Raw genomic sequence first — 56,170 nt, forward strand, 5'->3', positions numbered from 1 at the left:
AGCGGATTGAGCAGGCTGGGGCGCATCAGGCGAATCTAGGACCGTTTTCGCTCGTCATGCCCGGCTTTATGCCCGGCATCCACGTGTTTTTTCGTGTCCCTGCGGCGGCAGCGGCCATGACAAATCGAGGGCTGACAGGGCCCGCCCGAGTGGCTATATCACCCCGGCCCGGCACGTCCGGGCTTTTGGCGTTTGACTGGAATTGAGACATGACGGGAACGACACGATCGAGCAACGGGCTGGACGACCGCCGCAAGCGGCTTCTGTTCCGCTGCTGGCACCGCGGCACGCGCGAGATGGACCTGATCCTCGGCCGCTTCGCGGATGCCGAGATCGGCAATCTGTCCGACGACGAGCTGACGCAGCTCGAGACCCTGCTCGAAGAGGCCGATCCCGACCTCTATGCCGCCATCACCGGCGACAAGGTGCTTGCCGCCGAAGCCGTCGGCCCGCTGTTTGCGCGCATCAAGGCGTTTCCGATCGCGGACCGCGACGTATGAAGCCGGGGATGAAATCGCCGGCCGAGCTGCTCACGCCCGGCCGCGCGCTGACGCTTGCCAATGTCGCCGAGGGTGCCGAGGGCCTCGTCGTTTCCGATCTCGCGCGCGCCATCGCGGCGCGGCCGAAGAAGCCGGCCGTCAGCCTCGCGGTGATCTGCCGCGACGGCCCACGGATGCAGCAGCTCGAACGGGCCCTGCAATTCTTCGCGCCCGATTTGCCGGTGCTGACATTTCCGGCCTGGGACTGCCAGCCCTATGACCGCGTCTCGCCGCATGGCGGCGTCCTCGCGCAGCGCCTGACGACGCTGGCACGGCTGGCGTCCCTGACCGGCAGCGACAAGCCGCTGATCGTGCTGACCACGGTGAACGCCGCGGTGCAGCGCGTGCCGGCGCGCGAACTCGTGGCGGCTCAGGCGCTGTCGGTGGCGCCCGGCAACGTCGTGCCGATGGACACCATCGTCGCCTGGCTCGAGCACAACGGCTACAACCGCTCGTCGACCGTGCGCGAGCCCGGCGAATACGCGGTGCGCGGCGGCATTCTGGACCTGTTTCCGGCCGGCCTCGACCAGCCCGTCCGCTTTGACTTCTTCGGCGACAGCCTGGAATCGATCCGCACCTTCGATGCCGAAACCCAGCGCACGCTGCTCGACATGCGCGCGCTCGATCTCGTGCCGATCTCCGAATTCCAGCTCGTCACCGACACCATCCGCCGATTTCGCATGGGCTATGTCGCCGAGTTCGGCGCCCCCGAGCGCGACGATGCGCTCTACGAAGCCGTCAGCGAGGGGCGCCGCCATCCTGGCATGGAGCACTGGCTGCCGCTGTTCCAGGACCGGATGGACACGCTGTTCGACTATCTGCAAGGAGCTTGCGTCGCGATCGAGCCGCAGGCCGAGGACGCCATCCGCGAGCGCTTCAAGCAGATCCTCGACTATTACCAGGCCCGCCGCGACGCCATGGAGCATCCGGGCGGCGGCGCCATCTACAAGCCACTACCGCCCGATCGGCTCTATTTGACTGAGGAGGAGTGGGGCAAGAGCGAGAGCGAGATGCCGTTGGTGCGGCTGACCCAGTTTTCGGTGCCGGCTGATGGTACCAGCGTGGTCGATGCCGGCGCGCGCAAGGGCCGAGACTTTGCGCCGGAGCGCAACGATAGCAAGGTCAACGTCTTCGAAGCCGTCGTCGCACATGTGCATGGGCTGCTGACAAGCCGCAAGAAGGTGGTCATCGCGCTCTGGACGGAGGGCTCGCGCGACCGCATGACCTCGATGTTGCGCGATCACAAGCTCACGCCCGTGACCAGCGTCAACAGCTGGCGCACGGTGCAGGCGACCCCGCGCAACGAGACCATGCTCGCCGTGCTCGGCCTGGAAAGCGGTTTCGAGACCGACGAGATCGCGCTCATCAGCGAGCAGGACATCCTTGGCGATCGCCTGGTGCGGCCGCGCAAGGCGAGCCGCAAGCTCGACAATTTCATCTCGGAGGTGACGAGCCTCGCCGCCGGCGACATCGTGGTCCACGTCGATCACGGCATCGGCCGCTTCATCGGCCTGCAGACGCTCGACGTCGCCGGCGCGCCGCATGACTGCCTCGAGCTGCATTATGCCGCCGAGACCAAGTTGTTCCTGCCGGTCGAGAACATCGAGCTGCTGTCGCGCTACGGCTCCGACCAGACCACGGTCGAACTTGATCGTCTCGGCGGTTCGGGCTGGCAGACGCGCAAGGCCAAGCTCAAGAACCGCATCCGTGAGATCGCGGGCGAGCTGATCAAGATCGCCGCCGAGCGCCACCTCCACGAGGCGCCGAAGCTGCCGGTGCAGCCGGGCCTTTACGACGAATTCTGCGCGCGCTTCCCCTATGACGAGACCGAGGATCAGCTTGGCGCGATCGAATCCACGCTCAAGGATCTCGAGCTCGGCCGTCCCATGGACCGGCTGATCTGCGGCGACGTCGGCTTCGGCAAGACCGAGGTGGCGCTGCGCGCCGCCTTCGCCGTGGCGCTGGAAGGCAAGCAGGTCGCGGTCGTGGTGCCGACCACGCTGCTCGCCCGTCAGCATCACAAGACGTTCACCGACCGTTTCAAGGGTTTCCCGGTGCAGGTCGCGCAGGCCTCGCGCCTGGTCCCGGCCAAGCAGCTCAATCTGGTCAAGAAGGGCCTCACCGACGGGTCGGTCGATATCGTCGTCGGCACCCATGCGCTGCTCAGCAAGTCGATCAAGTTCCGGGATCTCGGCCTGCTGATCGTCGACGAGGAGCAGCATTTCGGCGTCACCCACAAGGAGCGGCTGAAGCAGCTCCGCGCCGAGGTGCACGTGCTGACGCTGTCGGCCACGCCGATCCCGCGCACGCTCCAGCTCGCGCTGACCGGCGTGCGCGAACTCTCGATCATCGCATCGCCCCCGGTCGACCGTCTCGCGGTCCGCACCTTCGTCGCTCCGCACGATCCCTTGATGATCCGCGAGGCGCTGCTGCGCGAGCGCTATCGCGGCGGCCAGGCGTTCTACGTGGTGCCGCGCATCGACGACCTCGCCGAGGTCAAGGACTTCCTCGACAAGAACGTTCCGGAGATGAAGGTCGCGGTCGCGCACGGGCAGATGCCGCCCGCCGTGATCGAGGACATCATGACCGCGTTCTACGACGGCAAGTTCGACATCCTGCTGTCGACCACGATCGTGGAATCCGGCCTCGACATTCCCAACGCCAACACGCTGATCGTGCATCGCGCCGACATGTTCGGCCTCGCCCAGCTCTATCAGCTCCGCGGCCGCGTCGGCCGTTCCAAGCTGCGGGCCTATGCGCTGTTCACGCTGCCGGCGCAGCAGAAGATCACGGCGCAGGCCGAGCGCCGGCTCACCGTGCTGCAATCGCTGGAGACGCTGGGCGCAGGCTTCCAGCTCGCCTCGCACGACCTCGACATCCGCGGCGCCGGCAACATTCTGGGCGAGCAGCAGTCCGGCCACATCAAGGAGGTCGGCTTCGAGCTCTACCAGTCGATGCTGGAGGAGGCGATCGTCAACCTCAAGGCCGGCGTGTCCGAGCCCGCCGCCGACCGCTGGTCGCCGACGATCACCATCGGCATGCCCGTGCTCATTCCGGAGGACTATGTCGGCGATCTCTCGGTGCGGCTGTCGCTCTACCGCCGGCTCGCCGACCTCGACAGCGAGGAGGAGATCGAGAACTTCGGCGCCGAGATGCGCGATCGTTTCGGCGTGCTGCCGGACGAGGTGCGCTATTTGTTCAAGGTCGCCGCGATCAAGGCGTTCTGCCGTCAGGCCAATGTCGGGAAGATCGATGCCGGCCCGAAGGGCGCCGTCATCGCCTTCCGTGACAATTCATTCGCCCATCCCGACCGCCTGGTGTCGTTCATCCGCAGCCACGGCCAGGCCGCGAAAGTGCGTCCCGACATGAAAGTGGTGTTCCTGCAGGACTGGGAAACGCCGGAAGAGCGTCTCGCCGGCACCACGGAGATCATGCGCCAGCTGGCGCAGCTCGCGCAGAGCAAGAAGGCGGCGTAGAAGTTTCCGGGTGCGGCGCGAAACGACGCGCCGGACCCGGATCCCGGAACAGCGACATATGATCACTTGCGGAATGATCGAACAGTTGCTACCTTCAATCTATCGAGTTTCGGCCGAACGACTTGGCCTCGCCGCTGAAAAGCGCGCCTGACTGACGACCCTCCCTCCAGATCTCGACGACACCCACCGCGCTTCTGAGCGCGGCTAAACGTTTATCTATCTTAAAGGACGATCCCCATGACGACGGGAACTGTGAAGTGGTTTAACAGCCAAAAGGGCTTCGGATTCATTCAGCCGGACGAAGGCAGCCAGGATGTCTTCGTTCATATCAGCGCCGTTGAACGCGCCGGCATGAATACCCTCAACGAAGGGCAGAAGGTTTCTTTTGAAATCGTTGCAGATCGCCGGACCGGCAAGTCTGCTGCTGAAAATCTGCGCGCCGCATAGGCTGCCGCAATCTCAATGACGTTGCTTTGACCACGGATGTACTGGCAGAGCTTCGGATCTTTGAACCCGCGACCGTGCACCGGCCGCGGGTTTTTTGCGCCGGCTGCCGGCCGTCGCGAATGAGACTGCGAACGGTGTTTCGCGTAAAGATTCCACATAAGAGCAGTCGAGCTCCGACAGCAGCGAGCGCTGGCGGATGACTATGACGCCGCCCGCGACGCATCGGCCGACAGCCGCCCAAGCAGCGACCGTGCCGTATCCGACGGCGACAGCGAATCCACCGAGACGACGGGATCGCTGCGCATCTCGTGCTTGCCGTTCGACGTGTGCCGCATCACCGCAGAGAGGCGGCGGGCGATCATGTGGGCGGTGCGGAAGTCGGTCTCGGCGAACACGACGATGACCGACCCGTCCTTTTGCGCCACGCCAAAATCCATCTGCCGCATCAGGCGGCTGAGAATGCGCGCGGCATCGAGCTGGGCGCGGGAATTGCCGGGATCGAAGGCGAAACGCGCGACCGAGAGGCCGCCGCCGCGGGCCAGCGTCTGCTCGACCGCCTTGGCAAAATCGCGCGCAAAAGCTTCCACCGTGAGCAGGCCGCTGCGCGGGTCGAGCCAGCCGCCGGCATCGATCGAGCGCAGCGTGCGGCTCAGCTGGGCTTCCATCGCGTGCTGGCGGATCAAGGGCAGCGCGTTGGCTGCGACCTTGGCCGGATCGCCCGGGATCAGCTCGAGATTGGGCAGGTCGTAAGTCTGCGTCAGCTGATGCGCAGTGACGATCACGGGCAGGCTGCGGAAGCGGGTGTCCTCGGCGAGCACCGTGAGGAAGGCATCGGTCACGCGGGGAGTAAAACCTTCGGCGAGCACGACGCCGTCGAGGTCGCGGGTGTTGAGATGCTTGGCCGCCGCCTCGATCGAGAGCGCCCCGATGACGCCGACGCGCTCGCCGAGCGCGACCGAAAGCGCGGGGTAAGCCGCGCCGCGACCGATCAGAAGCACCGTGGCATCGCGAACGGGATCAGCCTCCGGCAGCGCGACTTTCACCTCGGGAAGCCGGCGCAGCACCGTGGCATGGAGCGTGCGAATCCGTAGTGCGGCGCGAAGCCGCGCGATCAGGCGCTCGGAATGGCCGGCGCGCGAGGAGGAGAAAGGCAGGGCGTTGTGCGGGAGTGCGCCTGCCGCATCCAGCGCCACGAAGGGAAGGTAGGGCGATTGCTCCGCGATCTTCCTGGCGAGCAGCGCCAGATGCGGCTCGTGCCCGGCATCCATCGCGGCGAGAACCACGGCCGGCTGCACCTCTTCGACCGCGCGCACCGCGCCGGCCCAGCCGGTGTCGATCACGGGGAAGAATCGCGCCTCGTCCAGCGCCGCGATGAAGGCCGGCCGCTCGCCATTGGACACAAACAGGATCGGGCCGGCCTGGGACATCGAGAGACTCTGATCACACGACAGGTGCCGCGCAATCTAGTCCCGCCGCCTTAATGCAGCGTCAATGGAACGGTCGAAACAACGCTTAGACCGGCCCGGAACGGTCGCGAAAAGCTTCGACCATCAGAGGGTTAAGCCCGAGTTCGCTGAGTGCCTCGCGGGCGCGGGCATTGTCCTGGGCGCGGCCCGCGAGCCGGTGACCGGAGAGCCGGTCGGGCAGCGCGGTCAGCAGGGCGCCCTGGCCGAGCCGTCGCGCCCATTCCTGGAGGTCGTTGGAGAGGAAGCGGTAGCCGCCGACGGCCATGATCCCGGAGGGCGGCGCGGTGATGCAGATCGCGCCGCTGGGACGATCGAGCCGCGCGGCATAGCCGGTATCGACATAGTCGCGTGGCGGCTGCGCGATCAGGGTGTCGCCGACCGGCGGCGGCGGGGCGTAGGCTGCGATCGGCACCATGGGGCCGCGCAGCCCGAGCGTGCCCTTCGGCGTCAGCAGAATCTCGCCGGCGATCGACGAACCCGACTGCTCGCGCGGCGCGCCATGCGGTCCCGGCATCACCGGCACCGGCATGCCGTTTTCGCCACGCCGGGCGCCGAACAGTCCGGCCTCGCCGAACAGATAGACGTCCGTGAACGGCGCTTGCGGCGCGATCCATGCCTCGCTCGCCGCCACCTGCTCGGGGGCACGCCACAGGCCGATGACGTTGCGCAAGGTCGGCATCCGCGCCGCAAGATCGGAATCGCCGAGCCGCTGGGCAAATTGCGCCGGTGCGATCAGCACGTCGCATTCGTGCGCGTTGATCTGCTGCTCCAACACGTCGTTCTCGAACGGATGATGCAGCGCCAGCGTGCCGCCGCACAGCAGCCACACCGCGAGCGAGGAGGCGAGCCCTGCGAACGACATCGGCGTGAACGCCGCCATCACGGTCGCGCCTTGCCTGATGTCGGCTTCCAGCGACATCGCGAGCCCACCGGCGATCAGGCTGAAATGCGGCCGTGGCACCGGACGAAAGCCTTCCGCGGTGACGTCGAAGGAGATCATCGCCGCCTTGCGGCCATCCTGAATCACGGCGCGCGCGGTGCCGGGCGGACGGGCCAAGACGTCGTCGAGCGAGGCCATACCTTCGGGCAGGTTGGTGCCGAAGCCGCAGACATGGCGAATCGAGAAGGCTTCCGCGGCCGCGTGCATCGCGAGATCGGAATAGCTGACACCATCGACCGTGCTCATGGTGACGATGGCGCGCGCCGCGGTGCGGTTGAGAGCGGCGGTCAGTTCGGCATGGCGCCAGAGCAGCGGCAGCACGGCGACGACGAGGCCGGCGCGATGGGCGGCGAGCACGGTGAGCACGAACTCAACCGTATTCGGCAGCTGGATGGCGATGACGGAATTGGCCGGCAGGCCTGATTCGACGAAATAGGCCGACAGCGCCTCGATGGCGGTGTCAGCCTCGGCATAGCTCATCCGCCGCGGCTGGTGCCCGGTCACGCGGAACTTGTTCAGGGGGTCGAGCAGAGCCGTCGCGTGCGGCTGCCGCATCAGCGTGCGCTGAAACAGTGTGTCGAGCGTCGGCGATACGGCTGGCTGGTTCACGGCGTCACTTTGCTTGATGAGCTTGCGGCTGCCCCTTCGACCACCAGGTCTCAGGCAAATAGCCGGACAGCGAGGTGGCCTCTGGCCGTTCTATCCGATTCCAGCGCGCGATCCATTGCTCGGATACGTTAAACAGGGGGATTGTGTAGAAACCGGAGATCAAAGCGCGATCGAGCGCCCGTACCGCCGACACGAAATCCGTATGTTCACGGGCTTCCAGCAGTGCGGCGATCATCGCATCGACCGCGGGATCCCGGGCCCCCATGTAGTTGCGGGTGCCCGGATTGTCGGCGGCAGCGCTCCCCCAGTAGAAATATTGCTCGTTGCCGGGTGACAGCGACTGGTCCCAGCGGTTCTGGATCATGTCGAATTCGTAGGCGAGCCGGCGCTGGTCGAATTGCACGGGATCGACCGATCGCACGCTCGGCTCGATACCGGCGCGCCTGAGGTCGCGCTGGAAGGCAAGCGCGACGCGTTCCTGGTCGCGGGTCGTGACCAAAATCTCGAAGGTGAAGGGCGCCTTGGTCGCGCGGTTGCGCAGCACGGTGCCGTCGAGATCGTAGCCGGCCTCCGACAACAGCTTCAGGGCTGCGCGGAGCGTGGTCCGGTCGCGGCCCGAACCGTCGGTCACCGGCAGGCGGTAGCTGCCGTCCAGGATGTCAGGCGGGATCTGCGTGGCGAACGGCTTGAGCAGCTCGCGCTCGCGCGCATCGGCGGGATGGCCATACGCTGACAGATCCGAGCCGGCAAAATAGCCGGCGACGCGCGAATAGAGGTTGAAGAAGTAGTTGCGGTTGACCAGCTCGAAATCGAACAGCAGCGTCAAGGCCTGACGCACGCGGATGTCGGCGAAGATGGGGCGCCTCGTGTTGAACACCAGAAATTCGGAAGGTTGCGGCACGCCCGGCTTGAAGCTGTCGCGGATCACGTCGCCATTCTTTGCCGCGGGAAAGTCGTAGCCGTCGTGCCAGCGCAGCGGCTCGTGCTCGATGCGGAAATCATAAAGGCCGCGCTTGAAAGCTTCGAATTGGCCGTTGGCCTCGCGAAAATAATCGAGCCTGATCTCGTCGAAATTGTAGAGCCCGCGATTGATGGGGAGGTCGCGGCCCCAATAGTCGGGATTGCGGGTCAGCATCACGCTGGCACCGGGCCTCACAGCGGTGACGCGATAGGGGCCGGAGCCGACCGGGCCCGTCAGCGTCGTCTCCTCGAAAGCGGCGACGTCGACCGCGTGTTTCGGCAGGATCGGCATCAGGCCGAGGATCAGCGGCAGTTCGCGGTCATTGGCTCCCGCAAGGTCGAAGCGGACGGTGAGGGGATCCGGCGCCTCGGCCCTTACGACCTTGCCGTAATATTGCCGGTGGTTGGGGCGGCCATGGTCGCGCAGCAACTGCCAGGAGAACAATACGTCCTCGGCGCGGACCGGCTTGCCGTCGGAGAAGCGGGCGCGGGGATCGATGTGGAACGTGACAAAGCTGCGCTCGTCATCGGTCTCGACCGATCTGGCGAGCAGGCCGTAGAGCGTGAACGGCTCGTCATTGCCGCGCGCGAGCAGGCTCTCGACCACGTAGTTCCGGACCGGCTGCACGGCCAGTCCCTTGACGATGAAAGGATTGAGGCTGTCGAAGGTGCCGAGAACGCCCCAGGTCAGCCGGCCGCCTTTCGGGGCTTCAGGGTTGACGTAAGGCATGTGGGTGAAATCGGCAGGCATCGCCGGCTTGCCGTGCATAGCGATGGCGTAGGCTTCCGTGGCCCTTGCGCCGCTTGCCGGGAGCCCCAAGGCGAAAGCCAGGATGCAGAGGCGGACGCAAAGACCCTCAGGGCGGCCCTCGAGAAGGCGCTGGAACATGAACATCTGCACACGTTGATTCGAGGACTGCGGGCCTGAATCCTATCACAGGGATTTTCCCGGGGGCGTACGCCGGCGCGCGGCCAAAGACGCTTGTCGGCATTGATCTTTTCGTCGGCCACGTTAAGAAGGCACGCAATCGCGCACGAGCGCCGAGCCGTCACTTATCCGCCTCATTTGACGGGGAGAGAGCCGCGCCCAACGCGGCCAGGTTCGGTGCGTCGAAGCGGTTCGGGCACTTCCCGTTTAGAAAGGGTTTTCCGCAATGAATTTCCGTTACTTGGCCGCGTCCGTCCGGCCGCGCGGGCGACTTCTCGCCTTGTTGACGGCGGCGGCGTTTGCCGTCCCGTTTGCCGCCGAGGCTCAGGCTCCCGCGCCAGCTCCGGGCGCGCCCGCGCCCAAGGCGGCTCCGAAGGCGGCTCCGAAGGCTGCCCCCAAGGCGCCGGCGCCGGCCGCTCAGGCACCCGCCCAGCCGGCTCCCGCCCAAGGCGCTCCGGCTCAGCAGGGCGCGGCTCAGCCGGCGGATCAGCAGATTCAGCTGATCTATGCCCCCTGGACCAAGTTCTGCCTCAAGGGCCAGGACGCCAATGCCAAGCAGGTCTGCTTCACCGGCAAGGACGGCCGTATCGAGTCGGGCCAGCCGGTCATCGCGGCCGTCATCATCGAGCCGGAAGGCGAGCCGAAGAAGATCCTGCGCGTGACGCTGCCGCTCGGCATGCAGCTGGTGCACGGCACCCGCATCATCGTGGACAACAATGCGCCGTTGCAGAGCCCGTACGTGATCTGCTTCCAGAACGGCTGCATGTCCGACTACGAGGCCACGCCCGAGTTCATCAACAGCATGAAGAAGGGCCAGAACCTCGTTGTTCAGGCGATCAATGCCAACGGTGCGCCGCTGACGCTGCCGCTGCCGCTCGCCGGCGAATTCCAGAAGGCCTATGACGGTCCGCCGACCGACCCGAAGGTGTTCGAGGAAACCCAGAGGAAGCTGCAGGAAGAGCTCCAGAAGAAGGCTGAAGAGCTGCAGAAGAAGCAGCAGCAAGCGCCTGGCGCCCCTCCGGCTGGACAAAAGTAATCGGGACCCGATCCCGGACATGAAAAAGGCGCTCGGTTCGAGCGCCTTTTTTGCTGGCCAGTTGACGGCTGCGAAACTCAGTTCAGCGATGGATTGCGCGGGCGGTAACCGCCGGTCTTGTCCTTGACGAAGATCTCGGCGACTTGGGAATGCCGGACCGGTTCGCCGGAATCGTCCGGCACCAGGTTCTGTTCGGAGACGTAGGCGACGTATTCCGACTCCGCATTCTCCGCGAGCAGGTGATAGAACGGCTGGTCCTTGTGGGGCCGCACCTCCTCGGGGATCGACAGCCACCACTCCTCGGTGTTGTTGAATTCCGGATCGATGTCGAAGATCACGCCCCGGAACGAGAAGATCCGGTGGCGCACGACCTGTCCGATCTGGAATTTGGCGGTCCGCGCTTTAATCATTCCCCGTCGATAGACCAGGATTGTGGCCGATGCTAGTGCCCTGATCTGGAATTAACCCGCGGTTGCGGGGCAGATAGCCCCCAAATCTTCAGAAAACACTTCATCAATGGTCGATATCCTCAATCTGGCTCTACCTTATTTCGGCTTGATCTTCGTTGGATTCGCCTGCGGCAAGGTCAAATCCCTGCCGGAATCGGGCCTCGCCTGGATGAACTTCTTCCTGCTCTACGTGTCGCTCCCGGCGCTGCTGTTTGCGATCATGTCGAAGACGCCGTTCTCCGAATTGAACAACCCGCCATTCCTGGTCGCGACCACGCTGTCGACGGTTGCGGCGTTCACACTCGCGCTGGTCGTCGGCAAGGTTTTGGGCGGGCTGACATTGCGCGAGGCGACGCTCGCCGGGCTCTCCGGCGGCTACGGAAATATCGGCTACATGGGACCGGGGCTGGCGCTCGCCGTGCTCGGGACCAAGGCCTCGGCGCCGACTGCGCTGATCTTCTGCTGCGACAGCATCTTTCTGTTCACGATCGTGCCGCTGCTGATTGAGCTCTCCGACCGCGATCATCCCTCGATCGTGCATGCCTTCGGCGTCGTGCTGAAGCAGATCGTGCTCAACCCGTTGATCATGTCGGCCTGTTTCGGCGCGGCCTTCGCATCGCTGCATATCGAGATGCCGGTCGCGCTTGATCGCACCATCACCTTCCTCCAGAACGCAGCCGCCCCGACTGCACTGTTCGTGCTCGGCGTCACCGTCGCACTCCGCCCGTTCGATCGGGTCCCGTGGGAAGTGCCGGGCGTGATCGCGATCAAGCTCCTGATCCACCCGCTTGCAGCGTTCGGCCTGATGCTGGCGTTCGGCCCGTTCGCGCAGCCCTGGGCGGCGACCGCCGTGCTGATGGCCTCGCTGCCGCCGGCGTTGAACGTGTTCGTCATCGCCCGGCAGAACGACGCCTGGATCGAATCCGCCTCCGTCGCGGTGCTGCTCGGGACGTTTGCGTCCGTGGTCACGCTTACGAGCGTGATGTGGGCGATCCAGACCGGCCGGCTGGCGTTTCCCTGAAGGGGCCTATCGCCGCCAAGTCGGCGTCAGCCCCTCGCGCATCGCAAAGCGCCGGAGCGGGCCAATCGCGCCGAGCAGGTGCATGCCGACCGCGCGGACCGGCTGGAGCGGCAGGAAATCGTTGAGCAGCGAGCGGTTGGCGATGTCGATCGCAAAGGTTCGGCTCAGGATGTCGGGACGCCGGGCCCGGTCGTAACGCTTGAGCACATCTGCTGCGCCAGGATCCTGAGCGGACGCAATGGCCTCGCCCGCAAGCCGCGCAATGTCGGCGGCATCGCGGAGGCCGAGATTGAGCCCTTGGGCGCCGATCGGCGGAACCACATGGGCGGCTTCGCCGACCAGCGCGATGCGATCGCGGCCAAAGGATTTGGGACGTTCGATCGCCAGCGGAAACAGATGGCGGCCCGGCTCGACCGTCATGCGTCCGAGGATCGAATGTGACTGCTTCTCGATCGCGGCGGACAATTCCTCGTCGCTCAATCCGCGAAGCCGTTCGGCCTCCGCAGGCGCCGAGACCCAGACGACGCTGGAGCGATCGCCGGGCAGGGGCACGAACACGCAAGGACCATGCGGCGTGTGGAACTCGGTCGAGACGTTGCGATGCGACCGCGCGTGGCCGACGTTGAAAGTCAGCGCCGTCTGGGTCAGCTCGCGCCGCGTCACCGCGATGCCGGAGGCTTCGCGGCAAAGCGAATGCCGGCCGTCGGCCCCGACCACGAGGCGGGCCGAGAGAAATTGCGCAGCCGCCGTGCGGATCGCGACGTCATCGGCTTCGATGACGACAGTTTCGGCCTCGTCGTCGAAACGGACGAGACCGGGCAGTTCGGCCGCGCGCGCTTCCAGCGCCAGCATCAGCGAGCGGTTGTCGATGTTGTAGCCGAAGGCATCGCGGCCGATTTCGTGGCAGGAGAACCGGACCTCAGGGCTGCGGAAGAGCCGGCCGGTGTCGTCGACGAGCCGCATGATTTCTAGCGCGGCCGCCTTGTCCTTGCAGCGGGGCCAGACGTCGAGGCTCTCCAGCAGATCGACGGAGGCACCGAGTAGCGCCGTGGTGCGATTGTCGGCATAAGGCACGCGACGCGCCACCAGCGCGGTCCGTGCGCCCGCCTGCGCCAGTGCGATGGCCGCGCTAAGTCCCGCCGGTCCGCCGCCGATCACGGCCGCGTCAAAGAGTGTCGATGCATCTGTCATGGAACGACATTGGACACGCCCCGCGGCAAATTCAAGCCCAGTCATATTGCCCTGATTTTATGACGAATTGTGCGACCAGGCGCCGCAATGGCTTATGTGCAAACCGGTGTCATTCTGATAGCAGAAGCCATGGACAGCCAAGAGGATTCCCTGAAGCCCAGGCCCGCGATCCGCGCCGCTGCCTTCTCGGTGCACATCTTCACCGCGTTCGGTGCGGCGATCGCGCTGCTGGCGATGCTTGAGGCCGTGCGCGAGCACTGGGCGGCGATGTTTCAATGGCTGGGCGTCGCCCTCATCATCGACGCGATCGACGGGCCGATCGCGCGCCGGCTCAACGTCAAGGACGTGCAGCCGAACTGGTCGGGCGACGTGCTCGATCTCGTGGTCGATTTCGTCACCTACGTCTTCGTTCCGGCCTATGCGATCGTGGCCAGCGGCTTGTTGCTGCCGGTCGCAGCACCCTTGCTCGGCGTCGCCATCATCGTCACCAGCGCATTATATTTCGCCGATCTGCGCATGAAGGCGGACGACAATCATTTCCGCGGTTTTCCGGCGCTGTGGAATGCGGCGGCGTTTTATCTGTTCCTGCTGCATTGGCCGCCGCTGCTGTCGACGCTGTTGGTCGCAAGCCTGGTGGTGCTGACCTTCGTGCCGTTCCACGTGCTGCATCCGGTGCGCGTGGTGCGGCTGCGCTGGTTGACGATGTCGCTGATCGCGATCTGGGCTCTGCTTTCCTTCTACACGCTGCAGATGGACTTCCGCGTCGGCACCGGCGTGACTGTCGTGCTCTGCGCGATCGCGCTCTGGATCAGCTTCAGCGACGCATTGATACGGCTGACGAGATCCTTCGCATGATGCACCTGTTGACCAGCCCAGAAGCCTGGGCCGCGCTCCTCACTTTGACCGCGCTCGAGATCGTGCTCGGCATCGACAACGTCATCTTCCTGTCGGTGATCGTCTCGCGCATTCCCGAGAAGCAGGCGCACCGCGCCCGCCAGATCGGGCTCGCGCTGGCGCTGATCTTCCGCATCATCCTGCTCAGCCTGCTGGTCTGGCTGATTGGCCTGACCGCGCCGGTGTTTTCGTTTTCGGGCTATGGCTTCTCCTGGCGCGACCTCATCCTGATCGGCGGCGGCCTGTTCCTGATCGCGAAGGCGACGCACGAGATCCATGGTGAGGTCGAAGCCGATGACGACGAGGGCGACGCGAAGTCCCCTCGGAACGCTTTCTTCTGGGTCATCGTGCAGATCGTGATCATCGACATGGTGTTCTCGCTGGACTCGATCATCACGGCGATCGGCATGGCGCAGGACCTCGAGATCATGATCGCGGCCGTCGTGATCGCCTGCCTGATCATGTACATTTCGTCCGGGCCGGTGTCGCGATTCGTCGCGGAGCATCCGACCACGAAAATGCTGGCGCTGGCTTTCCTGGTGCTGATCGGCGTTGCGTTGGTCGCGGACGGATTCCAATTCCACATCCCGCGCGGCTACATCTATTTCGCGATTGCGTTCTCGGCGGCGGTCGAGTTCTTCAACGTGCTGGCCAAGCGCAATCGCAGGAACACCGGCAAGCCGTCGGTCTAGGCGTTCCAGCCGGCGTCGAGTTGACAAGGCGGGCGCGATGTCTTTCGCTGGCCCCGCGAGAAGAGGAGGTCAGGTGATGACCAAAGCCGTCCGTGTGCACAAGGTCGGAGGCCCCGAAGCCCTGGTCTATGAGAGCGTCGACGTTCCGGCGCCCGGCCCCGGCGAGGTGCGCATCCGACAGCATGCCGTCGGCCTGAACTTCATCGACGTCTATTACCGCACCGGCCTCTACAAGGCGCCGGGGCTGCCCTTCATCGCCGGCAACGAGGCCTCGGGCGAGGTTCTCGCAGTCGGGGCCGGCGTGACGAATTTCCATCCGGGCGACCGCGTCGCCTACTACCACAATCTCGGCGCCTATACCGGGGAGCGCAACATTCCCTGGGAGCGGCTGGTCAAGCTGCCCGACCACATCACCCACGAGCAGGGCGCCGTGCTGATGCTGAAGGGGCTGACGGTCTGGTATCTCCTGCACAAGACCTTCAAGGTCGAGCCGCATCATCGCGTGCTGATCCATGCCGCGGCCGGCGGCATCGGCCTGCTCGCCTGCCAATGGGCGAGGGCCATGGGCGCCCACGTCATCGGCACCGTCGGCTCGCGCGAGAAGGCTGCGCTTGCCGAGGCCAATGGCTGCGACCACGTCATCCTCTACAACGAGGAAGACTTCGTCGCGCGCGTCAAACAGATCAGTCGCAACGAGGGTTGCGACGTTGTCTATGACGGCGTCGGCAAGGCGACGTTCCCGGGCTCGCTGTCCTGCCTGAAGCCGCGCGGGATGTTCGTCTCCTTCGGCAATGCCTCGGGCCCGGTGCCGCCGTTCTCGATCGCCGAGCTCAACACTCACGGCTCGCTGTTTGCGACCCGGCCCAAGCTCAACGACTATATCGGCACGCGCAAGGAATTGCTGGAAGGCGCCGACACGCTGTTCGCCGCCGTCATCAACGGCAAGCTGCACGTGCCGATCAACCATGCCTACGCGCTCAAGGACGCCGCCAAGGCGCATATCGATCTCGAGAGTCGCAAGACCACGGGCGCGTCGATCCTGAAGCCGTAACTCACGGTCATTGCGAGCGAAGCGAAGCAATCCAGAATCTTTCCGTCGAGGCAGTCTGGATTGCTTCATCGCTGCGCTTCTCGCAATGACGAGCTTACGCCACGCGCCGTGCCGCGCCGGCCCTGGTCAAGATCCCGTCGAGACAATCGATCATCTCGGCGATCTCGGCCCGCGTGACGTTCAGCGCCGGCATGAAGCGCAGCGTGTCGACCTGCGGCGCGTTGAGGAGCACGCCGGCCTCGAACGCCTGCGCGACGATGCCGGGTGCGATCGGCAGCTTGAGGTTGAGCGCGAGCAGGAGCCCGCGGCCTCGCACTTCGCCAAGCCCATGCCGCGCCGAGACCTTCTGCAGCTCGCTTTCGAGCAGCAGCCCGGTTTCGGTCGCCGTCTTCAGGAAGTCCGGCTTGTTGACTTCGTCGAGCACCGCAAGCCCCACCGCGCACATGATCGGGTTGCCGTTGAACGTGCCGCCCTGGTCGCCGTGCTCGAAGCAGGCCGCGCGTTCGGTCGCAAGCAGCGCTGCGAGCGGCACGCCGCCGCCGATGCCCTTGCCGAGCGTCATGATGTCGGGCGCGATGCCGGTGTGCTCGTAGTGGAAGAGCTTGCCGGTCCGGCCCATCCCGGTCTGGATCTCGTCGAAGATCAGGAGGAGGCCATGGGCATCGGTGAGGGCGCGCAATTCCTGCAAGAACTGATCGGTCGCCGGCCATACGCCTGATTCCCCCTGGATCGGCTCGAGCATCACAGCGACGGTGTTGTCGTTGATCAGCTTTTCGACCGACGCGATGTCGTTGAGCTTCGCCTTCTTGAAGCCGGCGACCTTCGGCTCGAACAGCGGCTCAAAGGCCTTCTTGCCCGAGGCCGACATCGTCGCCAGCGTGCGGCCATGAAAGCCGCCTTCGAAGCTGATGATCTCGAACGCGCCACCTCTGTGGATGCTGCCATATTTGCGCGCGAGCTTGATCGCGCCCTCATTGGCTTCCGCGCCCGAGTTGGCAAAGAACACCTGATCGAACGCGCTGTTTGCGACCAGTGCCTGCGCGAGCTTCAGGCTGGGCTCGTTGTAGAAGGCCGGGCTCGGCGTCAGCAGCCGCTTGGCCTGCGCGGCAAGCGCGTCGGCGATCGCGGGCGGGGAGTGGCCGAGGCAGTTGACGGCCCAGCCCTGCACGAAATCGAGATAGCGCTTGCGGCTGTCGTCCCAGAGGTAGGAGCCGGCGCCGCGGACGAACACGGCCTTGGGCCGGGCGGTGATGTCCATCAGCGCGTCATACGGATGGGTGGCGTTGGTCATGTCGAACTCCTCTTGGGGCAGGAAGATCTGGGAGGCGGGTGGAAAGGGCGCGCGAAAAGCAAAAAGGCCGCACCTTGCGGGTGCGGCCTTTTCGAAAACTTACGCTGAATTTAGTGGTTCAGCGGCGTCGTCGGACATGGCGCACCCTCTCATCGTCGCGGAAGCGACGGCGGAGCATTTCGGTGCGCTGATGGGTCCGAGCGTTGATCATGGGGCGCGGCAATACATGCGAATGGCGGGGCTTGTCAAGCGGGCCTTTTACAGACCACTCGCCGAGCGTGCATGGGCAGGTGAAAGATGCGCGCCTGGAAACCATCACGTCTCTAGCGCGTTTGTGATCACAGGACGCGAATTGGCTCGAACCGAACGCATCACGGTTCGGACCAAGAGGGGCGGGACCAACCAGATAGTTTTAAGCCTTGTCCAACACGCCTTATCCGATCGACCTCGACAGCATTCGCGGCGCGTTTCCGCCGGGCATCGAGGCGCCGTCGCTGTTGCTGGACTTCGCCGGCTGGCTGAAGGGACGGCCCTGGGGCAGCGTCGGTTGCTTCTCACTGCAAGGCCAGTTTTCCGATCAGGCGCCGATTGTCGACGGCAGTCCGTTGCGCGACAGGTTTTCGCTGTTCATGCGGCTGCCGGATGGCTCGGCTGTTGGCGGCTGGTATGGCGCGGGTCTCGACCGCGACAATCCGCCGATCGTGGGGCTTGGGTCCGAGGGTGATTACGAGCTGCTGGCGCCGAGCCTCGATGGCCTGCTCGCAAAACTGACGTCGCAACAATTCGACAAGGCGTGGCACGATCTGCTGCCGCACGACGAAGTCGAATGCCAGACGGTCGAGCTCGCGCAGTGGCTCTCCGGACGGCTGAGCGGGGAGATGGCGGCGGGCGATGACGATCCGTCGGAGCTGCCCGACTTTCGCGGCTTCATGGAAAAATGGAGCCGGGATCGCGAAGACTATTGGGCCAATCATCGCTTGATGGCCGAACTCGGCTGGCGCCTCGCCGCGCATCTGCCGAAGGGCAAGAAGCCCTGGGACAAGACGAGCTTCGAGATCGCGATCGTCGGCAGGCAACACCAGGCGCGCGTCCTGTCGCGCGGACCGCAACCGTTCGCGGAAGCCGCCGCGATCGAATCCCTGTTGCGCGATCTGCGCGAGGAGATGCGGAAGGCGCAGCCCGAGCTCGGGCTGTGGTACGCGATGAAATTCGGCCTCTATGCCGACGGCCGCGTCATGCCCAACTTCGAATATGATGTGCGCCCGAGCATCGACGGCGAGCCGGCGAAGCTGTCGGAGGCGCAAGCCGATCTCGCCCGCGCGCCGCGGCCGGAGCGCTGGGTGCCGAAATGGCTCGCGGGATCCTGAAGCTCGGAGTGCCGCGACGCTGCCGCCCAGCCGGCGCGCCGAAATCTTTGCACCTTCGATCCCCCTTGACTTAGAGCGCGCTCGAAGGGGTATCTGTACGCGCGTCAGTACGGGAACGGGCACACATGAAGATCGGCGACCTCGCAAAACGAACCGGCCTGTCGACGCACACGCTGCGTTACTATGAGCGCATCGGGCTGCTGCCATACGCCGACCGGGATCGCTCCGGCCAGCGTGACTTCGACGCATCGATCCTCAGATGGATCGAATTCCTCGGTCGGCTCAAGACCACGGGAATGCCGATCCGGGACATGTTGCGTTACGCGGCGCTGCGTGACGAAGGCGACGCTACCGGCACAAGCCGGCGGCAGATCCTGGAAGTCCACCGGGAACAGGTGCGCACGCAGATCGCCGAACTCCAGGAATGCCTGCTCGTCCTTGATACCAAGATCGCCGGCTATGCCAGCGACGAACAGAGGACGAAGGAAAATGACGCACGCCCAAACACAAGACGAAAGCCGCTTCGATCGCGGCCAGCGGGCCCTGTCACGCATTGACGGCAGAGCTGGTGAAGCGGTCGTCGCCTCACTCGCCGACATTGCTCCGGATTTCGCACGATACGTGATCGAGTTTCCGTTCGGCGACATTTACTGCCGCCCGGACCTCGGTCTGCGCGATCGCGAGATCGCGACAATCGCCGCGCTGACGGCACTCGGAAATGCCGCGCCTCAGCTCAAGGTGCATCTCGAGGCGGGTCTGAACGTCGGACTATCTCGCGACGAGATCGTGGAGATCATCATGCAGATGGCCGTCTATGCGGGCTTCCCGGCGGCGCTGAACGGGCTGTTCGCAGCCAAGGAAGTGTTCGCCGCACGCGACGAACAGCAGGCGTCGCTGGCGTGACTGAGCGGTTGTTCCAGCGACGTTAGCGGCTGCACTATCGCATTGAACATTTGCAAGAGGTCGTCATGCCCGGGCTTGTCCCGGGCATCCACGTTCCTTATGCCGCGCATCAAGACGTGGATGGCCGGGACAAGCCCGGCCATGACGCTGTGGCCGCATCAGCGTGCAGGAAGGCTCTCAGAATCCCGCCACGCAGCCGTGCAGGTCGTACTGATCGGCGCGCTCGATCTTGGCGGTGACGATCTCGCCAACGCGCAAGGGGCGGCGGCTCGACAGGTAGACGGCGCCGTCGATCTCCGGCGCATCGGCCTTGGAGCGGCCTTTCGAGACGGTCGGGCCGACCTCGTCGATGATGATCTGCTGGCGCGTGCCGACCTTGCGCTTCAGCCTGCGTGCGGAAATCTTCTGCTGGCGCGCCATCAGCGCGTTGTAGCGCTCCTGCTTGATCTCTTCTGGCACGGGGTTCTCGATCGCGTTCGCGGTCGCGCCGGCAACGGGCTCGTATTTGAAGCAGCCGAGCCGATCGATCTCTGCTTCGTCCAGCCAGTCGAGCAGATAGGCGAAGTCGGCATCGGTTTCGCCGGGGAAGCCGACGATGAAGGTCGAGCGCAAAGCGAGATCGGGACATTGCTCGCGCCAGCGCTTGATGCGCGCCAGCGTCTTGTCCTGCGTCGCCGGACGCTTCATCGCCTTCAGCACATCGGGGCTCGCATGCTGGAACGGGATGTCGAGATAGGGCAGCACCTTGCCCTCGTTCATCAGCGCGATGACCTCGTCGACATGCGGGTAGGGGTAGACGTATTGCAGCCGCACCCAGGCGCCGAGTTCGCCGAGCTCGCGCGCGAGGTCGATGAATTTGGCGCGGACCTGGCGATCCTTCCACGGGCTCTCGGCGTATTTGAGATCGACGCCGTAGGCCGAGGTGTCCTGCGAGATCACCAGCAGTTCCTTGACGCCGGCGTCGACCAGGCGCTCGGCCTCGCGCAGCACGTCGTTGGCAGGTCGCGAGACCAGGTCGCCGCGCAGCTTCGGAATGATGCAGAAAGTGCAGCGGTTGTTGCAGCCTTCGGAAATCTTCAAATAGGCGTAGTGCCGGGGCGTCAGCTTGATGCCCTGCGGCGGCACCAGATCGAGATGTGGATTGTGGGCGGGCGGCAGCGCGCGATGCACCGCGTCCAGCACGCTCTCATATTGCTGCGGGCCGGTGATCGAGAGCACGCCGGGATAGGCCTGCTCGATCTGCTCGGGTTCCGCGCCCATGCAGCCGGTCACGATCACCTTGCCGTTCTCGGCCATGGCCTCGCCGATCGCCGAGAGCGATTCCTGCTTGGCGCTGTCGAGGAAGCCGCAGGTGTTGACGATGACGATGTCGGCCCCGTCATGCTTGCGGGCAAGCTCGTAGCCCTCGGCGCGCAGGCGCGTGATGATGCGCTCGGAATCCACCAAAGCCTTGGGGCACCCGAGCGACACGAAGCTGACCTTCGGCGCGGCCGTCTGATCCATATCCAAATCTGCCTGATTGACAGGGTTGAGCTAGTCCCAATTGCCCATAATTACAACCCTTTGCATGGCTCGCGGGCATGCTATGGATGAATCACTGGTGGTGAGTGAGCAATGAGCGCCGAACAGTCGCCCAAAATCGTGATCGTCGACGAAAGCCCGATCCGGGCTGCGATCCTCGAGGAAGGGTTGCGGGAGGCCGGATTCACGCAGATCGTCCATATCAGCGAGATGCAAAGCCTGCTCGCCCGTATTTATGCGGTCGACCCTGATATCATCCTGATCGATCTGGAAAACCCCAGCCGCGACGTGCTGGAAGCGATGTTCCAGGTCAGCCGCGCCGTGAAGCGGCCGATCGCGATGTTCGTCGACCAGAGCGATTCATCCTCGATCCAGGCCTCGGTCGAGGCGGGGGTCTCCGCCTATATCGTCGACGGGCTGAGGAAGGAGCGCATCAAGCCGATCCTCGACCTCTGCGTGTCGCGCTTCAATGCCTTCGCAAAACTCCAGGAGGAACTGGAGCGCACCAAGTCGCAGCTTGAGGATCGCAAGGTCATCGAGAAGGCCAAGGGCATCCTGATGAAGGTGAAGGGCCTGACCGAGGACGAGGCTTATGTGCTGCTGCGCTCCACCGCGATGCGCGAGAAGAAGAAAATCGGTGAGATCGCCCAGTCGATCATCACCGCGTCGGAGATGTTGAAATGACCGCTCACCTCCGCATCGGATTCATTCCGCTGGTCGACGCCGCAGCGCTGATCGTTGCCGTCGACAAGGGATTTGCCGCGGCCGAAGGGCTCGAGGTCGAACTGGTCCGCGAGGTCTCCTGGTCCAACGTCCGCGACAAGCTCAATATTGGCTTGTTCGACGCCGCGCATCTGCTCGCGCCCGTCGCGATCGCGTCCTCGCTCGGTCTCGGTCACGTCAAGGTGCCGATCGCGGCGCCCTTCAATCTCGGCATCAACGGCAACGCGATCACGGTCTCGCCTGCGCTTCATGCCGCGCTGATGGAGGAGATCGACGGCGACCGCTTCGATCCGCTCGCCACGGCAAAAGCGTTGGCGCGTGTGGTTGCCAAGCGGCGCAAGGCGGGGGCCGACCCGTTGACCTTCGGCATGACCTTCCCGTTCTCGACCCACAATTACCAATTGCGGTTCTGGATGGCGGCGGCCGGCGTCGATCCCGACGAGGACGTGCGGCTGGTGGTGCTGCCGCCGCCCTATATGGTCGACAGTCTCGCCAATGGTCATGTCGATGCGTTTTGCGTCGGCGCGCCCTGGAATTCGATCGCGGTCGATCTCGGGATCGGCCACATCCTGCATTTCGTCTCCGACATCCTGGCCCATGCGGCGGAGAAGGTGCTGGCGCTCCGCCAGGTCTGGGCCGACAAGAATCCGGACGTGGTGGCCAGCCTGGTGCGCGCGGCGGTGAAAGCCGCCGAATTCATCGAGCATCCGGAAAACCGCACCGAAGCGGCGCGGATCCTGGCGCAGCCCGAGCGGATCGGCGTCGATGCCGAAGTCATCCAGCGCACCCTCACGGGACGCCTCAAGATTTCGCCGGACGGCACCTTTCGCGAGAGCGGCAGCTACCTTCTGGTGGGACGCGAGGAAGCAGGGCGCCCCGATCCGGTCCAGGCCGCCTGGCTCTATGCGCAGATGGTGCGCTGGGGGCAGACGACGCTGACGCCCGACGGCGTCAAGACGGCCATGGCCGTGTTCAGGCCCGATCTCTACGACGGCGCCCTCGGCCGGCGGCCGCCCGCCCAGGCCCCCGCGGCGTTCGGCGCATTCGCCGGGCCGGCTTTCGATCCCGCCAATATTCGGGGGCATCTTGAAGCCTTCGAGGTGGGCCGCTGGAGAGTCTGATTCGGGCCTGCATCGTTTTTGAGCGCTGGAGATCCGAGTCTAAATTTTAGGCCGACTGCTCGAATTTCATAAGAGTCCCAGAGGCCGGAGTTCCCGCGGGCGCCCTTAACTGACTGATACTCCACACATTTTCATTTCTTCGAAGCTGGCACGCAACTTGAATGTTGCAGTGCGGCCAGCCTGTCACAGACGCCTGCTGCGCCAGTCCCCAGCAACGAAGCTGATCGGACCGTTGGGTGCACAGCCGGCTCTCGAGCCAGCCGAGCTCCTCGCGGGTCGTGCACTTTCCGTCGATACCACCCAGGTGGCCGCAGGAGCTTCGTTACTGACCATGAAAATCGACACCGTCTCAGTCGACTTTACCGACGACCAGAAACGCTATCTCGAAGGCTTCACGACCGGTCTGCAGATCAGTCGCGTCGGTCGCGGTCTTGGCGGCGGCGCCGGCAAGGCGAATGCCGAGCCGACCGGTCCCGATGCCGTGCACATCAAGGCGCAGGACAAGGTCATCGCCGCGGGCAAGAAGCTCGCCGACCAGGAGAAGGTCAAGCGCGACGAGCATCCCTTCGATGCGTATCCGCGTCTCCGTCAGCAGGCGCTCGACAATACGCCGCCGAGCCCGGCGGACAATTTTCGCTGGCGTTATTACGGCATCTTCTACGTCGCGCCGACGCAGGACTCCTACATGTGCCGTCTGCGCATTCCGAACGGCATCATGAAGCACTGGCAGCTGGCCGGCCTTGCCGATCTCGCCGATGAAACGTGCGGGCCTTACAGCCACGTCACGACGCGCGCCAACCTGCAGCTTCGCGAGATCCCGCCGAAGAACGCCGTCAAGCTGATCGAGGGCATTCAGGATCTCGGCCTGTGCTCGCGTGGCTCGGGCGCCGACAACATCCGCAACGTGACGGGAACGCCGACGGCAGGCATCGATCCGCAGGAGCTGATCGACACGCGGCCTTATGCGCGCGAGTGGCACTACCACATCCTGAACGATCGCTCGTTGTATGGCTTGCCGCGCAAGTTCAACGTCGCCTTCGACGGTGCCGGCAGGATCGCCGTGCTCGAAGAGACCAACGACATCGCTTTCACGGCGTATGAGGTGAAGGACGGCTTCGGCGTCGAGCCCGGGGTCTGGTTCCGCCTCGGTCTCGGCGGCATCACCGGTCACAAGGACTTTGCGAAATATTCCGGCATCGTCGTCAAGCCTGAAGACGCTACCGCCGTTGCCGACGCGATCGTGCGCGTGTTCATCGAGCACGGCGATCGCACCAACCGCAACAAGGCGCGGCTGAAATACGTGCTCGACGCCATGGGCCATGACGGCTTCCTCAAGCTGGTCGAGGAACAGCTGAAGACGCCGTTGACGCGCGTGCCGGAAGAAGCGTTTGCGCCACGACCGGCCGCGGACCGCATGGCGCATATCGGCGTGCACAGGCAGAAGCAGAACGGCTTGAACTGGATCGGCGTGTCGCTGACGCTCGGCAAGATCAGCAGCGATCAGATGCGGGGCCTCGCCAAGGTGGCGCGGGACCTCGGTGACGGCGAGATCCGTCTGACCGTCTGGCAGAACCTGCTGATATCAGGGGTGCGCGAGGAGAATGTCGAACTTGCCATCGCGGCGATCAAGCAGATCGGGCTTGCGGTCGAGGCGTCGCATATCCGCGCCGGCCTGATCGCCTGCACCGGCAATGCCGGCTGCCGCTTTGCCGCCTCCAACACCAAGCGCCACGCTGCCGAGATCGGCGATTGGTGCGAGCCGCGCGTCGAGATGGACAAGCCGGTCAACATCCATGTCACCGGCTGCCACCATTCCTGTGCCCAGCACTACATCAGCGACATCGGCCTGATCGGGGCGCGCGTGCCTGTCAACGAGGAGGACACGGTGGAGGGCTATCATCTCTTCACCGGCGGCGGGTTCGGTCCTGACGCCGACGTCGGGCAGGAGGTCTATCACGACCTCAAGGCCGAAGATGCGCCGAAGACGGTCGAAGGGCTGCTCAAGGCCTACATCGCCCATCGCTCGTCGCCCGCCGAAACCTTCCTGTCCTTTGCGCGCCGCCACGACGGCGAGACGCTGCGCAAGCTTGCCGATGCCGAGGTGTCCTCATGAACCAGATCAGCCCTCCACCCAAGCTCGACATCATTCCCACGAGCGCCCCGTTCTCCGACGCGCAACGCTCCTGGCTGAACGGCTTCTTTGCCGGGTTGCTGTCGCCTGAGGCGGCCACGCCGCTGTCGGCGGAGCAGGGCGCCGCCGTCATGCAGGCCGGTGATGGTGACGACGGTGAAGCGCCCTGGCACGACCAGACCATGCCGATTGCCGATCGGATGAAGCTTGCCGAAGGCCGTCCCGTGCGGCGCAAGATGATGGCGGCGATGGCGCAGCAGGATTGCGGGCAGTGCGGCTACAATTGCCACGACTATTCGGAGGCGATCGCGAGCCGCAGTGAAGCGCGGCTCAACCTTTGCGTCCCCGGCGGCAAGGAAACCGCGCGGATGCTGAAGTCGCTGAACGAAGAGCTGGACAAGGCGCCGGCGGCCAAGCCGGCTGACAAGCAAGACACAGTGGCGGCCCCCGCCGTGACGGTGACGATCGCAGAGCCCGGCCGCTCGCGCGACAACCCCGTTGCGGCGACCTTCCTGTCGCGCCGTCTTCTCAACAGGGGAAAGTCGGAGAAGGAAACCTATCACGTCGAGTTCGACCTTTCCGAGAGCAAGCTCGACTATGTCGTCGGTGACAGTTTTGGCGTGTTCGCCCGCAACGAGCTCGGTCTCGTCGACCAGGTCATCGCGTTGCTCGGCGCCTCCCACACCACTGAGGTCAACGGCAAGACGCTGCGCGAGGTGCTGATCGACGATGTCTCGCTATCGCCGGCGCCCGACACGTTGTTCGAGCTGCTCTCCTTCATCACCGGCGGCGCGCAGCGCGAGAGGGCGCGGGCGCTGGCGCAGGGCGAGGATCCCGATGGCGACGCCGCCACGCTCGACGTCATGGCGGCGCTGCAGAAGTTTTCGGGCACGCGGCCGCATCCCGAAGCCTTCGTGGAGGCGCTGGAGCCGCTGCAGCCGCGGCTCTATTCGATCTCGTCCTCGCATAATGCGACGCCTGGAAGGCTGTCGCTGACGGTCGATTCCGTGCGCTACGTGATCGGCAAACGCAAGCGCATCGGCGTCGCCTCGACCTTCCTCGGCGAGCGCATCGCGGAAGGCGAGAAGCTCAAGGTCTATGTGCAGAAGGCGCACAATTTCGGCCTGCCTCAGGATCCGAAGACGCCGATCATCATGATCGGCCCCGGCACCGGCATTGCGCCGTTCCGCGCCTTCCTGTTCGACCGCAAGGCGACCGGTGCGCCCGGCAAGAACTGGCTGTTCTTCGGCCATCAGCGCAGCGATTGCGACTTCTTCTACCAGGAGGAGCTCAACGCGATGAAGACCTCGGGCCTGCTCACGCGCATGTCGCTGGCCTGGTCGCGCGACGGCGAGAAGAAATTCTACGTGCAGGATCGCATGCGCGAGGTCGGCCGCGAGCTGTGGACGTGGCTTGCCGAGGGGGCGCATCTCTACATCTGCGGCGATGCCAAGCGCATGGCCAAGGACGTCGAGCGCGCACTGGTCGATATCGTCGCCCAGTTCGGGGCGCGTTCGACCGACGAAGCCGTTAGTTTTGTCGCCGAGCTCAAGAAGACCGGCCGTTTCCAGGCCGACGTCTACTAGCTGTCATCCTGCCGTTATCCGGGCCGGTTCCAACTGGCTCGGATTTGAACGAATAAGATTCTCGGAACTTGGGGGGTGGGGAGAATTTGCTCCTGCGATGCAGGGTTTTCAGAGAACCCACATCGCTATTTCCGCGGGTCTCTTGCCCGCCACCCCGGTTGATCCCTCATAATCCCGCAAATGGGGCGTTGGAGATCGACCATGCGCGAACTATCGGCGGAAGCCAGGCTGCACTTCTACGCGCGCTCGCTCTCGCGGCGGACCGGTGCGAGCGTGCATCATGCCGCGATGTACAGCGCCTTCGCCGTCATCGCCGCGATCGTGTTCGGCACGCTGTCGGTGCACCCGTTCTGATCACGCCCCGCGCTTGAACGGCGCGACCTCGATGCCTGCATCCTTCAACGCCTGCCGCAAGCCGCGCGCGATGTCGACGGCGCCGGGCGTGTCGCCATGGATGCAGACCGTATCGGTTCGCATCTTGATAACCTTGCCGGTGACCGAGACCACCGCGCCGTCCTGCACCATACGCACCACGCGGTCGGCGATGGCCTTGGCCTCGTGCAGCACCGCACCGGGCTTCTTGCGCGAGACGAGATTGCCGTCGTCCTCGTAGGCACGGTCGGCGAACACCTCATGCACCATCGGCAGATTGGCGGCTTCGCCGGCCTTCACCAACTTCGAATTGGCGAGCACGACGAAAATCAGGCTGGGATCCACCGCCTTGATGCCGGCTGCGATCGCCTTTGCCGTCATGTCGTCCTCGCAGGCGACGTTCGAGAGGGCGCCATGCGCCTTCACATGCGTCACCTTGTGGCCGGCCGCGGTCGCGATCGCCTGCAACGCGCCGATCTGGTAGGCGACGAGGTTCTCGATCTCGGAGGCCTTCAGGCCCGCGATCGGATGCCGTCCGAAGCCGTGCAGGTCGCGATAGCCAGGATGCGCGCCGACCGAGACGCCACGCGCTTTCGCCAGCTCGACCGTCCGGCGCATGATATCTGGGTCGCCGGCGTGGAAGCCGCAGGCGACATTGACCGAGCTCGCCAGTTCGATCATGGCGGCATCATTGCCCATCTCCCACGCGCCAAAACCTTCGCCGAGATCGCAATTGAGATCGATCGTCTTCATGGGGTGCTCTCCGTCTCTGGTCGTCTTGTCGTTTACGGCTCGTCCGCAACCTGCCAGGTCCCGGCGTCGACGGCACTGACAGCATAGCCCGCGACGTTGGCATCGCTGAGCGCTTCGATGTTGAGCGCGACGGTGTCGGCGGAGCGCAGGCGATCGGGCAGGTTGCGGATCAGCTGCGCAAATTTCTTCGCCTCGTCCTGCGCCTCGGTCATGCCGACCGCCTTGAAGCGGAACGCGGTTCCTGCCGAGGTCTGCGCGAGGCGGCCGACATCGGCCGTGATCACGGTCGCGATCTTCGGGTAGCCGCCGGAGGTGCCGCGGTCCATCATCAGCGCGATCGGCGCGCCGTTGCCGGGCACCTGGATGCTGCCGTTGACCGTTCCGTCGGAGACGATGTTGTGGCCGTGCAGATGCTTGATCGCGGGGCCCTCGAGCCGGTAGCCCATGCGATCGGAGGTCGCCGAGATCTTCCACTCGCTGTCGAGGAACAGCGCCTTGCTGACGTCGTCGAATTCGTCGTCCTGCGGGCCCAGCAGAACCCGGATCGGGCCGCTCGACGGCTTCGGCAGTTCGATGCGCAATTCCGGTGCACCGCTTGCGGCATCGACGGTGAATTCGTCGCCGGCCTGCAGCGGGCGCGGGTAGGGGCTGCCGAGACCGGCCCGGGCGTTGACCGCGAGACTGCCGAACACCGGCTCGCCCTTGATCCCGCCTTCGATCGCCAGATAGGTGAACGCACCACCGCGAGCAAAACCCAGCGTCAGCGTCTCGCCGTCCTTCAGCGTCACCGATGTGTCCATGGCCACCGGACTTCCCGCAACGTCCGCATTCCGTGGCGCGCCTGACATCGCGACGCGCACGGCACCGTCGCGCGCGGTGAACGAGGCGCCGAACGGGCCGACCTCGACAACGGCTGCGAATGGTTCGTTGCCGACAAGCGTGTTGGCTGCCGCGAGCGACAGGCGGTCCATCGCTCCGCTGACCGTCAGGCCATAGCGTTGCGCGCCATGGCGTCCGCCGTCCTGGACCGAGCTTGCGGGCCCGATGCTGGCGATCACGAGCCGGCTCATGCGACCACCTGCTCGGCGATGATCTCGCCGGCCTCGGCGGCGCGGTCCTGTTCCTCGAACGTCTTGTGGTCGATGGCGAAAAACGTCACGCGATCGCCGGGTTCGGTGAGGAAGGTCGGATTGCGGTGGAGCTGATAAGTCCGCACCGGCGTGCGGCCGAGCAGGTGCCAGCCGCTCGGCGCTGCGAGGCACTGGATTCCGGCCTGGATGCCGCCGATCGAGATCGTGCCGGCAGGCGTCAGCAGCCGCGGTGACTGCCGCCGCGACATCTGCAGGGATTTGTCGAGGCCGCTGAGATAGGACCAGCCCGGCGTGAAGCCGATCATGGCAACCTTGTAGTCGCCGGCGACGTGGCGCGCGACGATGTCGTCGGGTGTGGTGTTCAGCGCCTTCGCGACGTCCTCGAGGTCGATGCCATGCTCGCCGCCATAGGCGACGGGAATACGCCAGCGGCGCGCCTTAGTGGCTGGCGGCAGCGGCTGGCTGGCGAGCGCGAGCAGCTTTTCGCCAAGAGCATCGAAGCCGATCTTGCCGGGATCGTAGTGCACCAGCAGCGAGCGATAGGTCGGCACGGACTCGGTGATGCCATCGATCAGACTTGCTGCGAGCACCTTGTCGAGCGCGAGCACGCGCTGGTTGGCGTCGTCGTCGATGGTACGGCTGAACTCGACCGTGACGGCGCTGTCGCCACTGGGCAGAAGGCGGGGCGGGGGAAGCGTCGCGGACATGGGCTGTCGAAATCGGGCTTCTGGAGATACGCGGGCTCGGCCTTGAGCTCCGCTCGTTCCTGCTTCGCGTAAATGCGCCCGCAAGTCCAATAAATTAATGCAGGGGGAGGCGATAAAGCCTTGTTATCGCGACGCATAACTGCGCTGCGGCCCTGCATGATTGGTATCCTCTTGGCCCTTGACGCAAGGCCCGCACCCCGCAAGATGCGCGCGTTCTTTCCCGCCCATCCGGAGCTCGTCTGTTTCCATGTCGCTGTCCCCCGAAGCCCGCAAGACCCTCGCCGGCATCACCACTGCCACCATCACCACGGTCCTGCTGAAGAAGGGCCTGCGCAACATCTGGATGCGCGGCGCGCGTCCGCTGCGCCCGGGTCTGCCGCGCCTGGTGGGACCGGCCTTCACGCTGCGCTTCGTGCCGGCCCGCGAGGATCTGGCGACGCCGGAATCCTGGTCGTCGCCGATCTCGACCCGCACCGCGATCGAGGCGATGCCGGAGGGCTGCATCGCCGTGGTCGATGCCATGGGCATCACCGACGCCGGCATCTTCGGCGACATCCTGTGCGCGCGCATGATGAAGCGCGGCGTCACCGCACTCGTCACCGACGGTGTCGTGCGTGACGTCGAGGGCGTGCTCGGCACCAACCTGCCGGTCTGGTGCGACGGCTATGCCGCGCCGCCGTCGGTTGCCGGCCTGACCTTCGTCGGCTGGGGCGAGCCGATCGGCTGCGGCGGCGTTGCGGTGTTCCCGAACGACATCGTGGTCGCAGACCAGGACGGCTGCGTGCTGATCCCGCAGGCGATGCTCGAACACGTGCTCAATGAGGGTGTCGAGCAGGAGCGGATGGAAGCCTGGATCGTCAACGAAGTGAACAATGGCGCGGTGCTCCCGGGCCTCTATCCCATGAACGCCGAGACCAAGGCGCGCTACGCAGCAAGCAAGAAGTAACAGGCAAGGAAACGAGGTAAATCCAATGGAGATCACTGTTGCAGGCACGCGGCCGACACGCCGCGCGCCCGGGGAACACTTCACCGGCACCGTCTGGCAGGACCCCGTGATCATGGCGCCCGCGCCGGCGCGGCTGAACTGTTCGCGCGTCTCGTTCGAGCCGGGCGCGCGCACCAACTGGCATCACCATCCGCTCGGGCAGACGCTCTATGTGATCTCGGGGGTTGGCCGGGTCCAGACCAAGGGCGGGCCTGTCATCGAAATCCGCCCCGGCGACACCGTCTGGATTCCACCGGGCGAGCTGCACTGGCACGGCGGGTCGCCAACCAACGGCATGACTCACATCGCCATGCAGGAAGCGCTCGACGGCGTGTTCTCGACCTGGTTGGAGCCGGTGACCGACGCGGAATACGGCGCGGCGGTCGGCTAGTTTGCGTGACCCGGCTTTGCGCAGCGACGCTTTGCGTCGCTGCTCGTCCGGGACAAGAGCGCTTACATCCGCTCCGCCGTCCACGTGCCCGTGCACATGCTGCCGCGCCAGGTGCCGGAGCCCGAAGTGCCGCTGAGCCGGCCGAAGCCGACAGCGCGCTTGATGCCGGTGCTCAAGGTGACGTTGATGCTGCCCGCGTCCGCGACGCGGCCTGACGCCGTCACCATGGCGCTGCTCGAGGCGATCTGACCGTTGTTGATGCCGATCGCGACGGTCGAGCCGTTACCACAGGTCTCGCTCGACGACGAGATACGGACATTCCATGCGCCGTCGAAAGTGCTGGCGCTGGCCTGCGCGGCCGGCAACGCGATGACAATGATGGTGGCGAAGAGAGCCTTGCGAAATCCGTTCATGACACGCCCCTAGGGTTGATCATGCGGGCATCGTGTCACGGCCTCGGAACCGGCGATGTGAGGGCTGTCACGCGCGCGACGGGCTCTGTGATGTCGCGCACGTCGCAATCGATTTGGCGGCAAAAGCAAAAGGGACCCGCGCTGCGGGTCCCTTTGTCGGTCAGAGGTGTCGCCCCGAAGTCAGTTCACACGCGTCCAGGTCTGGCCGCCGCAGAACATGCCGCCGAAGGCGCAGCCCTGCACGCGCAGGCGATCGGTGCCCTTCAGCGCGATGGTTGAATCATAGGTCGAGGCGGAGTTCGGATCGAGGATGCGGCCGGACCATTTCTGGTCCTTGTTCTGGTCCTTGCCGGGCTTCATGTTGATCAGAACCTGCTCGCCATTCTGGTTCGATTTCGAATCGACCGAGTAGCCGCAGAGATTGCTGCCGCATTGCTCGATCCGGACCTTGCCTTCCTTCTCCTCGGTGAGCCAGACCCCGAGCGGTGAATTGAGGTCGCGCGTGGGCGCGGTTGCGGGAGCCGGCGGCGCGACGGCGGCCGACTGAACGGGGGCAGGCGCAGGCGCCGGGACGGGAGGCGGAGATGGCGCCGGGGGCGCGGCTGCGACGATCGGGGCGGGCGGCGGCGGCGGTGCGGGCGGTACGGCGGCCACCGTCGGGGCAGCACTCGGGGCCGGCTGAGGCGGCGGCACAAGCGCCTCTTCGGCCGGGGCATTGTTCGCCGTGGCGGCCGGAGGCGCCGGCGGGGCAGGAGGCGCGACGGCCACGGGAGCTTGGACGGGAGCTTGGACGGGGGCTTGGACAGGGGCCTGCTCGGCCGCCGGGGGCGCCGTGACCAGCGCCGGGGCCGGCGCTGGATTGGCGGGCGCCTGCGGGTCAGCCTTGGCTTGTTGCGGTGCCTGCGGGTCCGATTTTGGAGTCCCCTTGGCATCGTTCTTGGTTTTCTTCGCCTTGCTCTGGCCGGTGTTGTCGTACACGCCGGGGATTTGCACCGTGCCGCGATCGGGATCGATGCGGATGGTACGTCCGCCATAGTCGAAAGTGTACTGCGCCTGCGCAGCGGTGCTCGCCAAAAGGAATGCGGCCGTGGCCAACAGCTTCCTCATTTCGCATCTCCTGAAACAGGTGGTCCCCGCACCGACGCTTACGCCCCGGTTCGATCGCAAAAAGTGATCTAGATCACTGTCACCGTATGAGTCGTGCTCCGGCGGTTGCGGGTTCAATAACACCGGAGCCGGTCCAAAGTGGGACAGCGGCGTGGCCCGCATCTGGACGGATACAGGACTGGCAAGTACAATCGCCTTGGTTGAATAGTTTGAGAGTACACGCTCATGCCACGGCCACTTGCCACAACCATTCTGATCGCGGCCTGCTGTCTAGTTGCGACCCTGGCGCAAGCGGCCGGACTTCAATTTATCGAGGTACCCGCGGATGCCGACGGGCTTGCTCTCAAGGGCATGGCGTGGACACCTTGCACAGCGGCGCCCTCCGAGGTCGCCGTGGGCCGCGGAGTCATTGTGCCGGGCGTAAAGGACTGTCCGGTCGCGGGCAATCGATTGCCATTGATCGTTGTCTCGCACGGGCGCCGCGGCTCGTTTCTCACGCACAACGATACCGCGGCCGCACTTGCTGATGCCGGATCGTGGTCGCTGCCATCAGCCATCCCGGCGACAATGCCAGGGACAGCAGCCGGACGGACGAGTTCTCCGTCCTAATTCAGCGTCCCATCGACATGAAACGGCTCACGAGTTTCATGCTCGGCGCATGGAAGGAAGCGGCGGTCCTGGACCCGCGGCGGATTGGCCTGTTCGGGTTCTCGCGCGGCGCCTATACCGGTCTCGTCGTGATCGGCGGCAACCCTGATTTCGGTGCGCTGGCCCGGCTCTGCGAGAGAGAGGGAGCCACGACGCCGAAATGTCGGGACATTCGCGAGGGCCGGATGCCAACCGAGCCGGCAGTCCACGATCCCCGTGTCAGAGCGGCCATCTTGGCGGATCCGCCACTTCTTGATGGTCTCTTCAGCCGTGAGCGCCTCGCCGATCTAACGATCCCAATGATGTTGTGGCGTTCAGCGCTCGGTGGCGACGGCGTCACGCCCGATGCTGTCGATGCGCTGGAAGTCCTTCTTCCCGCACGGCCCGATTATCGGATCGTGCCCAACTCCGCGCATTTTTCCTTTATCGCGCCATGCGCGCCCCAACTGGCCGAAACAGCGCCGATTCTTTGCACCGATCCGCCAAGGTTCAATCGGAAAGCGTTTCACGACGAGTTCAATGGCGCGGTCGTGGCCTTTTTCCGCGCGCGCCTGGAGTGACGGAAGACGCACGCAGCGCGGGCATCGGCCTAGTCGAACCAGGCGGCGTAGATCTTCTTGTAGCTGCCGTCCTGCATGGAAATGTGCAGCCATTGGTCGACGAACGCCTTCAGCGCCATGTCGCGCTGGAGCCAATAGGCCTTCTCGGAGAAGTCGAACGGCTTGTCGGGATGCACCGCGCAGAGCACGCCTTGATGCTGCTTCTGCTGGTAGCGCGTCTCGGAGGCATCCGTCATCATCAGGTCTGCATTGCCCTTGGCGATCTCGTCGAAGATCACGGTATTGTCAGGGAAGACGGTGATGTCGGCCTCCTTGATGTTGGCACGCGCGAAGCGCTCGTTGGTGCCGCCGGGATTGACGATCACGCGGGTGCCCTTCTTGTCGATGTCGGTGATGCTCTGGTACTTGCCGACGTCGGCACAGCGCGCGATCGGCGTCTTGCCCTCGCGCATGATCGGCGTGGAGAAGAAGCCCTTCTTCTGCCGGTCGAGCGTGACCGAGACGCCGCCCATGGCGATGTCGAACTGATCGGCCTCGAAATCCTTCATCAGCTTCGGCCAGGCCGTCGGCACGAATTCGACCTTGACGCCGAGCGCCTTTCCGAGCGCCTCCGCCATGTCGACATCGAAGCCGTTGAACTGCTGCGTCGTCTTGTCGAGATAGGTGAAGGGCTTGTAGTCGCCGGTCATGCCGACGCGCAATGTGCCGCGCTTGACGATCTCGTCGAGGCGGGACGGCGTCGCCTGCTGTGCCTGCGCCGAAAGGTTTGCCAGCAGGACCACGGCCAAGGTCACCAAAATTCGACTGGTCATTCGAACGATCATCTCTTTTCCACCCATGCCCAAGCTGTCATTGTGCAGCTCTCGATGCCTGTCTTGAGGCCTGGATTTAGACCAGATGCCCGTCGCTGGCGAGGCGGAAGTGAAGGGAATTTTGAAGTGACGATCTCGATGCATGACGCCTCGGTCGGCGTCTTCGTGCCTTACTTGCGCAACCTGTCCGCACTGCTCGACAAGGGCGTTGCCTATGCCGAAGCCCGGAAGTTCAATCCGGCCGTCCTGCTCGGCATGCGCATCGCGCCCGACATGTACGATCTGGCGCAACAGATCGGCGAGGCCTGCCGCCATGCCACGGTCGCCGCGGCCTTGCTGGCCGACCGCGAGCCGGTGACGCTGCCGGTGCTGGAGCACGACATGGCCGGGCTGCAGGCCCGCATTGCGACGTCCATCGAGTTCATCGAAAGCCTGCCGCGCGCGGAGATCAATGCCGCGGCGGACCGGAATGTCTTCTTCAGGCTGAAGAACGGGACCGAGTTGCCCTTCACCGGGCGGACGCTGCTGCTCACCTTCAGCATGCCGCAGTTCTTCTTTCACGTCACGACCGCCTACGACCTGTTGCGGCACGCAGGCGTCGAGCTCGTGAAGAAGGATTATCTCGGGCGACGATAAGCCGAACCGGCATCCACTTCGCGCGAAAACGCGCTAGGCTTCGCCCTTGCGCTCGTAATCGGCGAGCGAGCTGCGGCCGGCGATTTCGCTGCGCAGCTCTTCGAAGCGCCGATGGGCCTCGTCCTCATGCGTGTCGACGAAATGCACCGCGGCCTCGCCGGTCATCGGGCCGCTGACCACGGGCACGGACTGCTCGCCGATGGTCTCGTGGACGTAGAACTGGCCGTCGTCGCCGCGATGGACCGTCCATTTCAGACGGATCGCCACCATCGGCCCTGGGCCAACCTTGCTATAGCCGTCGGCATCGGTGTGCTCCGGCACCAGCGGCTGCTCCTCGACCACCGGATGCTCGTCGACCACGGGGTGCTCGTCGGCGACCCCATGCTCACCGGCAACCACCATTTCGGTCACGGTGACCGTCTCGGTCTCGCGCACGGTCTCGGTCTCGCGCACAACGAGGACGGGTTCAGGGTGCTCCAGGATGCTGGCGATGGTCGCCAACGCGTGGTCGGTCGGGTCGATCTCTGACAAGGGTCATCCTCCAGCTCGACGCGGCCGGCAAGTCTGTCCCACTGCCGCCGCGGCCGGACCTATTACGCGGGTTTGATTAAGGCTGAGTGAGGGCTCGATCTGCACCAAAATGGGACTCATTCTGGCGTTCCGAAGGCGGGGGTCGGCCGCCCGCCCTGGAGATAGCTCAGCCCAGCACATCCTGATTGATGATGTTCTGCCGGATGGGATCGCCGTCCAGCACACTCAGGATGTTGCGCGCGGTCTGCTCGCTCATCCGGCTCACCGCCTCGACCGTGACGCCGGCGACATGCGGGGCCATGATGACGTTGGGCAGCGCGAACAGCGCGTTGCTGACCGGCGGCGGCTCGACCTCGAACACGTCGATTCCGGCACCGGCAAGCTTGCCCGAGACCAGTGCATCGTACAGCGCCGCTTCCTTCACGATGCCGCCGCGCGCGGTGTTGATGAGGTAGGATTTCGGCTTCATCCGGCCGATCCTGTCAGCATCGAACAGTCCGACGGTCTCCGGCGTCTTCGGGCAGTGGATGGTGACGAAATCGGCGTGCGGCAGCGCGGCATCGAGGTCGGCGACCGGCTCGCAGCCTGCAGCCTTGATCTCCGCGGCTCCCTTGTAGGGATCGTAGACCTGCACATTCATGTCCATCGCCAGGCAGCGCTTGGCGGTGCGGGTGCCGATGCGGCCGAAGCCGATGATGAGGACGGTCTTACCGTAGAGATCGAACGGCAGCATGCCGAGCCGGTCGGCCCATTTGCCGTCCTTGACGCAGGAATGCATCTCCTGCGCGCGTTTGGCCAGTGTCAGCATCATGAACAGCGCCTGCTCGGCGACCGAGGGCGAATTCGCGCTGCCTGCGACCATCAGCGGCACCTTGCGGCGGGAGAGGGCGGGGACGTCGACGGCGTCGTAGCCGACGCCGATCCGGGTCACCACCTTCATGTCCTTCGAGGCTTCGAGCTCGGTCTCGCCGAAAGCGGTGGCGCCGAGCGCCACGCCATGGACCGGCGCGTGGCTCTTCAGCAAAGCCTCGAAATCCCTGGCGGAGATCAGGTTCGGAAACTCGATGAGCTCGATGTCGTCTCGCTGGGTGAGGAGGGCGCGTGCCCCTTGCGACAAAGTTTGCGTGACAAAGATTTTCTTCTTGTTGGTCGACATCGTCCCTACCTGCGCGAGTTTCTTGGCCGGCCGTCACAAGACGGCGCCGGTCGCCTCGTTTAGCAGGTGCATATTATTGAGGTCCATCGCCAAACGCATGGGTGCTCCGTCCTTGGCGCCCGCATTGGGATCGACACGGCCGCAGACGGGTGTGCCTTCCAGTCCGAAATAGACCAGCGTCTCCATTCCCATCGGCTCGGTGACGTCAAGCACGGTGTCGAAGGTCTCGACCCCCGGCTCCAGATGCGCGTGCGATTCCGTGAGATGTTCGGGACGGATGCCGAGCAACAGGTTTTCAGCTCGGGGCAGTGCGCTGTAATGGGCGGCGCGGGCCGGCGGCAACGGGAACGAGATGCGGTCCGTCAGGCGGACGTTGAGCTTGCCGCCGACGTCCTCGAGCCGGCACGGAATGAAGTTCATCGCCGGCGAGCCGATGAAGCCCGCGACGAAGCGCGTTGCCGGCTTGTGGTAGAGCTCGTTCGGGGTGCCGATCTGCTCGATCCGTCCCTTGTTCATCACCACGACGCGATCCGCCAGCGTCATCGCCTCGACCTGGTCGTGGGTGACGTAGACCGTGGTGGTGCGCACCTTCTGGTGCACCTTCTTGATCTCGATCCGCATCTGCACACGCAGCTTGGCGTCGAGATTGGACAGCGGCTCGTCGAACAGGAAGACTTTCGGGTTGCGCACGATGGCCCGCCCCATGGCGACGCGCTGGCGCTGCCCGCCGGAGAGCTGCTTCGGCTTGCGGTCGATCAGGTCGGTGATGTCCAGGAGGCGGGCGGCCTCGGTCACCCGCGCCTTGATCTCGGCCTTGGGATAGTGCTTGAGCCGCAGCCCGAACGACATGTTCTCCGCGACCGTCATGTGCGGATAGAGCGCGTAGTTCTGAAACACCATCGCGATGTCGCGGTCCTTCGGTGGCACGTCGTTGACGACGTCCCCGCCGATCATGATGTCGCCGTCGGTGATGTCCTCGAGTCCCGCGATCATCCGCAACGTCGTCGACTTGCCGCAGCCGGAGGGGCCGACGAGCACGATGAATTCATGGTCTGAGATGTCGAGATCGATGCCGCGCACCGCCTCGACGTCGTCGTAACGCTTGACCACCTTCCGCAACGCAACCTCAGCCATAAGACATCAACCCTTTGTCGCGCCGGCGGTCAGGCCGGCAATGTAATAGTCCATCAGGAAGGCATAGATGACCAGCGGCGGGGCAGCACCAAGCAGCGCGCCCGTCATGATCTGCCCCCAGTTGAAGACGTCGCCCTTGATCAGCGTGGTGGTGATGCCGACCGGCAGCACGAGCTGGTCGATGGATGTCGTGAACACCAGGGGATAGAGGAACTGCGCCCAGGACACGGTGAAGGCGAAGATGGTGGCTGCGATCAGGCCGGGCAGGGCGACGGGGATGAAAATCCGCGTCAGGGTCTGGAGCCAGGAGGCGCCGTCGATGAGAGCCGCCTCGTCGAGCTCCTTCGGGATCGAGGCGAAATAACCGATCATGATCCAGGTGCAGAACGGCACGGTCAGCGTCGGATAGATGAACACCAGCACGTACCATCGGTTGAGAAGAGTGATGCCGGTGACGTCCTGGACCACCGCGAGCATCTTGAACAAGGGAATGAACAGGAGGCTGTCCGGTATCAAATAGGTGAGAAAGACGCCGGTCGCGAGCGTCGCCGAGCCCCAGAACTTCATACGCGCCAATGCAAACGCCGCCGGAATGCTGATCAGCATCGTCACGATCACGACCACGATCGAGATCATCGACGAATTCCAGAAGAATCGCAGGAACTGGTTCGAGGTCAATAGCTCGACATAGTTCGACAGGGTCGGATGAAATACCCACCACGGATTGGTGGCGGCCGAGATCTCCGCGCTGCTCTTGAGCGAGGTGATCAGCATGTAGATCGGCGGGATCAGGAAGAAGATCGCAAACAGCACCAGGAAAAAGTAGGACCAGCGCAGCGCCCAGGTGCGGTCGCGGCTCATGCTTCGAAGCTTGACCTTGCGTGTCGGTCCGGCCTTGTCGATTGCGAGCGTGCTCATCAGGCTTCGTTCCCGCGTTTGTTGACATCACGCAGGATGAAGACCGCTGCGACGGCGAGGATCGGCACCATGAACAGCGAGACGCATGCGCCGAGCGGAATGTCGCTGCTCTGGATGCCGACCTGGAACGCCCAGGTGGCGAACAGATGCGTCCGGTCCAGCGGACCGCCGGAGGTGAGAATACGCACGATGTCGAAATTGGCGAAAGTGACGATCAGCGAGAACAGTGTGGTGATGGCGATGATGTTGCGCATCATCGGCAAGGTGATGTGCCAGATCTTCTGCCACCAATTGGCGCCGTCGATCGATGCGGCTTCGTAAAGCTGGTCGGGCACGGATTTCAGCGCGGCCAGGTACATGATCAGGAAGAACGGCGCGCCGTACCAGACGTTGACGAGGATAACGGAGAAACGCGCCCAGAAGGTATCACCGAGCCACGGGATGGGACCGATGCCGAAGAACGAGAGGGTATAGTTGAAGGCGCTGTAGGAGGGGTCGAACAGCCACAGCCATGCCAGCGTGCTCATCGCCGGCGGGATCACCCAGGGCACCAGCAGCATGCCGCGCCATTTACGTTGCTTCTTGCCCGGAATGTTGTGGACGAAATGCGCGACGATGAAGCCGATCAGCGCCTTGAAGACCACGGCGGTAATCGCAAAAATGCAGGACTGCCTCACCACCATCCAGAACGTTTCGCGCTTGAACAGGAAGGTGAAGTTGCTGAGGCCGACGAACTTGGTCATCGCCTTGTTGAGCGTCGCCAGGTAGACCGAATAGAAGGCGGGATAAAGCACGAGCAGGGCGATCAGGAGGATCAGCGGCAGCGTCAGGAAGAACGCGACGGTCGATTTCCGTCCCATTGCATTGCGCAGGCTCGCCCGTTTGCGCGGGCTTGCAGCTCGAGCGAGACGGCCTTGCTCAACGACGACATCGGCCATGAATTTAGCCTCTTTTGCAGGACACGTAGCAGGACATCTGGAGCGGGAAGCCGGCGCAGCCGTCGGCTTCATTCGGCAAGCGGATCGAGCGAGGGGGGCCTCGGCGGCTCACGCGCGAAGCGTGAACCGCCATGGCACATCCCCGGCTCAGGTCCGCATGAAGCCTTCGCACTCGCCTTCGGCCCAGGCGAGCGCGGTTTCCAACTTCTCTCCTTGCGCAAAGCGCAGCGCCATCTTGGTCAGCGTCGCCTGGAAGTAGATCTGCTGGGCAATCTTCGGCGGCGCCGGAGACGCGGCGATCGACATCGTCTGCTGCTTGTAGGGATCCGGATAGTGGAAGAGCGTGCCCTTCGGCGGCCCTTCCTCGGCCCAGGTCTTGAACTTCGTCATGTTCGCGTAGGCCGGCAGATCGTACCCGCCGCTCGCCGCGACGAACTTCTCGATCGCCGCTGGCGAGGACAGGTGAACGAGCAAGCTCTTGGCCGCTTCCTTGTTCTTGCCAAAGGCCCAGACGCCCCAGAAGTAGGGCAGGAAGGGCGCAAAACGTCCCTTCGGACCGGACGGGAAGCCGTGGGTCCAGCACTGTTCGGCGACTTGCGGCGCGTCGCGCTTGGCGACCGCCCAGGCACTCGGCGGATTGAGGATCATCGCCCCGCGGCCCGAGATCAGCCATTTGTTGTTGGACGCATCGTCCCAGGACGGCGCGTCGGTGGGCAGGACGGCGATCAGCTTCTTGTAGAATTCGAGCGCCTGCCGCACCGCGTCGGTCTTGACGGTGATATCGCCCTTGGCGTTGACGAGCTCGGCGCCGAACGACTGGAAGATCGCGCCGGCGGTGTCGACGCTGTCGGTGGTCTCGCCGAGACCGATGCCGAAGGGGAAGCCGGCTTTGTGGCAGGCCTCGGCCGCCTTCAGGAAGGTCTCCATGGTCCAGTTGTCCGCCTTCGGCGGACCGCCGGCCGGATACATCTCCTGCACGTCGATGCCAGCGTGTTTCTTCATCAAATCTATGCGGGAGCAGGGGCCCTTGATCTGGCTTCCCGGCGTCGCGGGCACTGCGAGCCATTTGCCGCCCGACCGCCCGAGATATTTGACGGTGTCGTTCACCTCGCCGTTCTGCTTGATGAGCGGCTCCATGACGTCGTTGAGCGGTTCGAGATTCTCGGAATAGGCGTGCGGCCACCAGCTCGGCATCTGCAGAATGTCGTGGCCAGACTTGGCCTGGGCTTCGGCCGCCGCCGTCAGCTCGATCTTCTTGTTGTTGCTGGTGATGTAGTCGATCGAGACTTCGACCTTCTCCTTCTCGCCCCATTCCTTGACGAGCGCGGTGGAGGCATCGTTGGCGCCGGGCACCCAGTGGTCCCAGAAGCCGATCGAGAGCTTGCCGGCGGCGTAAGCGCCTCGGACATAGGGCGCTGTGATCAGCGCCGCGGAGGACATTGCAGTGGCAGCCACAAATTGACGTCGCGTCAGTGTCTTGCGTGACATCTCGTTTCCTCGCTTGGGTGTTTTATTGTTCTGGCGTTTCCTCTGAACTCTTCCGAGTTCTACTTTTGATTTTCTTTTTGAAAGTTTCTTGTTCGACGTTTCTTATTGATGCCGTCGGCTTCGAAGGCAAATTGGTAGCGCGATCAGATCATGATTGATTGCGTCTGTCGAGAAAACCGAACGGCTTGCGCCTAGAACTAACGTTGTGTCCGGGAAGGCGGCAGTGCACCCGATGTCATGCGCGGGCCATGAACCTCGATCGGTCATTTTGCGACGCACACTTTGCGCCGACCCGCCCGGTCGATGCATGCGCAATTACGCCGCAGTTTCGAATAAGCCTGCATAAGCGCCTCGCGCCAAACACTTTTCGGGCGTGGATAGCAATTGTCGGTGGCTAGACCTCGAAGCGGTGAAAACGATAGAGTTGCAACTGGCGGGTGGTTCTCACCCCCAACGGCCTAATCAGATCGAGATGGAGACCAGAATGATCAACCCGGCGCCGCTCGCGCGGCTTAACCTGCGACGATGGTTCGCGCTGGGATCCGTTTTCGTGTTGCTGCTCGGCGCAGCCGCGGTGGCGAACGCTCAAGGCTTGGTCAAAGGGGTTCAGGAAGGAGCGGCGGCCGGGAACAAGGCGGCAGGTCCGGTCGGCGGCGTGCTCGGCGGCGCGATCGGCGGTGTGGTCGGCGTTTTCACCGGCGTGCTCGGTGTTGGCAATAATGGCAATCAGGCGCCCGCCGCCAAGGATCCGAGCAAGGATTCGAGCAAGGACGCTGCCAAAGACGCCAAGCAGGGCGCCGGCAAGGACAAGGATGCCAAGAGCGCCAAGGCTGGCAAGGGCGCCAAGGCGAGCAAGGAGGCGAAGAACGTGCCGCAGGACAAGGATGTCACGGTCCTCACCCAGACCGGCGCGCCGCAATTGACCGCCGACCAGATCGTCACCAACAGCGACTCCTATATCGAGCGGATCAAGACCGAACTGAACCTCACGCCCGACCAGGAGAAGCACTGGTACGGCTTCTCGAGCGCCATGCACTACCTCGGGCATAACGGTGCCGAGCGGCTCAACCTGCGGGTCGCGCGCGCCAAGCGGGATCCGCCCGACGACATCGTCGAGCAGATGCGCAACGAGGCCCAATTCCTCATCGACCGCGCTGCCGACCAGCGCAATGTCGCCGACGCCGCCGAGCCCCTCTATTCGAGCCTCGACGACAAGCAGAAGCAGGTGTTCGTGCAGGAGATGGTGCGGCTCAGCCACGAACGAGGACTGGATTGATCAAGTTGAATCGGATCGGGCGCGTCCGAATTAACGGCTCCCGCCACGAATTCGTGAATCCTCTTCGCGATTCGGTTATGATTAGCTTCGGAAGCTGATGGCGGGGTTGATATGGCGGACGGACTCTCCGTTTTCCTGGTCGAAGACGAGACGTTGATCCGGATGATGATGGCGGACATGGTGGGGGAACTCGGCCACCACGTCATCGCGGAAGCGGATAATGTTCGGGACGCCAGTGCTTTCGCGATGACCGCACAGTACGATCTTGCGATCCTCGACATCAATCTCAAGGGCCTCTACGTCGATCCGGTCGCCGATCTGATCGAGCGTCGCGGCAAGCCGTTTCTGTTTGCGACGGGCTACGGTCCGGAGTTGCTGCCGTCCTTGCTCCGGCGCCGGCCGATCCTGCGCAAGCCGATTTCGATCGATCAGCTCAAGGCGATGATCGATTCGATGTTTCCGGAAGCGGCAGCGAAGACGCCCCACTGAGACCAAAAACAAAAATGGCCGCCCGTCAGGGGCGGCCATTTCGCGACGGAATGCGTCGCGGTCTCACATCAGGCCGGCGCCGAGATCGATGCCGCGCGCCATCAGGCCGAACGAGGCGACCAGGCCCGTGCAGCAAAACAGCAAGATGGTCTTGAACGAAGAAAACGAAGATTCGGCCAAACGCGTTTCGATGGTGGCCGGCATCGCGGCGATCGAAATCATGCTCATGTTCATTCCCCCCTTTGTTGCTCCTGAATTGCATCAGGTGAGGGAACTTCTAGAGCAAAAAGTTTGACGCGAGCTTTCGAGGGATCGTTAACGAAATGGCAATCGATGCCGCGCTTTCGGGCACCGTAGCGCAATCACTCGGTTTACTGGCGCCCGTTCTTCAGCACGGTAGCGATAGTGTGGGCCGTCATGGCGGCGCGGTCTGAAGCGCGCTGGGCGGCGAGGCGGTCACGCGCCTTTTCCTCGATCAAGAGCTCGATCAAGGCCAGCCGCTTGCCATCGTCGTCCGCCTCGAGCAGCAGGCGGTGATAGCGGTGATAGTCGAAACCTAGATCCTGCTTACGCATGTCACGCCCCCGCAACTACGCCACACACACACAAGCCAGGATTGTTTCTCATCCGGGACGTGCGCGCAAGCACGATCCCGCGTCGAGCGGGCGTGCCGTGCAATCAGCTGTGCATGACTGGAACCCGCGGACGGAGGCGCGCGCCGTTAAGGCTGGTTGTGCTCGGCGAACATGGTGAGGCCGAGGAAACTCGCATCGGGTTTCGTGACCAGTCTGGTCGGGATGTTGCGCAGATAATCCTGGAAACGTCCCTTGGCTTCGAAGCGCGCCCGGAATGCGGAGGCTGCAAGGAACTCCGGAAAGCGCGGCACGATTCCGCCGGCGATATAGACGCCGCCGCGGGCGCCGAAGGTCACCGCGAGATTGCCGGCGACCGAGCCGAGGATGGCGCAAAACATGTCCAGCGTCGCGCGGCAGAGCTCGCAACTGCCTTCCAGGGCGGCCTTCGTAATGGCGGCAGCATCGCGATGCGGCACTTGCGCGCCTTCCACCTCGGCCAGGGCCTCGTAGAGGCTTTGCAGGCCCGAACCGGACAATGCGCCACGCTCGATGGAGACATGGCCGAGGCGTCGGCGCAGGCACGCGATCACGCGTTCCTCGCGCTCGTCCTCCGCCGGCAGGGTCGCGTGTCCGGCCTCGGTGACGACGGCCAGCCGTGAGCCGTGGCGCTCGACCAGGCAGGAAACGCCAAAGCCGGTTCCGGGTCCGACCACCAACAACGGCTCTCCGGGAAGGCCATCCTGTCCGCCGAGCGGAATCAGGTCGGCGGGTCGCAGGGCGGGCAGGGACCAGGCCACCACCTCGAAATCGTTGAGAACATGGACGCTGTCGAAGCCGAGGGCGGGCTGAAGCTCGTTGCCGTCGATGACCCACGGGCTGTTGGTCATGACGCAGCGGTTGTTGGTCACCGGGCCCGCGACGGCCAGCACGGCCCTGGGGGGCGTTTTGCCGTCTGAGCGACGCGCGAGAACATCGGCAATGGCCTCCCGGACGGTCGGGAAGTCCGCCACTTTGACGTAGTCGATCGGTCCGGTCTGATCGCCCTGACTGAGCGCGAAGCGCGCATTGGTGCCGCCGATATCGGCGAGAAGAATCTGTCCTGTCTTGCCGATGGTCATGTGCGTGTGGCTGCCGCGGCCGTTCGGGCTGCGGGAACCGCTTCCTCCGCTCTATCCGTTCGCAAAATGCGAACGGCTTTCAGAATCCGCCCCCGGGTGGATCTAGTCAACACGCATCAGCCCAAACCGTTGCATCGGGGCCGACGCGGTGCATTCGCGCAGACCGCCGCACCGCTTCGGTGGTTGCGAAGCAGCGCGGGAAGATCGACACTGGAGACGTGCCGTCGGCGCCGGTCGCGCGGGATGGCCTGGAATGGACCTTGCGATGAAGCTTTCCGACCGCGACGTGCTGCTGGTCATCGACGTGCAGAACGATTTTTGCACGGGCGGGGCGCTCGCCGTGCCCAGGGGCGAGACGGTCGTCCCCGCCATCAATCGGATCGCCCAAAAATTCGCCAATGTGGTGCTGACCCAGGACTGGCATCCCCGCGATCATGTCTCCTTTGCCCCGAACCACGCCGGCAAACAGCCGTTCGAGACCATCGCGCTCGACTACGGCGTCCAGGTGCTGTGGCCGAGCCATTGCGTCCAGGGCACGGCGGGCGCGGAATTTCATCGCGATCTCGACGTCACTCGCGCAAATCTCGTGGTGCGGAAGGGGTTTCGGCGCGGCATCGATTCCTATTCGGCGCTGTTCGAGAACGACAGGAAAACGCCGACCGGCCTGCTTGGATATCTGCGCGAGCGCGAGTTGAAGACGATCTTCGTGGTTGGCCTCGCGCTCGACTTCTGCGTCCGCTTCTCGGCGGAGGATGCCCGCCAGGCGGGGTTCGAGGTCGCCGTCATCGAGGACGCCTGCCGCGGCATCGATCTCGACGGCTCGGTCGCCGCGACCCATCAGAGTTTTCGCGAGCGCGGCATTTCGCTCGTCAGCTTCGAGGCCTTCCTGTGAGGACCGTGAGATAGCCATGGCGGAGAAGACCGGCAAACAGCAGCGCGCACGGGGCCCGGTCCCGGATGACCCGCTGCTGTGGCCGTTCGCTGCGGCTCGGCTTGCGATGGATGCCTGCTTCGGATGGCTCGAGCGCGGTCCGCCGGAGCAAGCCGACAGCAGCCTGCCGTGGACCACGCCCAACTCCGTCGCGCTGGAGCTTGCGACCATGCGCCTGCGCGATTGCACGCGGACGGGGTCCGGCCCGCCGGCACTGGTCTGCGCGCCCTATGCGCTGCATCGGGCCCTGATCGCCGACTTCGCCCCCGGCCACAGCGTGGTGCAGTCCCTGCAAAATGGCGGCATCGACCGGGTCTACCTCACCGACTGGCGCTCAGCCGCACCCGACATGCGCTATCTCTCGATCGACAGCTATCTTGGCGATCTCAACGTCGCCATCGACGAGATCGGCGCCCCGATCGATCTGGTCGGCCTGTGCCAGGGTGGCTGGCTGTCGCTGCTCTATGCGGCGCGCTTTCCCGCCAAGGTACGGCGGCTGGTGCTGGCAGGCGCGCCCGTCGACCTCTCGATCGACTCCAGGCTGTCGCAGCTCGCCCGCAACGCGCCGGCGATGGTGTATGACCAGCTTGTCGCCCGCGGCGGCGGCAATGTCAGCGGCGAGGAGATGCTTCGTGTCTGGTCGAAGGCGCCGAGCCGCGACGACATCGTGATGGCGCTGCAGAGCGACCTCTCCGGCGAGGAAGATGCGGCGCTGCTGGCACGCTTCGAGCGCTGGAATGCCGAGCCCCTCAATCTGCCCGGCACCTATTATCTCGAGATCGTCAACTGGATTTTCCGGGAGAACCGGATCGCGCGCGGCCAATTCACGGCACTCGGCCGCGTGGTTGATCTGAAGGACGTCAAGGCGCCGGTCTTCCTGCTGGCCGGGCTCGATGACGACGTCGTGCCGGCTGCGCAGGCGCTCTCAACCGCCGGCTTGCTCGGCACACCGCCGGCCTTCATTGCGGCGGCCTCCCAGCCTAGCAATCATCTTGGCCTGTTCATGGGCGCGCGGACCCACGCCCATGCCTGGCCCCGGATCGCCGAATGGCTGCGCGACGATCTGCCCGGCATGCTGGTGCGCAGAGCCTGAGACTGCCCCCAAGGGAGGGCCGGGCGCCGGGCAGCGAAGCTGCAAATCCGTTATGCATGCCGTCGAATGGCCTGCACGGGGCCATGTCGATGGGTTAAATGGAGTCCAGAGCTGGCGGAGGCCGGTCGCGACGAGACAAAGGGACTGTGCTCGATGAGTTTCCACTCGATCTATGCCCACGGATTTGCGCGCGTGGCGGCCTGCGTCACCACCTCTCATGTGGCCGATCCCACGGCAAACGCGAGGGCGGTTCTGGCGGCGGCGAAGGACTGCCACGAACAGTCGGTGGCGGTAGCCGTGTTTCCCGAGCTCTGCCTGTCCGGCTATGCGATCGAAGATCTCGTGAAGCAGGATCCGCTGCTCGATGCGGTCGAGCGCGGGCTTGTGGCCATCGTCGAGGCATCCTCGTCCTTGATGACCGTCCTGATCGTCGGCGCGCCGCTGCGCTTCGGCCATCGCATCTACAATTGCGCGGTCGTCATCCATCGCGGCAAAGTCCTCGGCGTCGTGCCCAAGAGCTACCTGCCGACCTATCGCGAATTCTACGAGGGACGGCATTTCGCCTCCGGCGCCGGCATCGTCGGAGAGATGGTCGCCTTCGGCGGGCTGCATGCCCCGTTCGGCGTCGACCTCCTGTTCGCGGCCGAGGACGTACCGGGCCTGACCATCGGCGTCGAGATCTGCGAGGACATGTGGATCCCGGTGACGCCGGCCTCCGAGCTCGCGCTCGCGGGTGCGAGCGTGCTGATCAATCTCTCGGGCAGCCCGATCACCATCGGCCGCGCCCGCTCGCGTGCGCTCTTGTGCCAATCGACCTCGGCGCGCTGCCTCGCGGCCTACGTCTATTCCGCCGCAGGGGCAGGGGAATCGACCACCGACCTTGCCTGGGACGGCCAGACCTCGATCTACGAGAACGGCGTGCTGCTGGCCGAAGGCGAGCGGTTCCGCCAGGGCGGTCAGATCACGCTGGCTGACGTCGATCTCGACCTGCTCAGGCAGGAACGCGCGCTGATGGGAACCTTCGACGACAACCGCCGGCAGCGCGAGGCCTTCTTCCGGAAAGTCAGCTTCGTCTTGAAGGCGCCGGCGGCCGATATCGGCTTCCTGCGCAAGGTCGAGCGATTTCCGTTCGTGCCGAGCGACGAGAGCCTGCTCGAGCAGGACTGCTATGAGGCCTACAACATTCAGGTCGCCGGCCTTGTCCAGCGCATGCGTGCGACCGGGACCAAGCGCGTCGTCATCGGCGTATCGGGCGGGCTCGATTCCACCCACGCCTTGATCGTCGCCGCCAAGGCCGTCGACCTTCTTGGCCTGCCGCGGGAGAACATTCTCGCCTACACCATGCCCGGCTTTGCCACCGGCAGCGAGAGCAAGACCAATGCGCTGGCGCTGATGAAGGCGTTGCAGACGAGTTGGCAGGAGCTCGACATTCGCACCACGGCGACGCAGATGCTGAAGGACATCGGCCATCCCTTCGGCAAGGGCGAGAAGGTCTACGACGTCACGTTCGAGAATGTTCAGGCGGGCTTGCGAACGGACTATCTGTTCCGGCTCGCCAACCACAACGGCGGCATCGTCATCGGCACCGGCGATCTCTCCGAGCTCGCGTTGGGCTGGTGCACCTACGGCGTCGGCGACCAGATGGCGCACTATAACGTCAACGCCGGGGTGCCGAAGACGCTGATCCAGCATCTGATCCGCTGGGTGATTGCCTCGAAGCAGTTCAGCGACGACGTCAACCAAACGCTCGGATCGATCCTGTCGGCCGAAATCTCGCCGGAGCTGGTTCCGGCCGAGCCGGGCGAGAAGCCGCAGAGCACCGAAGCCTCGGTCGGTCCCTACGAGCTCCAGGATTTCAACCTGTTCTACACGCTGCGGTTTGGCATGCGCCCGTCCAAGATCGCCTTCATGGCGCTGCAGGCGTGGAAGGACGTCGGCGAGGGCGAATGGCCGCCGGCATTTCCGACCGACAAGCGCAAGGCCTATGACCTTCCCGAGATCCGCCGCTGGCTCGAGGTGTTCCTGCGCCGCTTCTTCGCTTTCAGCCAGTTCAAGCGCTCGGCGATGCCGAACGGACCCAAGGTTTCGGCCGGCGGCTCGTTGTCGCCGCGCGGCGACTGGCGCGCGCCGTCGGATTCGAGCGCGGCGGCGTGGCTTGAAGATCTCGAGCGGAATGTGCCGGTTTGAACGGGAGACGAGAGATGTCGGCCGGCGATGGGCCCGAGCACGGCGCCAACCCACAGAAGGTGCTCAACGGCCTCTACATCTTTGAGATCGAGATGCGCGACGGCAAGCGCGGCCAGGCCAAAGGCGTCGTCGTGCTCTGCGACGGCCGCATCATGGGCGGCGACAGCTATTTCTATTACACCGGCAGCTACACCTTCCGGAACGGGAAATGGCGCGGCGACATGACCGTCAATCAGCACACCGAGGCCGTCGGCAAGCCGCTCGCGTTCGGCGGCAGGGAGGTGACCTGCGGCTTTTCCGGCGACTATTCCGCCGACGGCGCCGAGGTCGAAGGCATGGCGCTGGTTGGCAAGACCAGCGTGACATTCACGGCGCGGCTCACGCTGAAGGACGCCATGTGAGACCCGCCTGAGATGTGAGACCGGCGTGATCGGCCCTCGTTCCTGATCAGGAACCTTCGCACCCACAGAACGTTCGCGTCTGTTGTTGCGAATTTCCGAGGAGAGGGACCATGCGCAAGCACTTGATGTTATCGACCGCAGCTATCGGACTGATGCTTGCTTCCGGCTTCGCCTACGCCCAGGCGCCCGGTGAGCGAAGGGACGAGCCGAGACGGAGCGAGGAGCCGGCGAAGGGCGCTGCGCCGCAGCGCGGCGGCGCCCAGGAGCACGTTCAAGAGCGCGCGCAGGCCCAGGAGCGATTGCAGGGCGCTGGCCGCGAGGAAAAGGGCGGCGCTGCCAGGCAGGACGCGAGTGACGACAAGCGCCAGCCGGCCAGTTCTGCGGAGCGCAACCAGCCGAAGTCGAAGGATCAGGCGCAAGAATCCCGCGAGCCCTCCCGCGATCGCAACCGTGAGGCGGAGAGCCCGAAACCGGGACGCGACAGCAAGAGCAGCGCCGAGACGAAGCCGGACAAGTCCGCGCCGCAGAAATCAACCGCGGAGTCCGAGAAGAAGTCCGGCACGTCCAGCCAGCAGAACGAGCGCACGGGAGCTGCGGCCAACCAGAACGAGCGCAACCAGACCCAGCCGCCGCGCAACGCGGCCGAGCAGCAGCAGCCGGCGCAACAGAACAATCGGCCGGCCACCGCGACCGACACGAACCGGACGGCCCCGACCAACAATGCGCAGACCGCGCCTGCCACCCCGGGCACGCAGACCAACCAAGCCAATCAGACCACCCAGACCAATACGCAGACCAATCAGCAGACCCAGGTGACGTCCGAGAAGCAGGTGCGGATCTCCGAAACGGTGAGCCGCGCACGCCTGGCGGAGCCGGAGCGTAATCTGAACATTTCGATCCGGGTCGGCGAGACCATTCCCTCGCGCGTGCGCCTTCACAGGCTTCCGCCCGAGATCGTCTCGATCGAGCCCGAATATCGAGACTACGAATATTTCGCGACCGGTGACGACGTCGTCATTGTGGAGCCGCGGACGCATCGCATCGTCAGCCAGGTGCCTCGCGATCCATCGCGAGCCCGTGCCCAGATGAGCGGCGGCACCTCATCGAGCATGACGGCGGCCGGGGGCAGCAACGTAAACTGCCAGATCATGCGGCGTGACGCCTCGGGCAATGTGGCCCAGGCAGAACCCTCCACCGTAGGCTCGACCGCGCGAACCGATTCTCTGAGCGTGACTGTCCAGTTGCCCGGCGGCGGCTCGTCCGCACCGATCGCCCTCGGCGCTCCCGCGGGCAACATCGTGGTCGCGACGCAAGGGCAGGGTGACTGCACGGTGACGATCGAGCCGCAGACGCGCTAGCACCGAAAGAAAAACGGGCTGAAACGACTTCGCGCCGCACGGCTGATCAAGCCGGCGGCGCGAAATCACGTTCAATCTAGAAAGTCCCGAGGTCCGGAGTGCCTAGGAGTCCGGACCTCGTAACCTTGCCCCAGCCTTTGATCCCCCCGCCCCATGTGGTCCCCCAACCCCATGTAGCGCGATCAGAGGGTGATGCCCTTGGAAGGCCGCCGATCGATGTCCCGCGATGTACGCGACATCGGAATAGGATTCCATTCCGGATCACTACGGATTTAATCGCGCTTGATCCGAGCGCGGATGCATGCGTCTGCACGCACTGCACTCGCCGCTGCCTGAATTCGATGCACGCGATCGGGGGATGTCCACATCTCCTCAGCGCTTCGGAACCTGCATTTCACCGGCCTGTCATTGAACTGGTCTAGCGCTGCCCCCGTCATTGTTGACGGCCGAGGAGCAAGCCATGTCGAAGCCGGTACTGGGCGCCGCATTGTCCATTAAATCGATCCCTGCGCATCGCGACTGGCTTCTCGAACGGCAGCGCGATCTCGAAATTCAGGATTTTTTTCGCGCGGACTTGCTCGACGGCGATTGGCGGAGCACGGCCGGCGAAATCAAGCAAATGCTCGCTGGTCACACCGGCCGGCTGGGCATCCACGGACCTTTCTGGGGCTTCGCGATCGGTAGCCACGACCCGATGATCCGCCAAGTCGTGACGAAACGCCTGCTTCAGGGCCTCGAAGCCGCCGAGTTTCTCGGCGCGACGCAGATGGTGATCCATTCGCCGTTCACGACCTGGGACCACAACAACCTCGACCTCTATCCGGATAATCGCGGCAATCTCGTCGAGCGCGTCAAGGCGACACTCGCCGAGGTGATCGTGCGCGCCGAAACCATCGGCTGCGAGATCGTCATCGAGAACATCGAGGACAAGGATCCGCGCGATCGCGTGCGTCTCGCCAAGGCGCTCGAAAGCAGCAAGGTGCGCGTCTCCCTCGACACCGGCCACGCCAACTACGCGCATGTGTCCACCGGCGCGCCGCCGGTCGACTACTATGTCGAGACCGCCGGCGACATGCTGGCGCATGTGCATCTCCAGGATACGGACGGCTTTGCCGACCGGCATTGGGCGCCCGGCGAGGGCAACATCCCGTGGATCGCCGTGTTCCGCGCGCTGGGCCGGCTGACCTCAAACCCCCGCCTGATCCTCGAACTTCGCAACCACGACGACGTCCGCGCTGGCGCAGCGCATCTCACCGCACTCGGTCTCGCCGAATAACCGCATCCTCCAGGGCAGGGGTTCCCGTCATGAGCAAGTTCACCCGTCGCACCATCCTGAAATCCGGCGGCGTTGCCGCAGGCACACTGCTTCTGCCGCGTTTTGCCATCGCGCAGGCCGACAACCGTCCTTCGGTGACGATTGCCGTCCAGAAGGTGACCAATTCGAACGTGCTCGACGTGCTGCGCGAGCAGTCCAATGTCGGCGAGCGCGTGTTCTTCTCGTCGATCTGGGAAGGCCTGATCTCCAAGAATTGGCGCGGCAGCCTTGAGGCCGTGCCGGGGCTTGCCACCGAGTGGCGCCGTATCGACGACCAGACTGTCGAGGTGAAGCTGCGCCAGGGCGTAAAATTCCACAATGGCGACGAGCTGACGGCGGAGGACGTCGTCTTCACGTTCAGCCGCGAGCGCATGTTCGGAGAGACCGAGGCCAAGAGCCGCAGCACCATCCAGGCTTTCGAGAAGATCCCGACGCCGCGGCCGGGCAAGGAGCTGCCGCCGGACGTTCCGGCGGTTGCACGCCGGATCTGGCCGGATCTCGTCCGCGTCGATGCCGTCGACAAGTACACCGTGCGCTTCTACAACGCGACGCCCGACGTCACGATCGAGGGGCGGCTGTCGCGCTACGGCTCCGACATCGCGAACCGCCGCGCCTGGGCCGAATCCGCGAGCTATCTCGACTGGGCGCGCAAGCCTGTTACCACCGGCCCCTACAAGGTCGTCGAGCTCAAGCCCGACGTGTCGCTGACGCTCGAAGCGCACGACGAATATTGGGGCGGTCGTCCACCGCTCAAGCGCATTCGCTTCCTCGAGGTCCCGGAGGTCGCGAGCCGCATCAACGGCCTGTTGTCGGGCGAGTACCAGTTCGCCTGTGACATCCCGCCAGACCAGATCGCCGGCATCGAGAAGAATTCAGCGTTCGAAGTGCAGGGCGGTACCATCCTCAATCATCGCCTGACCGTATTCGACAAGAACCACGCCCAGCTCGCCAATCCGCTTGTAAGGCGCGCCTTCACCCATGCGATCGACCGCCAGGCCATCGTCGACAGTCTGTGGGCCGGGCGCACCCGCGTCCCGAAGGGCCTGCAGTGGGAGTTCTACGGCGACATGTTCAATGCCGACTGGAACGTGCCGGCCTACGATCCCAAGCTGGCGCAGGACCTGCTGAAGCAAGCCAACTACAAGGGCGATCCCATTCCCTATCGCCTGCTCAACAATTACTACACCAACCAGGTCGCGACGGCGCAGGTGCTGGTCGAGATGTGGAAGTCGGTCGGCCTCAACGTGCAGATCGAGACCAAGGAAAACTGGTCGCAGATCATGGAACGTGCGCCGACCCGCGCGGTCCGCGACTGGTCGAACTCGGCCGCCTTCAACGATCCCGTGTCTTCGCTGGTTGCCCAGCACGGTCCCAACGGCCAGCAGCAGCAGATCGGCGAGTGGACCAATGCCGAGCTGAACACGCTCTCGGAGTTCCTGGAAACCTCGATCGATCGGGCCGCCCGCAAGAAGGCGTTCCGCCGCATGCTGGAGATCGCCGAGCGCGAAGACCCGGCCTATACGGTGCTGCACCAGAACGCGACCTTCACGGCCAAGCCGAAGTCGATCAAGTGGAAGGCATCGCCGGCCTTCGCGATGGATTTCCGCGCCGGCAATTTCGAGGCTTGATCGGTGGCGCCGCTGATCAGCATCAAGGACCTCAGCGTCGCCTTCCAGGGCGTGCCAGTCCTGCGCGGTGTCGATCTCGCCTTGCACAAGGGCGAGGCCCTCGGCCTCGTCGGCGAGTCCGGATCGGGCAAGTCGGTGACGTGGCTTGCGGCACTCGGCCTGTTGCCGCGGAATGCCCGCGTCTCGGGCTCCGTTCGTCTCGATGGTCGCGAGATCCTTGCTGCGCCCGCCGCCGAGCTCGACCGTATCAGGGGCGGGCGCGTCGCCATGATCTTCCAGGATCCCGCGAGCGCACTCAATCCCGTGCTGACCATTCGCCGGCAGCTCTGCGAGTCCCTGGCGCTGCATCGCAATCTGTCGGGCGACACGGTGAAAGCGGAAGCGCGGCGGCTGCTCGATCTCGTCGGCATTCCCGACGCGGCGCGCAGGCTCGAAGCCTATCCGCACGAGTTTTCCGGCGGCCAGGTCCAGCGCATCATGATCGCGATGGCGCTCGCCGGAAATCCCGACCTGCTGATCGCGGACGAACCGACGACGGCGCTCGACGCCACGATTCAGGCGCAGATTTTAGAACTGCTCTCGACTATCCGCCGCGAGATGGGCATGGCGATGGTCCTGATCAGCCACGATCTCGGCGTGGTCGCGGAAAACTGCGACCGCGTTGCCGTGATGTATGCCGGCCGCATCGTCGAGGAGGCGCCGGCGAACCAGCTCTTCGCCGATCCCGTCCATCCCTATGCGCAGGGCCTGATCGGCGCGCTTCCCCCGCTCGACGGGCCGAGGCGCCGTCTGACCGCCATTCCGGGAACGGTACCGGATCCCGCGAGGATGCCTGATGGCTGCGCATTCGCGCCGCGTTGTGCGCTGGCAGAAGCGCCGTGCGGCATTGTGGCTCCAAGCCTCGCGCCGATCGCGGCGGATCGCGCCGTGGCCTGCATCCGCGCCGAGGCTTCGCGTCGCGCGCTGCTCGGGATCGCCGCCGAATGAGCCGTCCGCTCGTCGAAGTCTCCTCGATTTCGCGCAGTTATAGCATGCGCTCCGGGATGTTCGGCCGAAGTGCCGCCGTTCATGCGGTCGATGGCGTGTCGCTCACGATTCCCAAGGGCGAGACGCTGGGCCTCGTCGGCGAGTCCGGCTCGGGAAAGTCGACCACCGGGCGTATCGTGCTCGGCCTCGAGCCGCCGGATCACGGCGAGGTGCGGTTCGACGGTAAGCCGATGGCAACGCCCGGAACGTCCACATGGCGTGCGCAACGCGCGCACATGCAGATGATCTTTCAGGATCCGCTGGGGGCGCTGGACCGGCGGTTGCCGGTCGCCGCCCAAATCCGTGAGCCCCTGGACATTCACGGCCTCGGGACTCCCCTCGAGCGCGAGGAGCGTGTTCGTGAATTGCTGCGCGCCGTCGAACTGACACCCGCGCATGGTGTGCGCTATCCGGGCGCGCTCTCCGGCGGACAGCGCCAGCGTATCGTGCTGGCGCGGGCGCTGGCGACCAAGCCGGATTTCCTGGTGTGTGACGAGCCGGTCAGCGCGCTCGACGTCTCGATCCAGGCGCAGGTGGTGAATCTGCTCGCCGATCTCCAGGCGCAGCTTGCGCTGACCTTGCTCTTCATCAGCCACGATTTGCGGGTTGTCCGGCAGATCAGCAATGTTGTGGCCGTGATGTATCTCGGCCGCATCGTCGAAATCGGCAGCGCCGATGATCTGTTCGCGCGGCCGGAGCACCCGTACACGCAAGCACTGGTCTCGGCATCGCCCGCGCCGGGCCGCCGCAGCGCAGGCCGCATTGTGCTGACGGGCGATCCGCCGAACCCGGCGGCCCGTCCTCAAGGCTGCGCCTTCCATCCGCGCTGCCCGCGCGCGATCGCGCGTTGTGCAAGCGAGGTGCCAGCGCTGTCGAACGTCGGTGGCGACAGGCAGGTCGCCTGCCACCTTGTGGCGGGGCCGCACGTCGAGACGCGGGACGTGGTCTGATGGGACGCTATTTCGCCATTCGGATCGGACGCGCGGCGTTGACGATCGTGCTCGTCGTCACCTTCGCCTTCGTGGTGCTGCGTCTCTCGGGCGATCCCGCGCTGATGATTTTGGGACCGGAAGCGCCGCCGGAAGTCCTCGCCGCCTTCCGAAAGGCGTGGGGCCTCGATGATCCCATCTGGTTTCAGTATCTCGATTATTTTGGCGCGATCGCCAAGGGCGAGCTCGGCCGTTCCATGCGTGACGGGCGGCCTGCGATCGAGCTTGTGCTGGAGCGGATTCCGGCAACGCTGGCGCTGACGCTGCCGGCCTTCGCATTCAAGGTCGCGCTCGGCATTCCCGCCGGCATCTACGCGGCGCTGCACCGTGGCTCGGGAATCGACCGCGCGGTGATGATGACGGCGGTCGCCGGCTTCACCGTGCCGAGCTTCGTGCTGGCGCTGCTGCTCGTGCTGGTCTTCGCCGTGCAACTCGGATGGCTGCCCTCGGGCGGGCAGGACAGCTGGCGTCACGCCATCCTGCCGATCGTGACACTCAGCCTTGGCGGCGCCGCGGTGCTGGCGCGCTTCACTCGGAGCGCCATGCTGGAGGTGCTGGGCCAGCCCTATATCCGCACCGCCTCGGCAAAGGGCGTGCCGTGGCGAAAAGTCGTGACGTCGCATGCGCTGCCCAACGCGGCGATTCCGACAGTCACCATTCTGGGCTTCATGGTGGGCACGCTGATCGCGGGCGCGGTCGTGGTCGAGAGCGTGTTTTCGTGGCCGGGAGTAGGGCGCTTGCTGGTCGTCGCCGTCGCCAACCGCGACCTCGCCGTCGTGCAATGCATCCTGTTGTTGGTGGC

Annotated in this window: 55 protein-coding genes (2 of these 55 cut by a window edge); 32 read left to right on the forward strand and 23 right to left on the reverse strand. The window is 64.7% G+C overall.

The window, feature by feature from the left end:
• Positions 1–26 carry the 5' portion of an ATP-dependent DNA helicase RecG gene (recG, locus tag AC0L20_RS22835; RefSeq protein ID WP_473292322.1) on the reverse strand. 2,083 nt of this gene lie to the left of the window's left edge, so 26 of the gene's 2,109 nt are visible here — the first part of the coding sequence; the start codon lies at positions 24–26; its stop codon lies beyond the left edge, outside the window.
• Positions 27–209: 183 nt separating this feature from the next.
• Between recG and AC0L20_RS22840 the strand changes: the two genes are divergently transcribed.
• From AC0L20_RS22840 to AC0L20_RS22850, 3 genes are all read left to right on the forward strand, one after another.
• Positions 210–500, forward strand: coding sequence for an FAD assembly factor SdhE (locus tag AC0L20_RS22840; protein ID WP_473292324.1), 291 nt, complete (start codon positions 210–212; stop codon positions 498–500).
• Positions 497–4,015: a transcription-repair coupling factor gene (gene mfd / locus AC0L20_RS22845; protein WP_473292328.1), complete on the forward strand. Its 3,519-nt coding sequence runs from the start codon at positions 497–499 to the stop codon at positions 4,013–4,015. Before AC0L20_RS22840 ends, mfd begins: the two co-directional genes overlap by 4 nt.
• Positions 4,016–4,252: 237 nt before the next feature.
• Complete coding sequence (locus AC0L20_RS22850) at positions 4,253–4,462, forward strand: cold-shock protein (RefSeq protein WP_027518024.1); 210 nt, start codon at positions 4,253–4,255, stop codon at positions 4,460–4,462.
• 200 nt (positions 4,463–4,662) lie between these two features.
• On the opposite strand, the gene AC0L20_RS22855 is transcribed toward AC0L20_RS22850, so the two are convergent.
• The 3 genes from AC0L20_RS22855 to AC0L20_RS22865 form a co-directional block, all read right to left on the reverse strand.
• Positions 4,663–5,889: a GGDEF domain-containing protein gene (locus AC0L20_RS22855; protein ID WP_473292333.1), complete on the reverse strand. Its 1,227-nt coding sequence runs from the start codon at positions 5,887–5,889 to the stop codon at positions 4,663–4,665.
• A gap of 85 nt (positions 5,890–5,974) precedes the next feature.
• Positions 5,975–7,477 carry an AMP-binding protein gene (locus AC0L20_RS22860; protein ID WP_473292336.1) on the reverse strand — a complete coding sequence of 501 codons (1,503 nt, stop codon included), beginning with the start codon at positions 7,475–7,477 and terminating at the stop codon, positions 5,975–5,977.
• A 4-nt stretch (positions 7,478–7,481) separates the two neighbouring features.
• The gene (locus AC0L20_RS22865; protein WP_473292483.1) at positions 7,482–9,332 is read right to left on the reverse strand and encodes an extracellular solute-binding protein; all 1,851 of its coding nucleotides are present in this window, start codon (positions 9,330–9,332) and stop codon (positions 7,482–7,484) included.
• A 259-nt stretch (positions 9,333–9,591) separates the two neighbouring features.
• Here AC0L20_RS22865 and AC0L20_RS22870 point away from each other — a divergent pair, with 259 nt between their 5' ends.
• Positions 9,592–10,401, forward strand: coding sequence for an invasion associated locus B family protein (locus tag AC0L20_RS22870; protein ID WP_473292339.1), 810 nt, complete (start codon positions 9,592–9,594; stop codon positions 10,399–10,401).
• Between the two features lie 77 nt (positions 10,402–10,478).
• Here the strand turns inward: AC0L20_RS22870 and hspQ are convergent, their stop codons facing one another.
• Positions 10,479–10,811, reverse strand: a complete 333-nt coding sequence (gene hspQ / locus AC0L20_RS22875) for a heat shock protein HspQ (RefSeq protein WP_027518019.1) — start codon at positions 10,809–10,811, stop codon at positions 10,479–10,481.
• A 106-nt stretch (positions 10,812–10,917) separates the two neighbouring features.
• Here hspQ and AC0L20_RS22880 point away from each other — a divergent pair, with 106 nt between their 5' ends.
• Complete coding sequence (locus tag AC0L20_RS22880; RefSeq protein ID WP_473292344.1) at positions 10,918–11,871, forward strand: AEC family transporter; 954 nt, start codon at positions 10,918–10,920, stop codon at positions 11,869–11,871.
• Positions 11,872–11,877: 6 nt separating this feature from the next.
• Here the strand turns inward: AC0L20_RS22880 and AC0L20_RS22885 are convergent, their stop codons facing one another.
• On the reverse strand, positions 11,878–13,062 hold the full coding sequence (locus AC0L20_RS22885; protein WP_473292348.1) for a UbiH/UbiF family hydroxylase: 1,185 nt from the start codon (positions 13,060–13,062) through the stop codon (positions 11,878–11,880).
• A gap of 87 nt (positions 13,063–13,149) precedes the next feature.
• Here AC0L20_RS22885 and pcsA point away from each other — a divergent pair, with 87 nt between their 5' ends.
• The 3 genes from pcsA to AC0L20_RS22900 all read left to right on the forward strand — a co-directional run bounded on the left by pcsA (position 13,150) and on the right by AC0L20_RS22900 (position 15,699).
• Positions 13,150–13,917, forward strand: a complete 768-nt coding sequence (gene pcsA, locus AC0L20_RS22890; RefSeq protein WP_027566997.1) for a phosphatidylcholine synthase — start codon at positions 13,150–13,152, stop codon at positions 13,915–13,917.
• Positions 13,914–14,648 carry a TerC family protein gene (locus tag AC0L20_RS22895; RefSeq protein WP_473292352.1) on the forward strand — a complete coding sequence of 245 codons (735 nt, stop codon included), beginning with the start codon at positions 13,914–13,916 and terminating at the stop codon, positions 14,646–14,648. Before pcsA ends, AC0L20_RS22895 begins: the two co-directional genes overlap by 4 nt.
• Positions 14,649–14,724: 76 nt before the next feature.
• Positions 14,725–15,699 carry a quinone oxidoreductase family protein gene (locus AC0L20_RS22900; protein ID WP_473292355.1) on the forward strand — a complete coding sequence of 325 codons (975 nt, stop codon included), beginning with the start codon at positions 14,725–14,727 and terminating at the stop codon, positions 15,697–15,699.
• 94 nt (positions 15,700–15,793) lie between these two features.
• Here AC0L20_RS22900 and AC0L20_RS22905 read toward each other — a convergent pair whose 3' ends face one another.
• A complete protein-coding gene (locus AC0L20_RS22905; protein WP_473292358.1) occupies positions 15,794–16,990 on the reverse strand; it encodes an acetylornithine transaminase in 1,197 nt (398 codons plus the stop codon).
• Between the two features lie 419 nt (positions 16,991–17,409).
• On the opposite strand from AC0L20_RS22905, the gene AC0L20_RS22910 reads away from it, so the two are divergent.
• The 3 genes from AC0L20_RS22910 to AC0L20_RS22920 all read left to right on the forward strand — a co-directional run bounded on the left by AC0L20_RS22910 (position 17,410) and on the right by AC0L20_RS22920 (position 19,260).
• Positions 17,410–18,357 (forward strand): hypothetical protein, encoded by a 948-nt coding sequence (locus AC0L20_RS22910; protein ID WP_473292361.1) that lies wholly within the window; start codon positions 17,410–17,412, stop codon positions 18,355–18,357.
• A gap of 125 nt (positions 18,358–18,482) precedes the next feature.
• Entirely contained in the window at positions 18,483–18,914 is a 432-nt protein-coding gene (locus AC0L20_RS22915) for a MerR family transcriptional regulator (RefSeq protein ID WP_473292366.1), read from the forward strand.
• A complete protein-coding gene (locus AC0L20_RS22920; protein WP_473292369.1) occupies positions 18,847–19,260 on the forward strand; it encodes a carboxymuconolactone decarboxylase family protein in 414 nt (137 codons plus the stop codon). Before AC0L20_RS22915 ends, AC0L20_RS22920 begins: the two co-directional genes overlap by 68 nt.
• A 177-nt stretch (positions 19,261–19,437) precedes the next feature.
• Here the strand turns inward: AC0L20_RS22920 and rimO are convergent, their stop codons facing one another.
• A complete protein-coding gene (gene rimO / locus AC0L20_RS22925) occupies positions 19,438–20,763 on the reverse strand; it encodes a 30S ribosomal protein S12 methylthiotransferase RimO (protein WP_473292374.1) in 1,326 nt (441 codons plus the stop codon).
• Between the two features lie 111 nt (positions 20,764–20,874).
• Here rimO and AC0L20_RS22930 point away from each other — a divergent pair, with 111 nt between their 5' ends.
• From AC0L20_RS22930 to AC0L20_RS22950, 5 genes are all read left to right on the forward strand, one after another.
• Complete coding sequence (locus AC0L20_RS22930) at positions 20,875–21,465, forward strand: ANTAR domain-containing response regulator (protein WP_007610503.1); 591 nt, start codon at positions 20,875–20,877, stop codon at positions 21,463–21,465.
• Positions 21,462–22,625 (forward strand): CmpA/NrtA family ABC transporter substrate-binding protein, encoded by a 1,164-nt coding sequence (locus AC0L20_RS22935; RefSeq protein WP_473292377.1) that lies wholly within the window; start codon positions 21,462–21,464, stop codon positions 22,623–22,625. The genes AC0L20_RS22930 and AC0L20_RS22935 overlap by 4 nt, the downstream gene beginning before the upstream one ends.
• 331 nt (positions 22,626–22,956) lie before the next feature.
• Entirely contained in the window at positions 22,957–24,738 is a 1,782-nt protein-coding gene (locus AC0L20_RS22940; protein ID WP_473292379.1) for a NirA family protein, read from the forward strand.
• Positions 24,735–26,342, forward strand: a complete 1,608-nt coding sequence (locus AC0L20_RS22945) for a sulfite reductase subunit alpha (RefSeq protein WP_473292382.1) — start codon at positions 24,735–24,737, stop codon at positions 26,340–26,342. Before AC0L20_RS22940 ends, AC0L20_RS22945 begins: the two co-directional genes overlap by 4 nt.
• A 201-nt stretch (positions 26,343–26,543) precedes the next feature.
• Entirely contained in the window at positions 26,544–26,696 is a 153-nt protein-coding gene (locus AC0L20_RS22950; protein ID WP_007590908.1) for a hypothetical protein, read from the forward strand.
• On the opposite strand, the gene AC0L20_RS22955 is transcribed toward AC0L20_RS22950, so the two are convergent.
• From AC0L20_RS22955 to pxpB, 3 genes are read right to left on the reverse strand one after another with little or no spacing between them, the layout of a single operon-like run.
• Positions 26,697–27,467, reverse strand: coding sequence for a LamB/YcsF family protein (locus tag AC0L20_RS22955; RefSeq protein WP_473292384.1), 771 nt, complete (start codon positions 27,465–27,467; stop codon positions 26,697–26,699).
• 32 nt (positions 27,468–27,499) lie between these two features.
• A complete protein-coding gene (locus AC0L20_RS22960) occupies positions 27,500–28,537 on the reverse strand; it encodes a 5-oxoprolinase subunit C family protein (RefSeq protein WP_473292386.1) in 1,038 nt (345 codons plus the stop codon).
• Positions 28,534–29,265 (reverse strand): 5-oxoprolinase subunit PxpB, encoded by a 732-nt coding sequence (gene pxpB / locus AC0L20_RS22965; protein WP_473292388.1) that lies wholly within the window; start codon positions 29,263–29,265, stop codon positions 28,534–28,536. Before pxpB ends, AC0L20_RS22960 begins: the two co-directional genes overlap by 4 nt.
• A gap of 247 nt (positions 29,266–29,512) precedes the next feature.
• Here pxpB and AC0L20_RS22970 point away from each other — a divergent pair, with 247 nt between their 5' ends.
• Together AC0L20_RS22970 and AC0L20_RS22975 are read left to right on the forward strand one after the other, a co-directional pair.
• Positions 29,513–30,211, forward strand: a complete 699-nt coding sequence (locus AC0L20_RS22970; RefSeq protein WP_007590912.1) for a ribonuclease activity regulator RraA — start codon at positions 29,513–29,515, stop codon at positions 30,209–30,211.
• A 25-nt stretch (positions 30,212–30,236) separates the two neighbouring features.
• A complete protein-coding gene (locus tag AC0L20_RS22975; RefSeq protein ID WP_106944817.1) occupies positions 30,237–30,641 on the forward strand; it encodes a (R)-mandelonitrile lyase in 405 nt (134 codons plus the stop codon).
• A 62-nt stretch (positions 30,642–30,703) separates the two neighbouring features.
• Here AC0L20_RS22975 and AC0L20_RS22980 read toward each other — a convergent pair whose 3' ends face one another.
• Both AC0L20_RS22980 and AC0L20_RS22985 read right to left on the reverse strand, forming a co-directional pair.
• Positions 30,704–31,054, reverse strand: coding sequence for a hypothetical protein (locus AC0L20_RS22980; protein WP_007590916.1), 351 nt, complete (start codon positions 31,052–31,054; stop codon positions 30,704–30,706).
• 180 nt (positions 31,055–31,234) lie between these two features.
• Positions 31,235–32,161, reverse strand: a complete 927-nt coding sequence (locus tag AC0L20_RS22985; RefSeq protein WP_473292392.1) for a DUF2147 domain-containing protein — start codon at positions 32,159–32,161, stop codon at positions 31,235–31,237.
• 536 nt (positions 32,162–32,697) lie between these two features.
• On the opposite strand from AC0L20_RS22985, the gene AC0L20_RS22990 reads away from it, so the two are divergent.
• The gene (locus AC0L20_RS22990) at positions 32,698–33,369 is read left to right on the forward strand and encodes an alpha/beta hydrolase family protein (protein ID WP_473292394.1); all 672 of its coding nucleotides are present in this window, start codon (positions 32,698–32,700) and stop codon (positions 33,367–33,369) included.
• Between the two features lie 29 nt (positions 33,370–33,398).
• On the opposite strand, the gene AC0L20_RS22995 is transcribed toward AC0L20_RS22990, so the two are convergent.
• A complete protein-coding gene (locus AC0L20_RS22995; protein WP_473292396.1) occupies positions 33,399–34,181 on the reverse strand; it encodes a transporter substrate-binding domain-containing protein in 783 nt (260 codons plus the stop codon).
• A 138-nt stretch (positions 34,182–34,319) separates the two neighbouring features.
• Between AC0L20_RS22995 and AC0L20_RS23000 the strand changes: the two genes are divergently transcribed.
• A complete protein-coding gene (locus AC0L20_RS23000; protein ID WP_473292485.1) occupies positions 34,320–34,817 on the forward strand; it encodes a DUF1993 domain-containing protein in 498 nt (165 codons plus the stop codon).
• A 33-nt stretch (positions 34,818–34,850) separates the two neighbouring features.
• Here the strand turns inward: AC0L20_RS23000 and AC0L20_RS23005 are convergent, their stop codons facing one another.
• From AC0L20_RS23005 to AC0L20_RS23030, 6 genes are all read right to left on the reverse strand, one after another.
• Entirely contained in the window at positions 34,851–35,348 is a 498-nt protein-coding gene (locus AC0L20_RS23005) for a hypothetical protein (protein ID WP_473292400.1), read from the reverse strand.
• Between the two features lie 166 nt (positions 35,349–35,514).
• Positions 35,515–36,504 carry a hydroxyacid dehydrogenase gene (locus tag AC0L20_RS23010; RefSeq protein ID WP_473292404.1) on the reverse strand — a complete coding sequence of 330 codons (990 nt, stop codon included), beginning with the start codon at positions 36,502–36,504 and terminating at the stop codon, positions 35,515–35,517.
• A 33-nt stretch (positions 36,505–36,537) separates the two neighbouring features.
• On the reverse strand, positions 36,538–37,638 hold the full coding sequence (locus AC0L20_RS23015) for an ABC transporter ATP-binding protein (RefSeq protein WP_473282402.1): 1,101 nt from the start codon (positions 37,636–37,638) through the stop codon (positions 36,538–36,540).
• A gap of 6 nt (positions 37,639–37,644) precedes the next feature.
• The gene (locus AC0L20_RS23020; RefSeq protein ID WP_018457902.1) at positions 37,645–38,556 is read right to left on the reverse strand and encodes a carbohydrate ABC transporter permease; all 912 of its coding nucleotides are present in this window, start codon (positions 38,554–38,556) and stop codon (positions 37,645–37,647) included.
• Positions 38,556–39,494: a carbohydrate ABC transporter permease gene (locus tag AC0L20_RS23025; RefSeq protein ID WP_473292407.1), complete on the reverse strand. Its 939-nt coding sequence runs from the start codon at positions 39,492–39,494 to the stop codon at positions 38,556–38,558. Before AC0L20_RS23025 ends, AC0L20_RS23020 begins: the two co-directional genes overlap by 1 nt.
• Positions 39,495–39,641: 147 nt before the next feature.
• Positions 39,642–40,982, reverse strand: coding sequence for an ABC transporter substrate-binding protein (locus AC0L20_RS23030; RefSeq protein ID WP_027566973.1), 1,341 nt, complete (start codon positions 40,980–40,982; stop codon positions 39,642–39,644).
• Positions 40,983–41,466: 484 nt separating this feature from the next.
• Here AC0L20_RS23030 and AC0L20_RS23035 point away from each other — a divergent pair, with 484 nt between their 5' ends.
• Positions 41,467–42,258, forward strand: coding sequence for a Spy/CpxP family protein refolding chaperone (locus AC0L20_RS23035; RefSeq protein ID WP_456764308.1), 792 nt, complete (start codon positions 41,467–41,469; stop codon positions 42,256–42,258).
• Positions 42,259–42,369: 111 nt separating this feature from the next.
• Positions 42,370–42,747, forward strand: a complete 378-nt coding sequence (locus AC0L20_RS23040) for a response regulator (protein WP_473292411.1) — start codon at positions 42,370–42,372, stop codon at positions 42,745–42,747.
• Positions 42,748–42,810: 63 nt separating this feature from the next.
• On the opposite strand, the gene AC0L20_RS23045 is transcribed toward AC0L20_RS23040, so the two are convergent.
• The 3 genes from AC0L20_RS23045 to glk all read right to left on the reverse strand — a co-directional run bounded on the left by AC0L20_RS23045 (position 42,811) and on the right by glk (position 44,440).
• Positions 42,811–42,975 carry a hypothetical protein gene (locus AC0L20_RS23045; protein ID WP_456764310.1) on the reverse strand — a complete coding sequence of 55 codons (165 nt, stop codon included), beginning with the start codon at positions 42,973–42,975 and terminating at the stop codon, positions 42,811–42,813.
• A gap of 143 nt (positions 42,976–43,118) precedes the next feature.
• A complete protein-coding gene (locus tag AC0L20_RS23050) occupies positions 43,119–43,322 on the reverse strand; it encodes a hypothetical protein (RefSeq protein ID WP_007590943.1) in 204 nt (67 codons plus the stop codon).
• A 146-nt stretch (positions 43,323–43,468) separates the two neighbouring features.
• Positions 43,469–44,440: a glucokinase gene (gene glk / locus AC0L20_RS23055; RefSeq protein WP_473292413.1), complete on the reverse strand. Its 972-nt coding sequence runs from the start codon at positions 44,438–44,440 to the stop codon at positions 43,469–43,471.
• A 253-nt stretch (positions 44,441–44,693) separates the two neighbouring features.
• Here glk and pncA point away from each other — a divergent pair, with 253 nt between their 5' ends.
• The 10 genes from pncA to AC0L20_RS23105 form a co-directional block, all read left to right on the forward strand.
• Positions 44,694–45,332, forward strand: a complete 639-nt coding sequence (pncA, locus tag AC0L20_RS23060; protein ID WP_473292418.1) for a bifunctional nicotinamidase/pyrazinamidase — start codon at positions 44,694–44,696, stop codon at positions 45,330–45,332.
• A gap of 16 nt (positions 45,333–45,348) precedes the next feature.
• Complete coding sequence (locus AC0L20_RS23065) at positions 45,349–46,464, forward strand: alpha/beta fold hydrolase (RefSeq protein ID WP_473292422.1); 1,116 nt, start codon at positions 45,349–45,351, stop codon at positions 46,462–46,464.
• A 153-nt stretch (positions 46,465–46,617) separates the two neighbouring features.
• On the forward strand, positions 46,618–48,651 hold the full coding sequence (locus AC0L20_RS23070) for an NAD(+) synthase (RefSeq protein WP_473292424.1): 2,034 nt from the start codon (positions 46,618–46,620) through the stop codon (positions 48,649–48,651).
• A gap of 14 nt (positions 48,652–48,665) precedes the next feature.
• Positions 48,666–49,052, forward strand: a complete 387-nt coding sequence (locus tag AC0L20_RS23075; RefSeq protein ID WP_473292428.1) for a GrlR family regulatory protein — start codon at positions 48,666–48,668, stop codon at positions 49,050–49,052.
• A gap of 110 nt (positions 49,053–49,162) precedes the next feature.
• Entirely contained in the window at positions 49,163–50,410 is a 1,248-nt protein-coding gene (locus AC0L20_RS23080) for a DUF1236 domain-containing protein (RefSeq protein ID WP_473292432.1), read from the forward strand.
• Positions 50,411–50,870: 460 nt separating this feature from the next.
• Positions 50,871–51,686, forward strand: coding sequence for a sugar phosphate isomerase/epimerase family protein (locus tag AC0L20_RS23085; RefSeq protein WP_473292435.1), 816 nt, complete (start codon positions 50,871–50,873; stop codon positions 51,684–51,686).
• 29 nt (positions 51,687–51,715) lie between these two features.
• Positions 51,716–53,353, forward strand: a complete 1,638-nt coding sequence (locus AC0L20_RS23090) for an ABC transporter substrate-binding protein (protein ID WP_473292437.1) — start codon at positions 51,716–51,718, stop codon at positions 53,351–53,353.
• A gap of 3 nt (positions 53,354–53,356) precedes the next feature.
• On the forward strand, positions 53,357–54,340 hold the full coding sequence (locus tag AC0L20_RS23095) for an ABC transporter ATP-binding protein (protein ID WP_473292441.1): 984 nt from the start codon (positions 53,357–53,359) through the stop codon (positions 54,338–54,340).
• Positions 54,337–55,329 (forward strand): ABC transporter ATP-binding protein, encoded by a 993-nt coding sequence (locus AC0L20_RS23100; RefSeq protein ID WP_473292443.1) that lies wholly within the window; start codon positions 54,337–54,339, stop codon positions 55,327–55,329. Before AC0L20_RS23095 ends, AC0L20_RS23100 begins: the two co-directional genes overlap by 4 nt.
• Positions 55,329–56,170 carry the 5' portion of an ABC transporter permease gene (locus AC0L20_RS23105; RefSeq protein ID WP_219684331.1) on the forward strand. 88 nt of this gene lie beyond the right edge of the window, so only the first 842 of its 930 coding nucleotides appear in the window; it begins with the start codon at positions 55,329–55,331; its stop codon lies beyond the right edge, outside the window. The genes AC0L20_RS23100 and AC0L20_RS23105 overlap by 1 nt, the downstream gene beginning before the upstream one ends.

The sequence above is a fragment of the Bradyrhizobium sp. Kon58 genome (genome assembly GCF_055807455.1).

Coding starts and splice junctions, on each gene's coding strand:
- AC0L20_RS22840 (WP_473292324.1), top strand. CDS start 210: ATGACGGGAACGACACGATCGAGCAACGGGCTGGACGACCGCCGCAAG.
- mfd (WP_473292328.1), top strand. CDS start 497: ATGAAGCCGGGGATGAAATCGCCGGCCGAGCTGCTCACGCCCGGCCGC.
- AC0L20_RS22850 (WP_027518024.1), top strand. CDS start 4,253: ATGACGACGGGAACTGTGAAGTGGTTTAACAGCCAAAAGGGCTTCGGA.
- AC0L20_RS22855 (WP_473292333.1), bottom strand. CDS start 5,889: ATGTCCCAGGCCGGCCCGATCCTGTTTGTGTCCAATGGCGAGCGGCCG.
- AC0L20_RS22865 (WP_473292483.1), bottom strand. CDS start 9,332: ATGTTCATGTTCCAGCGCCTTCTCGAGGGCCGCCCTGAGGGTCTTTGC.
- AC0L20_RS22870 (WP_473292339.1), top strand. CDS start 9,592: ATGAATTTCCGTTACTTGGCCGCGTCCGTCCGGCCGCGCGGGCGACTT.
- hspQ (WP_027518019.1), bottom strand. CDS start 10,811: ATGATTAAAGCGCGGACCGCCAAATTCCAGATCGGACAGGTCGTGCGC.
- AC0L20_RS22880 (WP_473292344.1), top strand. CDS start 10,918: ATGGTCGATATCCTCAATCTGGCTCTACCTTATTTCGGCTTGATCTTC.
- AC0L20_RS22885 (WP_473292348.1), bottom strand. CDS start 13,062: ATGACAGATGCATCGACACTCTTTGACGCGGCCGTGATCGGCGGCGGA.
- pcsA (WP_027566997.1), top strand. CDS start 13,150: ATGGCTTATGTGCAAACCGGTGTCATTCTGATAGCAGAAGCCATGGAC.
- AC0L20_RS22895 (WP_473292352.1), top strand. CDS start 13,914: ATGATGCACCTGTTGACCAGCCCAGAAGCCTGGGCCGCGCTCCTCACT.
- AC0L20_RS22900 (WP_473292355.1), top strand. CDS start 14,725: ATGACCAAAGCCGTCCGTGTGCACAAGGTCGGAGGCCCCGAAGCCCTG.
- AC0L20_RS22905 (WP_473292358.1), bottom strand. CDS start 16,990: ATGACCAACGCCACCCATCCGTATGACGCGCTGATGGACATCACCGCC.
- AC0L20_RS22915 (WP_473292366.1), top strand. CDS start 18,483: ATGAAGATCGGCGACCTCGCAAAACGAACCGGCCTGTCGACGCACACG.
- AC0L20_RS22920 (WP_473292369.1), top strand. CDS start 18,847: ATGACGCACGCCCAAACACAAGACGAAAGCCGCTTCGATCGCGGCCAG.
- rimO (WP_473292374.1), bottom strand. CDS start 20,763: ATGGATCAGACGGCCGCGCCGAAGGTCAGCTTCGTGTCGCTCGGGTGC.
- AC0L20_RS22930 (WP_007610503.1), top strand. CDS start 20,875: ATGAGCGCCGAACAGTCGCCCAAAATCGTGATCGTCGACGAAAGCCCG.
- AC0L20_RS22935 (WP_473292377.1), top strand. CDS start 21,462: ATGACCGCTCACCTCCGCATCGGATTCATTCCGCTGGTCGACGCCGCA.
- AC0L20_RS22940 (WP_473292379.1), top strand. CDS start 22,957: ATGAAAATCGACACCGTCTCAGTCGACTTTACCGACGACCAGAAACGC.
- AC0L20_RS22945 (WP_473292382.1), top strand. CDS start 24,735: ATGAACCAGATCAGCCCTCCACCCAAGCTCGACATCATTCCCACGAGC.
- AC0L20_RS22950 (WP_007590908.1), top strand. CDS start 26,544: ATGCGCGAACTATCGGCGGAAGCCAGGCTGCACTTCTACGCGCGCTCG.
- AC0L20_RS22955 (WP_473292384.1), bottom strand. CDS start 27,467: ATGAAGACGATCGATCTCAATTGCGATCTCGGCGAAGGTTTTGGCGCG.
- AC0L20_RS22960 (WP_473292386.1), bottom strand. CDS start 28,537: ATGAGCCGGCTCGTGATCGCCAGCATCGGGCCCGCAAGCTCGGTCCAG.
- pxpB (WP_473292388.1), bottom strand. CDS start 29,265: ATGTCCGCGACGCTTCCCCCGCCCCGCCTTCTGCCCAGTGGCGACAGC.
- AC0L20_RS22970 (WP_007590912.1), top strand. CDS start 29,513: ATGTCGCTGTCCCCCGAAGCCCGCAAGACCCTCGCCGGCATCACCACT.
- AC0L20_RS22975 (WP_106944817.1), top strand. CDS start 30,237: ATGGAGATCACTGTTGCAGGCACGCGGCCGACACGCCGCGCGCCCGGG.
- AC0L20_RS22980 (WP_007590916.1), bottom strand. CDS start 31,054: ATGAACGGATTTCGCAAGGCTCTCTTCGCCACCATCATTGTCATCGCG.
- AC0L20_RS22985 (WP_473292392.1), bottom strand. CDS start 32,161: ATGAGGAAGCTGTTGGCCACGGCCGCATTCCTTTTGGCGAGCACCGCT.
- AC0L20_RS22995 (WP_473292396.1), bottom strand. CDS start 34,181: ATGACCAGTCGAATTTTGGTGACCTTGGCCGTGGTCCTGCTGGCAAAC.
- AC0L20_RS23000 (WP_473292485.1), top strand. CDS start 34,320: ATGCATGACGCCTCGGTCGGCGTCTTCGTGCCTTACTTGCGCAACCTG.
- AC0L20_RS23010 (WP_473292404.1), bottom strand. CDS start 36,504: ATGTCGACCAACAAGAAGAAAATCTTTGTCACGCAAACTTTGTCGCAA.
- AC0L20_RS23015 (WP_473282402.1), bottom strand. CDS start 37,638: ATGGCTGAGGTTGCGTTGCGGAAGGTGGTCAAGCGTTACGACGACGTC.
- AC0L20_RS23020 (WP_018457902.1), bottom strand. CDS start 38,556: ATGAGCACGCTCGCAATCGACAAGGCCGGACCGACACGCAAGGTCAAG.
- AC0L20_RS23025 (WP_473292407.1), bottom strand. CDS start 39,494: ATGGCCGATGTCGTCGTTGAGCAAGGCCGTCTCGCTCGAGCTGCAAGC.
- AC0L20_RS23030 (WP_027566973.1), bottom strand. CDS start 40,982: ATGTCACGCAAGACACTGACGCGACGTCAATTTGTGGCTGCCACTGCA.
- AC0L20_RS23035 (WP_456764308.1), top strand. CDS start 41,467: ATGATCAACCCGGCGCCGCTCGCGCGGCTTAACCTGCGACGATGGTTC.
- AC0L20_RS23040 (WP_473292411.1), top strand. CDS start 42,370: ATGGCGGACGGACTCTCCGTTTTCCTGGTCGAAGACGAGACGTTGATC.
- AC0L20_RS23045 (WP_456764310.1), bottom strand. CDS start 42,975: ATGAGCATGATTTCGATCGCCGCGATGCCGGCCACCATCGAAACGCGT.
- AC0L20_RS23050 (WP_007590943.1), bottom strand. CDS start 43,322: ATGCGTAAGCAGGATCTAGGTTTCGACTATCACCGCTATCACCGCCTG.
- glk (WP_473292413.1), bottom strand. CDS start 44,440: ATGACCATCGGCAAGACAGGACAGATTCTTCTCGCCGATATCGGCGGC.
- pncA (WP_473292418.1), top strand. CDS start 44,694: ATGGACCTTGCGATGAAGCTTTCCGACCGCGACGTGCTGCTGGTCATC.
- AC0L20_RS23065 (WP_473292422.1), top strand. CDS start 45,349: ATGGCGGAGAAGACCGGCAAACAGCAGCGCGCACGGGGCCCGGTCCCG.
- AC0L20_RS23070 (WP_473292424.1), top strand. CDS start 46,618: ATGAGTTTCCACTCGATCTATGCCCACGGATTTGCGCGCGTGGCGGCC.
- AC0L20_RS23075 (WP_473292428.1), top strand. CDS start 48,666: ATGTCGGCCGGCGATGGGCCCGAGCACGGCGCCAACCCACAGAAGGTG.
- AC0L20_RS23080 (WP_473292432.1), top strand. CDS start 49,163: ATGCGCAAGCACTTGATGTTATCGACCGCAGCTATCGGACTGATGCTT.
- AC0L20_RS23085 (WP_473292435.1), top strand. CDS start 50,871: ATGTCGAAGCCGGTACTGGGCGCCGCATTGTCCATTAAATCGATCCCT.
- AC0L20_RS23090 (WP_473292437.1), top strand. CDS start 51,716: ATGAGCAAGTTCACCCGTCGCACCATCCTGAAATCCGGCGGCGTTGCC.
- AC0L20_RS23100 (WP_473292443.1), top strand. CDS start 54,337: ATGAGCCGTCCGCTCGTCGAAGTCTCCTCGATTTCGCGCAGTTATAGC.